This is a genomic window from Streptomyces sp. NPDC087270 (genome assembly GCF_044744625.1).
Classification (GTDB): domain Bacteria; phylum Actinomycetota; class Actinomycetes; order Streptomycetales; family Streptomycetaceae; genus Actinacidiphila.
On record NZ_JBIUYR010000005.1, the window covers coordinates 396,982 to 454,652 of the forward strand.

Consider the following 57,671-nt stretch of genomic DNA (forward strand, 5'->3'; position numbering starts at 1 on the left):
GCGCCCCCCCCCCCGGCCCCCCCACACCCCCCCGGGGGGGGGGGGGGCGGCCCGCCCCCTCGCGGGGGGGGGGGGCGCGCGCCGGGGGGGGCCCGCCCCCCCCGCCGTCGTGGCTCCGTCGGGTACGCGGTGTTCAGTCGAAGAGCGCGTCCATGGTCTCGTGCGAGTCCGCGCTCTCCAGGTCGGCGGCGTTCGCCCAGGCCGTGTTGAGAATGATGCGGGTCGCGTCACGGTTGAGCGGGACCGTCCGGTGCAAGGTGGTGTCGGTGCGCAGAAAGTAGATGTCCCCGCTGCTGTGGTAATAGGTCTTCACCGGGTACTTGACGAGATAGTCGTGCACGCGCGGGTCGGACTTGTTCCAGTCGGTGTGCGGAACGCACTGGAGCATTCCGCCCGCCTCGATCTCGGGCGCCTCCACGATCCAGATGAGCGCGAAGGAGAAGTCGCCCCAGTGCCACCCGTGGGTGTCACCGACCTTCTCCTGCTTCGTCATGACGAAGCGCTCCGGCTCGTAGGGACACGGCAGCACCCTTTCCCCGGCCAGCCGGGACAGGAATTCCAGCAGCGCGGGCGACTCGTAGACCGCCGGCACCAGTTCGCTGTTGTCGGCGATGTGGCGGAAGCCGACCGTACTCATCCTGCGGGGCGTGTTCGACGTCTCCTTGAGTGTGGTGTCGATGCGTTTTGCCTGGTCCAGCAGTCGACGGGCGTCGTCGCCGATCGCGCGCTTGAGATCCGGCGGCACGATCCCGGACACCTTGACGTAGCCCTCGCGGCGGAAGTGCTGGGAGAGCCCGCGGACGGTCCAGTCGTCGTGGAATTCTTTGGCCAGGTGATTCCGCAGCTGTTCCTCGATGTCGTTCGCCAGCGCGTCGTTCTCGCCCACAGCACAACTCCCGTCGATCGGCCGGCTGAATGAGTTCGGGCAACATAACCCGCTCCGATTGCGGTCGACAACGGTGTACCGGACGCAAAGCGGCGGGACCGGAAAAGCGCGGCCCGGCCGCCTTCCGGCGTTACGCGCGGACCACCCCGAGCGGGGCTTGCGCACATTGCCGACGCACTGCACTGTGGTCTGCGAGTCCGGTTCGACGACCTTCGTGAGCACCTTCCACCTCCCGCGGCGCGAGGAGGTTCTTCGGCGTGCGGAAAGGCAGCGGCGATGACAGCAGTTGGCGCGCGTCCGGCGGATGCGGGCGGCGGTGCGGCGACCGGAGCGAAGCTCGCCCATCCACCGGAGTGGCCCGTCTACCGGGACGACACCATCGAGTCGGTGGCCCGAATGCTGCGCGCCGGCCGGTCGTTCGACTACGGGCACGGGCCGGAGATCGCCGCGCTGGAGGAGGCGTTCGCGCGCTACCACGGCCGCCGGCACGCCCTCGCGCTCAACTCGGGCACCTCCGCGCTGTTCGCCGCCTACTTCGCGCTCGGCCTCGGCGAGGGCGACGAAGTCGCCACGCAGGTCTACACGTTCTTCAGCGCGGTCAGTCCCCTGCTGCTGCTCGGTGCCGTCCCGGTGCTCACCGATGTCGCGCCCGCCACCGGTCAGGCCACCGCCGAAGGGCTCGCCGCGGCATTCACCTCCCGGACCAGGGCGATCGCCGTCACCCACCTGTGGGGGAACCCCGGCCCGATGGACGCGATCATCGCCCTTGCCCGGGAGCGGGGGGTCCCGCTCGTCGAGGACTGCTCCCACGCCCACGGCGCGCGGTACCGCGGCCGGCCGGTCGGGTCGCTCGCGGACATCTCCGTCTTCAGTATCGGCGGGCACAAGGCCGTCTCCGGCGGCCTCGGCGGCATGCTGCTCACCGACGACCCGGACCTCTACGCCCGCGCCTGCCTGCTCGCGAACTTCCGCCACCGGACGGACCTCACCATCCACGACGAGCGGTACGCGGCGCTGCTGCCGACCGGTCTCGGCGGAAACCTCCGGATCAGCCCGACGGCCGCGGTGCTGGCCCTGGAACACCTGGAGAGCCTGGACGTCATGGTGTCCCGCCGGCAGGCGAACATGGGCGCGCTGGTCGACGGCCTCACCGCCCTGCCCGGCATCCGGGCGGTACCCGTGGGGCCGGGCAGCAGCACGGGCGCGTGGTACGACGGCGTGGTGGAGGTGGGCGACGACGCCCGCCTCGACCGGGACACCCTGGTCCGGCTGCTCCAGAGCCGCGGGCTGAACGTGCGGGCGCCCTCGACCCGCCCCCTGCACCACTACCCGCTCTTCCGCGGCAGCGCACCGGACTGGTCGCCCCGCACCGCGCGGGCCGCCCGCGCGGCGGCCCGGTCCGGTGCCCGTGCCTTCCCGCGCGCCGACCACCTCTTCGCCCACTGGCTCCGGCTGCCCGTCAGCTTCCTGTACGAGCAGGACAGTCCGCTGCCCGGACGCTACGTCGAGGAGTTCGCGGAGCTCCTCGCATGACGCGTCAGGCGCGCGCCACCTGGCGGAGTCCGGCGGAGCCCGGGCCCGCGGCGCCCTCGGCACTGTCGGCGCTGCATGTGGTGGCCCCCGGCTCGCTGCTTGCCTGGCTGCCGTACTTCGTGGCCGACCCCGGTGGCCTTGACCAGGTCGTGCACGCCGGCACCGGCCCGGACCTGGCGTCCGAGGAGGCCCGGGACGCGCTGCGGGGCACGGACGCGGACCTGGTGGTGTTCCACTCCAGTCACGAGACGCTCCTGCGCGACAGCGCGCTCGCCGACGAGCTGCGCGCCCAGGGACGCACCGTGCTCGCGCAGTCGGCACGCGCGGCACGGCTCGGCGTCGACAAGTTCGCGATGCGCGGGCTCCTCGACGAGGAAGGGCTGAGCACGCTTCCCTGGTGGCCGGGCGACCGGCCGCCGCCGGCGCCGGCCGGCGACACGCCGGTCGTGGTGAAGTCGCGCTTCGGCACCCAGAGCGAGGGCATCCGACTCGACCTGGCGGGCGCGGCCGCGGCCGGGCCGGACGAGTTCTGCGAGAGCTATGCCGACGGCACCGAGTACTCCGTGCTGGTCTACCGGGACGCCGCGGGCGCCGCGGTGCTGCCGCCGGTGTGGAAGGGCGCCACCAGCCGCCACCTGGTCCCGCCCTGGCGGCGGTTGCGGCTGTGTCCCGACCCGTTCGGCGGCCCCGCCCTCGACCGGGTGCTGCGGGAGTACGGCCTGCGCACCGCGGCGGCCGCCGGCTCGATCGGCTGGGCGGAGGCCGAACTCCTGGTCACGGCGGAGGGAACCGTGCACGTCCTGGAGATCAACCCACGGGTGTCGGGCACGCTGCGGATCGCCGCGCTGGCCGCCGGGCTGCCGGTCTTCGACATGCACCGCAGACCGGGCGCCCGCGGAGACCTCCCGGCCCACGGGGTCGCTGCCGAACTGCCCTACTCCGGGCCCTCCTTCGCCGATCCGGAGCGCGGGGTCTTCGCCACGTCCCGGCTGACGGCGGTGGCACCGACCTACGGCGAGCTGGCGACGGTCGTCCAGCAGCGGGCGGGTGACTGCCCGGTGGTGGAGGGCACCGCGCGGTTCGGCCCGGTACTGGCGGGACTGGCGGGCGCCGAGCGGTCCGGACCCGGTACCCCCCACGCGGTCACCACCCCACGGAGGAAGCCAGTGCGCGATCGGACACGTGCGCGGAACCCGGCGCCCAGGACGGGCTTCTCGGGCTGGCCCGAGCTCACCGCCGAGCGCACCAATCTCGCCGTCGGGATCGCCCCGTCCCCGAAGTGGCTGTCCGCATGGGGGCTGCGGGACGACCCGGCCGGCGTGGAGGAGTTCTGCAAGCGCCTGCTGGACGCCGTGGAGAGCGTCGCCGCGGTCAAGGTGCAGACGCCGTTCTTCGAGCGGTTCGGCCCGGAAGGGCTGGAGCTGATGGCGGCGTTCCTGGCCGGTTGCGCCCAGCGCGGCACCCTGACCGTGGCCGACGCGAAGCGCTGCGACACCGCGGACACCATGGCCGCGTACGCCGATCTCTATCTGGGCCCGCAGAGCGTCCTGGGCGCGGACGCCGTGACGGTGGCGCCCTTCCTCGGTCTCGATGCCACCGCCGCGCTCTTCGACCTGGCCGCCGGCCGGCGGTGCACGGCGTTCCTGCTGGTGCGCACCAGCAACCATGAAGCGGGAGCCCAACTCGCCCGGAGCGCGGACGGGGTGACGGTCAGCGAGCAGCTCGCCGACGGGATCGCCGGCCACAACCGCCGTTTCGCCGCCGACGGTGCCCCCGGTCCCGCGGCGGCGGTGGTGGGCGCTCCCCCGCACGAGGCGGTGGCCCTGCTGCGGCGGATGCCCGGCACCCTGGTCTCGCTGCCCGGGCTCGGCAGACCGGGCCGCACCGTCGAGGAGTTCCGCGAGGTCGTCGGGGCGGCGGGGGCGTCCCGAGCGATGCTGCCGATCACCTCAGGAGTGCTCGAGGCGGGACCCGCCGCCGTGCTGGACCGGGTCCGCCACTGGCAGGAGGTGCTGCGGCCACTGCGCGGGTGAGCGAGGCCCTCGCCCGCTCGCGCACACGACCGGTCCCGCCGTCCAGATTCCGCTTTCCGGTGCCGCAGGAGGAGCCGATGAACGATCTGCCCCGGCCTTTCGCCCGAAACGGCCCCGAGCCGTCCGATCGCACGGTGATCGCCCGTACCCCGGTGTGGACGTTCCTGCCGCCGGCCGAGCCGGTGGGTGCCGTGCTCTTCCTGCACCACCGCACCGGGCTGGACGACTTCACCGCCGACATCACCGCCCGCCTGCTGGGGCTGGGATGCGCCGTCACCGTGCCGGAACTCTTCGCCGGGCAGCCGCCCGGCCTCGCTCCCGAGGAGCGCAAGAGCCTGCTGCGCGACGAGGAGTTGCTGGAGGTGATGGCCGGGGGGACGCGGCTCCTGCGCCGGACCGGCCGCGACGTGGCGGCGCTCGGCTTCTGCATGGGCGGCCGGCTGGCCTTCCTCGCGGCGGTCGCGGGGACCGGTGTCGACCGCTCCTGCTGCTTCTACGGCGGCGCCCTGGACCAGGGCTGGCACCACGCCGTCAGTCCGCTGGAGCGGACGAGCGCGGGGGCCGCACCCGTCCAGTTCCACCGCGGATCGCGGGACACCAACCCGGACGCGGGGCGACTGGCCCGCGCGGTGCAGGCGTTCGACGAGGTCGGCGGCTACCTGGAGGCCTGCACCTACGCGGGCGCCGGGCACGCCTTCGCCAACCGCTTCGCGGCGGACCGCCACCACCCGGTCGTGGCCGCGCGCGCCTGGGACCGTGCCACCGCCTTCCTGGGGCTCGCCGCGCCGGTGGAGCCGCGGCGGCAGCCCGCGGGCGCCGCGGCCGGCCGGCCGGAGGACCCGCGATGAGCGTGGAGGGCATCTCGCGCCCCGGCGGCGGCTCCCGCGCTGAGGGTCCGCTGACCTACGCTCAGGAGGGCATCTGGCTGACCGAGCGGATGTTCCCGGAGTTCGCCACCTACACCGGGGTGCGGTGCTTCGCGCTGCGCGGCGACCTCGACCCCGGAGCCCTGTCCCGGGCCGCGGCCCGGCTGGGCGAACGCCATGTGGCGCTGCGCACGGTGATCGACGTGGTGGGGGGCGTTCCGCGCCAACGGGTGTGCGTCGACCGGGTGCTGGCACCGGAGGAGGTCGATCTGCGGGGCGACCCGGACCCCGCCGGCGCCGCCGCGCGCCATGTCGACGCCGCCGCGGCCGGCAGCTTCGACCTGTCGCGGGGCCCGCTGTTCCGGATCGTCGTCCTGCGCACCGGCGAGGACCGGTGGACCTTGCTGCTGGTGGCCCACCACGTGGTCATCGACCTGCTGTCCTGGCCCATCCTGCTCGCCGACCTCGGCGCCCTGTACGGCGCCGAGACCGGCGGCGGCAACGCCGGGGAGGCCGCCGAGGCGGCGCCTCCTCTCCGGCCGGCCGACTACGCCGCCTGGCAGCGCGCCCGCGAGGACCTGCCGGAGGTGCAGCGGCAGGTCGCCTACTGGTGCCGCCGGCTCGCCGACTGCCCGCCCGTGCTGGACCTGCCGACGGACCGCCGGCGCGACAGCGACCGCGAGCGCGGAGGAGGCGTGCACCAGGTCACGCTGCCGGCGTCGGTGACCGGCGAACTGGCGGCGCTGACCCGCTCGGAGCGCACCACGCTGGTGGTGGCGTCCCTGTCCGCGCTCGGCGTCCTCCTGCACCGGTACACCGGGCAGGAGCACCTGAGCATCGGCCTTCCGGTCGCGGGCGAGCGCTTCCGTCCCGAGGTCGAGCGCCTGGTCGGGATGTTCGCCGGGTCGTTCCCGGTGCCCCTGGACCTGGGCGGCGACCCCTCCTTCCGCGAGTTGCTCACGCGGACGAAGGCCACCGTCTTCGGTGTGATGGGCAACCAGGACGCCCCGTACGAGTTGCTGCTGCGCACCCTGCGGCCCGACCAGGGCGTCAGCACCGTCGCCTACCAGCAGGTGAGCCTGAACATCAGGTATCCGGAGCAGGGTTCCTTCGCTCTGGGCGACCTGGCGACCGTCGCGGTGCCGCACCAGCGGTGGTTCCCGCTGGGCGACCTGACGCTCACCGTCGACGCGAGCACCGATCCGACCATCCTGTACTGGATCTACGACAGCGCGCTGTTCGACGCCGGGACCGTGGCCGCGATGGCCGACCAGTTCACCCGTCTCCTGGCCGACGCCGCCCGCCACCCCGATCTCCCCGCCAGCCGGCTGTCGTTGGCCGAGCCCCCGGCCGCCCTTCCGGCCGGCGCCGCCCCGAGCGGGACCGTGCACGCCCGCTTCGCCGCGCAGGCCCGGCGCCGCCCCGACGCGGTCGCCGTCGTCCACGGCACGCGGCAGATCGGCTACGGCGACCTCGACCGGCGTGCCGACGCCGTCGCCGGGTACCTGCGCCGGCACGGCGTCCGCCGCGAGGACACCGTCGGGGTGTGCCTGCCGCGCTCGGTGGACCTCGTCGTCGCCTACCTCGGCATCCTCAAGGCCGGCGGCGCCTACGTGCCGCTGGACCCCGACCACCCGGACCCCAGGCTCGGCGAGGTGCTGCGGCAGTCGGGTGCGCGGTGCGTGGTGACGGACGCCGCTGCCGCGGGCCGCGACTGGCCGCGGGGCCTCGGCGTCCTGCGCGTCGAGGAGGCGGCCACCGGGCACGGGGAGGCCGGCCCGCTCGCTGACGACGGGCACCCGGACGCCCTCGCCTACGTCATGTCCACCTCCGGGTCGACCGGCGTCCCCAAGGGCGTGGCGATCACCCACCGCGGTGTCGTCGGTCTGGTGGTCGACGCCAACCACGTGAGCATCGAACCCGGCGACAGGGTCGCGCAGACGGCCAACCCCTGCTCGGACAACACCACCTTCGAGATCTGGGCGCCCCTGCTCAACGGCGGCTGCGTGCACATCCTCGACCGCGACGTGATCATGTCACCGCAGGCGCTGCGACGGGCCCTCACCGACGCGCGGATCGACGTGCTGTCGGTGCCCAGCGCACTCGTCAACCACGGGGCGTACACCGGGCACCTGGCCGGCGCACCGCTCAGGGCGCTGTACTTCGGTGGCGAGGCCGGCAGTCCGCACGCGGTGCGCGCGCTGCTGTCCACCGGCTTCGGCGGGCAGGTCGTGCACACCTACGGCCCGACGGAGACGACCATGCTCGCCACCTACGAGCCCGTCAGCCATGTCCCCGACCGGGCGGTGCGCCTGCCGGTGGGCCGTCCGGTGTCCGCGACGGACGTCCACGTCATGGACGACCGGATGCGGCCGCTGCCGGTCGGCGTGCCCGGGGAGCTCTGCGTCGGCGGGGACCGGATCGCCCGGGGCTACACCGGGGCCGCGGCCTCGACGGCGGAGCGCTTCGTCCCGCACCCGCTCGCCGGCCGTGAGGGCTCCCGGCTGTACCGCACCGGTGATCTCGCCCGCCGGCTGCCGGACGGCAGGTTCGAGATCCTCGGGCGGATGGACCGCCAGGTCAGCGTCCGTGGATTCCGGGTCGAGCCCGGCGAGATCGAGAGCGCGCTGGCCGCGATACCAGGGGTCGGCGAGGCGGTGGTCGTCGCGGCACGCGCGCGGGATGGCGGCGCGGACGGCGGCGCGGATGGCAGCGCGGACGGCGGCGGCCTGGTCGGCTACGTGTCGCCGGGCGACTCCACGTCCCTCTCCCCCGCCGCGCTCCTGCGCACCCTGCGGGAACGCCTTCCCGAACACATGGTCCCCGCGCACCTCGTGGTGCTGCCCCGCATTCCGCTCACGCCGAACGGCAAGGTCGACCACCAGGCCCTGCCGGCGGTCACCCCCGGGACCCGCGTGTCGGGCACCCCGATCACCGACGCCACCGAGAAGGTCGTCGCGGACCTCGTGACCGACCTGCTGGGCCTGGAATCCGTCGGCCGGCACGACCAGTTCCCCGTGCTGGGCGGCAACTCGCTGTTCCTCGTCCAGTTGCTCACCGAGCTGGAGGCCCGGGGGCACGAGGTTCCGGTGCAGGTCCTGCTCGCCCGCCAGAGCGTCGCCGAACTCGCCGAGTGGATGGGCTCGCAGGCGGTGCCGGCCGACGTCACGTCCGGCGAACCGACCCTGGTCCTGGTGGGCGTCGAAGGCGCCGGCCTGGGATACGGCCCCTGGCTGAGCGCGATCGGCGACCGCTACCCGCGCCGGCTGGTGGACGTCGTCGGCACCCGCGGCAGCCACCTGACGGCCCTGGCGGCGGCGCAGGTGACGGCACTGCGGGAGACGCTGGCGGCGACCCCGGTGGTGTTCGCCGGATGGTCGGCGGGCGGCGTGCTGGCACACGAGATGGCCCGGCTGTGGCACGAGAGCGTGGGCGGGCTTCCGCCGGTGCTGCTGATCGACTCGCCGGTACGCCCCGCACCGGCCGCACCGGGCTCGTCCGGCGTGCTGGCCGCCTTCCTGCACGATCTCGCGTTGCGCGCGGACATCGCGCTCCCGCTGCCGGACCACGTCGACGAGCGCTTCCCCGACCGCGTGCTCAAGGACGTGGCGGCCGGGGGCCTGCTGGACGTCGACGAACTACTGGCGCGGTACGAGGCGTTCAGCGCCACCGTCGAGCTGGTCCTCGCACACACCCCGACGTACTACCCGGGCCCGGTGAGCCTGGTCCAGGCGGCGCGGTCGCGGTCGCTCGCGACGGACTGGCGCCCGCTGTGCGGGGCGCTGGAGGTCGTGGACCTGCCCGGCGACCACTACTCGGTGCTGCGAACGCAGCCGCGGCGTCTCGTGGAGCTGGGGGCCGCGCTGCTGCGGCGGGCCCGGGCCGAAGCGAGCGACCGCGAGGCACGTCCCAGGATGAGGTGATCACGTGGCGGCACTGCACAACACCGGTACCGAACCGGCTACGGGCATTCACGAACGGGTTCGGCAGTGGGCCGAACGGCAGCCCGACCAGATCGCGATCAGCGCGGAGGGCACCAGCCTCACCTACCGTCAACTGGTCACCCGGGCCGAGCTGCTGGCCGAACAGCTGAGCCGCTCCGGGGTCGGCCACGAGACGGCGGTCGGCGTCACGGCCCTGCGCTCACCGGAGTTCGCCGTCGGGGCCCTGGGCATCCTGATGGCGGGCGCCTACTACGTGCCCGTCGACCCCGGTCACCCGCAGGCACGGCAGGAGGCGACGATCGCGGAGGCGGGGGTGCGCCGGATGGTCACCCGCCCCGCCGACGTCGGCCGCTGGAACGCGCCGGGGCCGGCCGGCGTCGCCATACCCGGCGACACCGGCGCTTCACCGGCGCCCGCCGGCCCGCGCCGGGCGACCCACCCGGAGAACCTCGCCTACGCCATCTACACCTCGGGGTCCACCGGGCGGCCCAAGGGCGTCGCGGTCAGCCACGGCAACGTGCTCGACCTGATCGACGGCGACCCCCGGTTGCGCATCGCCCCGGGCGACGTCGTCGCGCAGTTCGCGCCCACCTCCTTCGACGCCTCGGTCTTCGAGCTGTGGTGCGCGCTGGGCAGCGGTGCGCGCGTGGAGGTCATCGCGCGCGACGACCTGACCATCCACGCGATGGCCGGCGGCATCCGCGCCGCGGCGCCGGACTGGCTCTTCCTGACCACCGGCCTCTTCCACGCGCTGATGGAGCAGGCCCCGGACGCGCTGGAGGGCGTCACCCGGGTCATCACCGGCGGCGACGTCCTGTCCGCCCGGCACGTCCGCGCCGCCACCGGGCGCTGCGCGCGGGTGTACGCGGCCTACGGACCGACCGAGACGACCGTCTTCAGCTCCCTGCACCGGGTCGACCCGGCCGGCACCGGTGAACGGGTCCCGCTGGGTACCCCGTTGGCCGGCCGGAGCATGGAAGTGCTCGACGCCGACCTGCGGCCGCTCCCGGACGGGGAGACCGGCGAGATCTACGTCGGCGGCGGCGGAGTCGCGCGCGGCTATCTGCACCGCCCACGCGAGTCCGCGGAACGCTTCGTGCCCGATCCCTTCGCGGCGGCCCCCGGCCGGCGGATCTACCGCACCGGCGACCTCGGCCGCCGTCTCCCGGACGGCGCGGTCGAGTTCGTGGGCCGGATCGACCGGCAGGTGAAGATCCGCGGCTTCCGCGTCGAGCCCGCGGAGGTCGAGGCGTTCCTCACCACGTGCGAGGGGGTCTCCGCCGCGGCCGTCACCGTCGTGGGCGCCGCCGAGGAGGAACGGCGCCTGGTCGCCTACGTGGCGGCGGAGCCCGGGGCCACCCTCAGCCAGGCGGACCTGCGGTACCTCGCCGACGAGGGACTGCCCGGCTACGCCCGCCCGTCGTACTACGCCCTGCTCGACGAACTCCCCCTCGACCGGAACGGGAAGGTCGACCGGCGGGCGCTGCCCGCGCCCTGGCGCTCGCGGGAACTGATGGGCCTCGACGACTACGTCCCGGCGTGGACCGCGACCGAGAAGGCCATCGCCACGACGCTCCAGGAACTGCTCGGCCTGGACCTGGTCGGGAGGGATGACGGCTTCTTCGCGCTCGGCGGCACCTCGCTGCAGAGCGTGCAGGTCCTGGAACGGCTCCGGTTGATGGGCTACCGGCTGTCGTCACGCGAGTTCTTCGCGCACCCCACGGTCGCGCTCCTGGCGGAGTTGCTGGACGGCCGCAGTGGCAGCACCTCCAGGGGTGCCGCCGAGTCCGCCGGTGCCGCCGGCGTCGTCGAGGCCGTCGAGGCCGTCGAGGCCGAGACGGGACGGTCATGAAGATCACCTCGTCGACACCTGACGACGACGTCGACCTCGCCACGGTCGACCTCTTCGATCCCGGCCGCTACCGGGACGGCTGCCAGCACGCCGCGTGGCGGACGCTGCGCCGGCACGCCCCGGTGTGGCGGCAGCACGCGGCCGGCGGCACCCCGTTCTGGTCGGTCACCCGGCACGCGGACTGCGGCAGGGTACTGCGGGACACGGAGACCTTCAGCTCCGAACACGGCACGATCCTCGCGTCGGTGGGGGTCGGCGACCCGGCCGGCGGCCAGACCATCACCCTCATGGACCCGCCGGAGCACGGCGAGGTGCGGATGCCCGCGATGCGGCTGCTGAGCCGGTCGGGCGTCGAGCGGCGGACCGCCCGGATACGCGAGCGGATCGACGACCTGACCGCCTCCTTCGTGGCCGCGGGCGGCGGGGACTTCGCGGAGGTCGGCCGGCGGCTGCCGATGGCGATGTTCGGCGACCTCATGGGCGTACCGGAACCCCTGTGGGAGGAGATCGGGCGCTGGGCGGCGGTGAGCATCGCGCCGGAGGAGCCGGAGTACGCCGTCGGCGCCACCGTGCAGGAGACCATGCTCAACGCCCACCACGAGTTGTTCGACCTGTTCACCGAGGCGCTGCGGCACCGCCGCCGCGACCCGGGCGACGACCTGCTCACGGTCCTGTCCTCCCTCACCGTGCGCGGGCGGCACCTGACGATGCGGGAGATCGTGCTCAACTGCTACAGCTACGTCCTCGGCGCCCACTCCACCACGCCGCACGTCGCCGGACACGTCCTCCACATCCTCACCCAGCAACCGGAGTTGAGCGCCGCGGTGCGCGCCGACCACCGCCTGCTGCCCGCGCTCGTCGAGGAGGGCACCCGGTGGACGTCACCGACGCACCATCTGATCCGGCGCGCCACCCGCGACACCGAGCTGGCCGGCGTCCGGGTCCGCGCCGGCGACTGGGTCTGCGCGTGGGTCGCGTCGGCGAACCGGGACGAGGACGTCTTCGAGGACCCCTACCGGTTCCGGATCGACCGGCGCTCCCACGGCCACCTCGGATTCGGCGCCGGCCCGCACTTCTGCGTCGGCACGCACCTGTCGCGCGCCGCGCTCGTCATGCTCCTCACCCGGCTGCTGCGACCGTCGGCGGTCGTCGAGGCGGTCGGCGAGCCGACCCATCTGTACTCGAACTGGATCAACGGCCTGACTCACCTACCGATCGGCTTCCGGGGCTAGGACTATGCGGAACGCACTCACCACTGACGACCTGACCGTGCCGCTGGACACCATCGACCTCTTCGACCCCGAACGCTACGCGGGTGGCACCCAGCACCCCGCCTGGCAGACCCTGCGCGAGCGGGCACCGGTATGGCCGCAGACCGGTCCGGGAGGCGCCCGCTACTGGTCGGTGACCCGCTACGACGACGTCCTGCGGGTCATCAAGGACCACCGGACCTTCAGCTCGGAGCACGGCACGATCCTCGCCGTGCTCGACGGCGACCTGGCCGGCGGGCGCACCATCAACCTGATGGACCCGCCGCGTCACACCGCCGTGCGGGTGCCGACGATGCGGCTGCTGTCCACCGGCGCGATGCTCCGCCACGAGGACCGCGTCCGGGCCAACGTGCGGGCCCTGCTCGCGCCGTTGAGCGGCGGCGGGGTCGTCGACCTGGCACCGCTGGTGCTGCCGCTGCCGCTCGCGGCCGTCGGTGACGTGATCGGCATCCCGAGCGAGCACTGGGCCGACGTCGCCCGTTGGACCATGGCCGGAGTCGCGCCGGCCGACCCGGCGTTCCACGACGGAAGCGTGCAGGAGACCCTGCGGACCGCGCACCACGAGCTCTTCGCGCTCTTCCACAGCCTTGTCCGTGCGCGCAGGTCGCGACCGCGGGACGACATCATCACCAGCCTCCTCGCGGTCGAGGCCGACGGGCGCCGGTTCACCACCGAGGAGGTCGTCCTCAACTGCTACAGCTTCATCATGGGCGCCAACACCACCACCCCCCACGTGGCCGCCCACCTGCTGCTCGCCTTCGCCGAGCAGCCGGAGCTCTGGCACGCGCTGCGCGCCGAACCGCACCGGGTCGAAGCGGCGGTCGAGGAGGGACTGCGCTGGGCCACCCCCACCAACCACCTGGTGCGCCGCGCCAAGCACCGCACCACCATCGCCGGTACCGAGATCGCGCCCGCCGAACTGGTCTGCGCGTGGGTGGCGTCGGCCAACCGGGACCCGTCCCGCTTCACCGACCCCCACCGTTTCGATCCGCGGCGCACGCCGAACCCGCATCTCGCCTTCGGAAACGGCATCCACTTCTGCAACGGCGGTCCCGCCGCCCGCCTGGTCCTTCGCGTGCTGCTGGAGGAACTGCTCCCGGCGGTCGAGCGGTGGGAGCCGGCCGGCGAGGTACGGCACCTGCACTCGAACTTCATCAACGGGATCACCGGCCTCCCCCTGCGCGTGCACCTCGCGGGACGGGAGAAGGGCTCTCGCGGCCGGCAGGACCCGCGGGTGAGCGCATGACCGGCGGCCCGCGGTCCACCCGACCGGACGACGTGCCCCCGACCGACCGCTGGTTCATCCGGCCGGTCCCCGACGGTGAGGCGCTGCTGTTCTGCCTGCCCTACACCGGCATGGGCGCCTCGACCTACCACGACTGGCCCGCCTCGGGTCTCGGTGCCTTCCAGGTCGTGCCGCTGCAACCGCCGGGCCGGGAGGGCCGGTTCCGGGAGGAGGCGCACCCGACGCACGCGGCGTTCGCCGCGGACCTGGTGACGGCCATCGAACCCCACGTCCGCGGCCGGCGCTACGCCTTCACCGCGCACTGCGGCGCCGTCCCGTACGCCCTGGAGACGATCCGGCTGGCCCGCGAGCGGGGACTGGCGCCGCCGGTACGGCTGTTCGCGTCGTCGTGGGGCGCCCCGCACCGCGGCCTGTACGGCCGGCTCAACCATGTCGACCTGGCCGCGTTCGACGCGGTCGCCGAGGTCAGGAGCATGGCGCGGCAGGTGGGCCGTCCCCTGCCCGACGACCTGGCGGAGCTGGCCGCCGAGGTGCTGGCGGCGGAACTCGCCGTCCAGCGCGGCTACTCCTACCGGCCGGCCGAGCCGCTGCCCTGCCCGGTGAGCGTCATCGGGTGGAGCCGTGACGACGTCGTCCCCGACCGTGAGGTGCATGACGGGTGGGACGAGTGCGCGCCGGTGAGCCACCACACGCTGGACGGTGGGCACCGCGACTACCTGCGCTGCCCACCCGCCCTGCGTGACCTGATCGCGCGCGCGGCCGGCCGGTGAGCGCGGCGGCGCCGCTGCTACCGGGTGGGCGGCTGGTCGAGGTGGTCACCCTGGCCGACGGCGTACGCCTCACCGACCCAGCCGGCGAACTCGTCGTCCAGCTCCTCCAGCGAGGTGACCCGGAAGTGCAGCACGAACAGCCGCTTGGTGTACGGCGCCGACCGGCGAATCCGCGGATCGGTGACGCTGCGCTGGAGGTCCAGGTAGCCGTCGAGCCGGTCCCGGCCCGGGCTCGCGCCGGCGAACCCCCGGCGCTCGCCCTTGAGGGTGATCGCCGACTTCGCCACGGAATAGGTGAACGACCCGCACGCTTCGGCCAGTTCGATGAAGCGGTGGTAGAGCGCGACGACTTCCGGCGGTTTGCCGACCAGGTGCCGCTCGACAGTCCATTCGTCGATTGCCATGCCGGCGATGGTAGCGACACTCCTGCACGCGTCCCAGCCCTCGCATGACCCACACCGACGAGAGGAACCACCGATGGACGGCGGATCAGACCACGCCTACGCCACCAGTGCCTGCGTGTGGGGCACCGACCCCGAACCCCTCCTGACGGAAACGGCCAGGGCCGCGCCGGTCTCCGGATGGCGCGTCCTCGACGCCGGCTGCGGGGAGGGCCGCAACACCGCCCACCTCGCGCGTCTCGGGGCCACGGTGCGCGCACTGGACATCTCCGCGCTGGCCATCGAGCATGCCGTGCGGACCTCCGGCGAGCTGCCCGGTGTCAGCTGGGAGCAGGCGGACCTCCGCGACGTCGAACTGCCCCTCGCCCACTACGACCTGGTCGTCGTCGACAGCGTCGTGCACTGGCTCGCCGACGCCGACGACGCCGTGCGCGTCATCACCCGGCTGCGGGAGGCGACGAAGCCCGGCGGCCGCCACCTCATGTGCTGCTTCAACGACCGGCACCAGGAACTGGACGGGCACCGGGCACCGCCGCGCTTCATCCCCACCCATTCCTGGTGCCTCTCGCTCTACGACGGCTGGAGCGTCGAAGCGGTCCGCGACGAGACCTTCGTGTCGTCCCACGCCGGCGTACCGCGCGAGCACGGCCACTCCGTGACGAAGGTGGTGGCGCGCCGGCCCACGACGCCCGCGCCGCCGGAGGGGGCGTCATGACCACCGTGCAGAGTCCCGGGTCCGCCGCGGCCGCGTCGCGGCGGGTGGACCCGGACCCCTGGTGGAGCGACCCGCTGCGCGAACGGCTCACGGAGCTACGCGACATACTCGACCACAGCCGGTTCGGCTTCCCCGGTCAGCGCTGGGACATCACCGAGGGACCGGACCGGGGCCGGAAGGCCGTACAGACCTCCGGCGGGCACTTCGTCGGCCCCGAACTGCCCCCGGGCCGCACCGTGCGCATGCGCACCCGGCTGAAGGCGCCGCGGCGGCTGGGCCGGATCGAACTCGCCGGGGAGCGCCTGGACTGCCACGTGTTCAGCCGGTTCCCCTTCCGGCTGCGGTGCGACGGACGCGAGGTCGCGCGGTGCGACGACCCGCCGATCATCCGCGGCCGGATACTGACCGGCGTGCTGCCCGAGCTCGTGCCGGGCCGCGTCCACGAGCTGGACCTCACCATCGACGTCCCGGACAACCTGGTCGCCTACGGATTCCGGCTGGCGTTCTCCACGCCGCTGCTGCGCGAACGCTGGCACGACGCCGACCGCGCCTGGGCCCGGCTGCTGCTGGCGACGGAGCAGCGCCCGGACCTGCGCCCCGCCGTCCTGGCCGCCATCGACGAGCGCGCCGAGGAGTTTCCGGCCGCCACCGTCGACACGCTTCCCGACCTGCTCTCCGAGGTGCTCCCGCCGGTCCGTGCGGACCTGGAGCCCTTCCCCGAAGTCCACCTCGTCGGGCACGCCCACCTCGACCTGGAGTGGCTGTGGAACTGGGAGCAGGCCGGACGGGCCGCCAAGGCGGTCTGCGCCCGGGCCGTCGAGCTGCTGGACTCGCACCCCGACCTGTGCTTCAGCCTGAGCCAGCCCGTGGTGTACGAGATGCTCCGCGCGGAGGAGCCCGCCCTGATGGACTCCGTCCAGCGCCTGATCGACGGCGGGCGATGGGAACCGCTCACGGCCACCTGGGTGGAGCACGACATGAACGTGCCGTCGGCCGAGTCCGTCGCCCGCCAGCTCACCGAGGGGCTGCGCTACAGCGAGCAGGTGCTGGGGGTGCGCCCCCGGGTCTGCGTCGCCGCCGACACCTTCGGCCACCCCGCCACCCTTCCCGGTCTGCTGGCCCGGGCCGGCTGCACGGCGTACTTCCACACCCGCTGCCACCCGCTGCCGCGACACGGCGGACCCGCCTACCGGTGGACCGGACCGGACGGTTCGAGCGTGATCGGCGTGGTGACCGACGCCTACGACGGGGAGCTGCTCCACAGCCGGGTCGCCGAAGCGGCCGTGCAGGCACGCCGAGCGGGCCTGGACGTGGGGGTGCTGTTCTTCGACATCGACGGGCACACCGGGCAGGAGGTGCGAGAAGGGCTGGCCCGCCTGGCCCGGCACGCGTCCGGCAGCGGGCTCCCGGCAGCCCGCCCCTCCCGGTTGGACACCTTCGTCGACGCGGTGGCACGCGGGCCGCTGCCCGACTTCCAGGCGCTCCCCCCGACCATCTCGGAAGGCGCGTACACCACCCAGGCGGTGGCCAAGCAGAGCATCCGGCAGGCGGAGAGCGCCCTGTTGGAGGCGGAGGCGCTGTCCTGCATGGCGGGCCTGGACCAGCGCCCCGAGCTGCGCCAGGCCTGGCGCGCCCTGCTCTTCCGGCAGAACCACGACACGGCGGCGGGTACCGCGATGGCCGACGTCTACACCCGGCTCGCCGCCGACTCCGCCGCCTGGAGCCGGACCGTCGCCCGGCTGCGCGACGCCTCGCTGGCGCGGCTGCCCCTCCCGCCGGACGCCGACCTCGTGGTGGCCAACCCGACGCCCTGGCAGCGCGAGGAGTGGATTCGCGCCGACGACGCCGTGCTTCGCTCCCACCGCGCCCCGACCGTGGCCGTCTCCGCCGGCGGGGAGCGGTTCGCGCTGCAACGCACCGGCACCGGCACGGGGTTCCTGGCGCCCGTCGGGCCCTGGGAGGTCGGCGGGTTCCGCCTCGAGGAAGGCGAGCAGCCCCCCGCGCCGCCGGAGGCGATCCTGGAGTGCGGCAGCCACGGCGCCCCCGAGGTCTTCGTCGGCGAGGAGAACCGCAAGGAGTTCTTCGCGGTGCGCAACCGGTTCTTCTCCTTGCTGGTCAGGGGAGACGCCGGCGCCATCGTCTCGCTGACCATGCGCGAGGGGCACCGCGAACTCGTGGCGTACGGCACCCGACGCAGGACCACGTTCCCCAACACGGCGCGCCCCGAGCTGGGGCTCAACGTCCTGCAGATCGCCCGCGAGCGACCGCACGCGATGTCCGCCTGGCACCTGCACGAGGTCCACCAGGAGGTGTCGCTGATCCACACCGGCCGTACCTCCTGGCGCGAGCAGGGCCCGCTGCGGGCCGTGCTGCGCACCGAGCACACGGTCGGAGCCACCTCCGTCGTGCAGGACCTGACGGTCTATCGGGATCTGCCCCGCATCGACGTGACCCTGCACGTCGACTGGCACGAACCCGTCGGCGACGCGCACGGCGCCGCGGCGTTGAAAGTGGCGTGCACGCCCGATCTGCCAGCTGCCCGCGTGCACGCGGCGGCCGCCGCCGGTGTGGTCGAGGTGTCCGCCAACGGCCAGGAGCGCCCGATGCAGCGCTGGGTGGACGTCGGCGACGGCGCGCACGGCGTCGCGCTGGTGTCGGAGGACCGCTTCGGCTACGACGCGCTGGGGCCGCGCGTGCGCATGACCGTGCTGCGCAGCGCCTACGATCCGGCCGCCGGATCGGACCTCGGCTCGCACACCTTCCGCTACAGCATCGTGCCGCACCCCGGCACCTGGCAGGACGCCCGCCTTCCGTTGCTGGCCGAGCGGTTGGTCCGGCCGGTCGTCGTCGGCGTGCCGGGCCGGCCGGCCGCGCAGGCGCAGGGCCGGCGCCCGCTGCCGGTGCCACTGCCGGTGCCACTGCCTGTGCCGACCGCGGACAGCAGCGGGCTGGTCGGCGCGGTCAAGCGGGCCGACGGCGGCGACGGGCTGATCTACCGCGTCGCCGACTGGTCCGGCCGCGGCGGCCGCACCACCCTCGAAGGGCTGCCGCCCGACGTGGAGTGCCGGCGGACGACGCTCACCGAGCAGCCCGGGGAGCGCCTGCCGGTCGACGCGGGCCGGCTCACCGTGACGTTGGCACCGTGGGCGTTCGAGACGTTCCTTCTCCGCTCGCCCTCGTTCTCGCCCGCGGCACCGCCCCGTCCCGACCCGCGTGACGCACCCCGAGGGTGACCGCGCCACCAGAAGGAGTCCCACCGATGACGCCTATGCCGATCGTGCTGGACAGCGATCCCGGTCTCGACGACACGGTCGCGCTGCACTACCTGCTCACCCGACCGGAATGGGATCTCCGGGCCTACACGGCGGTGGGCGGAAACCTCCCGGTGGACGGCACGTTCCGCAACGCGCGGGCGATCGCGGCCGCGTTCGGGATCGACGCGGACGTGCCCGTCCACCGCGGCGCCGGACGGCCGATCAGCCGGGTCACCGTGCGATCGGACTTCCACGGTCCCGAGGGCCTGGGCCGGCAGACGCTTCCCGACTCGCGCGTCCGGCCGCCCGCCGAGGACGCGGTGTCGGCCCTGCTGCGCCTCAGCCGCCGCTTCGAGGGCGAGTTGACGGTCGTGGCCACCGGACCGCTGACGAACGTGGCCGCCGCGCTGGTCCTGGACCCGGGGTTCGCCCGGCGGGTGCGGGCCTTGGTGTTCATGGGCGGCGCGGCCCGGGTGCCCGGGAACATCACCCCCGTCGCGGAGTTCAACATCTGGGCCGATCCGGACGCCGCCGACATCGTCGTGTCCAGCGGGATCGAGTTCACCATGGTGGGGCTGGACGCCACCCAGCTGGCCGTCTTCGACCGGTCCGACCTGGCGGTCATGGAGGAGCACGGCGGCGCCGGAACGGAACTGTCCGCACGCGTCCTGCGCGACTACCTCGCCGCGTACGCACGGTTCACCGGTCAGGAGCACTGCTTCCTGCACGACCCGCTCGCGGTCGCGGTCGCCACCGATCCCCGCTTCGCGGCGCTGGAACACGGTGCCGTCGTCGTCGGCTGCGACCTCGGGCTGGGCCGGGGCCGCACGGTCTTCGTGCCGGAGGTCGAGACGAACAACCCCAACCTCCCGCCGGGCATCAGCGAACGCCTCGACATGTGCGGCCGGGTGGCCGTCGGCGCCGGCACCCGCGACTTCGTCCCCGACTTCCTCGCCCGGCTCACCGGTGGCGCCCACCCCTCCTGATCCCGGTACCGGCCCCTCCCGATCCCGGAGCCCGGCCGCGCGCCCGCCGTGCACACCGCGGACGTTCCCACGCCTCCCTCGATCCGACGACCCCGCGAGGTAACCAGTGGCTCAGAACCCGACCCAACTCCTGGCCGAGGCCATGGCCGACGTCTCGGTGGTCCTGCTCGTCAGTGCCGCCCTGACCCCGCTCTTCCGGCGGCTCCGGCAGCCCCAGGTGATCGCCGAGATCATCACCGGCATCGCCCTGGGCCCGAGCCTGCTCGGGCTGCTGCCCGGGAACCTGCCGCACCGGCTGTTCCCCCCGGCCGTACGACCGGACCTGGCAGCCATCGCCCAGGTGGGCATCCTGCTGTTCATGTTCCTCGTCGGCTGGCAGATGAACGCCGCGGAGATCCGGCGCAGCAAGAACGCCGTACTCGGCCTCTCGCTCGCGTCCATCACGCTGCCGTTCGTCACCGGACTGCTGCTGGCGACATGGCTGTTCCACGACCACGCCGAAGTCGCCGGCCACCGTGTCGGCGAGTCGGCCTTCGTGCTCTTCGTGGGCACGGCCATGGCCATCACCGCGTTCCCGGTACTGGCCCGGATCATCCTCGAACACCGTCTGCAGATGACCAGGGCGGGCGTGCTCGCTCTGGGCAGTGCGGCGATCGGCGACGTCCTCGCGTGGTGCATGCTCGCCGTCGTCTCCGCCGTCGCGGTGTCGGACGGCCCCGGGAAGCTCCTCGGCATCGTCGGGTACTCCGCGCTGTACGTCGTGGTGCTGGTCGTTGCCGTCCGGCCGCTGGTCAGGCTGCTGGTCGTCCGCGCCACCCGCAACGGCGACGTCTCCCCGCTCCTCCTCGGCGTGTTCGCCAGCGGCGCGTTCCTCGCCGGCTACGTCACCAACCAGATCGGCCTCGACGCCATCTTCGGGGCGTTCTCCTTCGGCCTGATCATGCCGCGCGAGGCGCACCGCTCCCTGCAACTGCGGGTCCGGATACCGATGGAGCACGTGACCGCGCTGCTCCTGCCGGTGTTCTTCGTCAGCACCGGCCTCGCCGTCGACGTCACCCGGCTCGGGGGCGGCGGAGTGCTCGAACTGCTGGCCATCTGCGGGGTCGCCAGCCTCGGGAAGCTGCTCGGCGGGACCGGCGCGGCCCGCCTGTCGGGCCTTTCCTGGCGGGAGTCCCGCACGGTCGGGTTCCTGATGAACACCCGCGGTCTGACCGAGCTGATCGTCCTCAACGCGGGCGTCACCATGGGTGTGCTGGACGGCCGCATGTTCACGATGATGGTCATCATGGCGCTGGTGACCACGGCGATGGCCGGCCCTTTCGTCCCGCACCTGCCCTACGCCCGCGCGGACGAGGCCGTCACCGCCGAGCCGACCGAGCCCGCCGAGCCCGCCGAGCCGCTGAAAGGGAGCGGACGATGACCGCCCGCCCGACGGGTGATCCTCAGGTGTCGGTCCCGCCCGTCCGTGGAGTGCCGTCGTTCGGGGGCGGGTTCGGGGGGCCCGCCGGTCGCTGGTCGTGGTCCTGCTGCGCCCGTACGAAGTCCTCGGCGACCATCGCGGAGAGGTCGAAGTACGCCTCGCGGGTCTTGGGTCGCAACCTGTCGAGGTCGATCTCGGCGCCGGTGGCGAGGTGTTCGTCGAAGGGGACGACCTGGACTCCGCGGCAGCGGGTCCGGAAGTGCGCCACGATGTCGTCGACCCTGATCATCTTGCCGGTCTCGCGCACCCCGGAGATGACGGTGATGCTGCGGGCGACGAGTTCGGCGTATCCGTGGGCGGACAGCCAGTCGAGGGTGGTGCTGGCGCTGGAGGCGCCGTCCACGGACGGCGTCGAGACGACGATCAGCTGGTCGGCCAGGTCCAGCACCCCGCGCATCGCGCTGTAGAGCAGCCCGGTGCCCGAGTCGGTGAGAACCAACGGGTACTGGCGGCCCAGCACGCCCATGACCCGGCGGTAGTCCTCGTCGTTCAACGCCGACGAGACCGCCGGGTCCACGTCGTTGGCGAGGACCTCCAGACCGGACGGCGCCTGCGAGGTGAACCGCCGGATGTCCATGTAGCTGTTGAGGTACGGGATGGCCTGGACCAGGTCGCTGGTCGTCGCACCGGTCTCCCGGCGCACCCGGCGCCCCAGCGTGCCCCCGTCCGGGTTGGCGTCGAACGCCAGGACCTTGTCCTGCCGCTCACTGGCGAGCGTGGCACCCAGCCCGACGGTGGTCGTCGTCTTGCCGACACCACCCTTCAAGCTGATGACCGCGATCCGACAACACGCCAGCACCGGAGTGCGGATCAGCTCCAGCTTCCGCCTCCGCTCCGCCTCCTGCTCCTTCCTGCCGCCGATCCTGAACCGGGACGGCTGCGCGTTGGCACCGGGTCTCGGCCTCGGCTGGTCGCGCAGCAGCCGGTCGGAGGACAGCTCCACCGCCGCCGTACGACCCAGCGGCGCGGCGCCGCCGAGGGGGGACAGGGCCGGCTCGGGGCGCCCCCACCCCGCCGGCGCGGGATGAGCCTCCAGGGATGCCGCGAAGGCGTCGGCGAGCGCGCGGGCGGTGGGCCGTTCCCGCGGGTCCTCGTGGACGCAGCGGTCCAGCATCCGGCGCAGCTCCTGGGGCAGGCTCGCCATCTCGACGAGATCGATCGCGACACGGCCCTGGAACTGGCGCAGCGCCCGGCCGGCGCACACCTCCTTCAGCAGGAGTCCGAGCACGTAGACGTCGGTCGCGGAGCCGTACACCGTGCCCAGGTCGCCGAATTCGGGGGCACGGTACCGGGGCGGCCCGCGATGCGCGGACAGCGGTCCGGGCGGCCGGCCGTCGATCTGCGTGCGTGCCCAGCTGGTGATGTACGCCGTGCCCCGCGCGACGGTGATCGACCTCGGGTTCAGGCCCAGGTGCACCATGCCCTTGAGGTGACAGATGCTCAGCGCCTCCGCCAGATGCCAGCCGAGGGTCCGGAAGCGCCGGCCGCCCCCCATGGGGCCCTCGGCGGCGACCAGCGCGGTGAGCGAGGGCGCGGGGTCCATGGCGTCGTCGGTGATCAGCTCGGTCGCCAGCCACGGTGGCCGCTCGTCGATCCCCTGGGCGAGGATGCGGGGGGCGTACCGCCCGTTCATCCGTCGCAGTGCCTCGGTCTCGACGGACATGAGTTCGCGGGCGAGGGCGACTTCCGGGGTACGCGGCACGCGGACCAGGGCCGACCCGCCCCGGGCGTCCCGGCCCAGGTAGTTCACCGCGAAGCTGCCCCGGTCGTTGCGCCGCAGCAGCCGGTAGGGCCCCAACTGCCGCAGGTCCTGGGCCCGCAGCTCCTCCCAGTCACCGCTCGCGACGGGGGCCCCCGCGGTGGAGGCCGGGTCGAGCCGTGAGGGCACCGGCGCCTCCGGCCCGCCGGGTCCGGCCGCCTCTCCTTCGGGTTCCCGCGCGTCCGGGAGGCTCGCGCCCATCGTCCGCAGCAGGCCCGGGCCGAGTGCGGTGAACGGGCGCGCGCCGGCGGTCAGCCGCGCGCTGCCGCCAGGATGCGGCAGCCACGCGGGGAACCGGTCGGGTCGCGGGTCGAGGGCGGCGAGCTGTTCGGCCACCGCACGGCTGGTGGCGGCGAGTTCGGCGGTGGGCACGGTGTCGAGGAGGATCTGCCGGGCGGCCGGGTCGAAGCGGAAGCTCTGCCGGTGCGGTGGCTGCCCGTCGGCGACCGGGCGCATGAGCCCGCCGAGGAAGACCTCCACGAGGTGCGCCGTCTCGCACGTCCACGGCACGGCCTGCTGGATCAGCCGCATGACCGGCACCGAGACCGTGCCCACCACGGCCAGGTGGGCGGCGAGGCGGTACGCCTCGGACGACGCGGCGTCCCGGAAGCGGAGTACGGCCTCGGCGGGATCGGTGCTCCGGGTGGGCGCCGGGTTCCGCCGCTGCGGGGCGTACTGCGGTGCCAGCAGCGGCAGGACCGCCGTGGCGCCGCCGGAGCCGACCAGCCGTGCCCACGCGGCGACCGACGCCGGCTCGGGCCGGAGCACCGGCACCGGCACGTCGTCGAAGTCCACGGTGCCGGGCGGCAGGAGCGGATCGTCGACGGTCCACGTCCCGTTGGCGGCGGCGGCCTGACGGGACGTCACCCGCCACGGGTCCGCGCGGATGCCGGAGCCCTGCCACAGGCGCGGTGGCAGCACGTGCATCACGGCTGTCGGCCCCACCCCCGCCCAATGGTCGAGGACGCCGCGCATCCGGCCGTCCCGCCACGCCTCGCCGACCCCGTCGCTCACGACCAGGACGAGGCTGCGCCCCGACGGGTCGGCGGCCACCGCGGCCGGCAGCCGGGCGCCCGGCGTGAAGGGACGGGACGACAGGTACGGCGCGTCGGCGCCCCGGCTGCCCAGGCCGTGGACGCGCACGGCGCGGAACGCCCCCAGGCGCTCCAGCAGCATGCGCAGTTCGGCGCCGAGCCGACGCCACAGGAGCATCGACAGGCCGTCGTCCACCACGAGCACCAGGTCCAGCCCGCGCTCCCGCGCGGGCCGCAGCACCACGTCGGGCAGCCCGGTCTCCGCGTACGCGGCGGCCGTCGCCGGCTCGTCCAGCTCGGCGCGGCGCGCGGCCGGCCGGCTGACCCGCAGCGGCCTGAGGGCTCGTCCCAGCGGGAGCGTGCCGGCGCCCAGCGCCCTCTCCCCGGGCAGGCCGACCGGCAGGGCCCGGGTCCCGGGCGCGGTCGCCTCGGCGTCCGGCCGCCGGCCGCCGGCGTGCACCGGCACGGTCGCCGGCTCCGGAACCGGCGCCGGGGAGGCCGCCGCCTCGGGGTCCGACGCCGCCTGCTCCGGCTGCACGGCCGGTGCCGGGACCGCGCCCACCGCCTCGGCCAGCGGGGCGCGTGCGCCGCGCGGCACCCGGCTGGCCAGCCACAGGACGTCCAGCAACTCCTCCGGGTCCAGGGTGACTCCGCAGGTGTCGAGGACGCTCAGCAGCCGCTCCACCGGGCCGTCACACCGTCCGGCCCAGGCGGTGGAGCACCGCGTCCAGGAGGCCGTCCGCGTCGGTGTCCACGCCGCCGACGCGCAGGAAGACCGCGTTCAGCAGCTGGTCGGTGGCCAGTTCGCCCGCCACCCGGCGGTTCTCGAAGACCTCCAGCAGGTCCTCGGCCTGGGCCAGTCCCTCCGCACCGAGGTGGGCGGCGACGATGTCCCGGAGCCGGTCGCGGTCCGGCTCGGGCAGGTCCAGCCGTACGCAGCGGCGCAGGAACGCGGGCGGGAAGTCGCGCTCACCGTTGCTGGTGATGACCACCACGGGGAACTCGCGGCAGAACGCCCGTCCCCGTTCGACCCGCACGTGCTCGCCGTTGTCCTCGGTCAGCACGTCCACGGCGGACTGCTCCTCGGGCAGCCGGGCCAGTTCCGGGATCTCGAACTCGCCGTCCTCGAAGGCGGCCAGCAGGTCGTTGGGGAGGTCCACGTCCCCCTTGTCGAGCTCGTCGACGAGCAGGACGCGTGGCCGTCCCCGGTGGGCGAGTGCCGTCCCGAGCGGCCCCAGCCGTATGTACGTGCCGATGCCCGGCTCCGCCTCGCCCCGGTCGCGGCTCAGCGTGGTCTCCCTCAGCCGTCCGATCGCGTCGTACCGGTAGAGCGCGTCCTGAAGGGTGGAGCGGCTGTTGATCGGCCAGCGCAGCACGCGCCCCAGGCCGAGTTCATGGGCGAGGGCGTGCGCCAGCGAGGACTTGCCGCTGCCCGGATGGCCGGTGACCAGCAGCGGGCGGCGCAGGTGGAGCGCCGCGTTGACGATGTGCGTCTCCCGCGCGCCGATCAGGTACGGCCGGCCGCGCGCACCCTGCTCGCCGCTGAACCGGCGCCAGGGCGGGGCGGTCGGCAGGTCCGGCCGCCGGGCCTGCCCGTCGCCCTTGAACAGTTGCCAGTCGTGGTCATGGATGTCGGTCATCGGTCCTCACGCCTCGGTGCCTTCGGGGTCGGCGAGCCAGAGCCCGTCGGGCAGTTGCCGCTCCGGGTCCTCCCAGACGAGCGCGGGACGGGCCGGGTACTTCGCCGGGTCCGCGTAGGCGTCGACCCGGAAGCGCCGCACCCTTTCGTGCAGGCCGTCGAGCGGCCCGGCGGGGCCGACCGGATCGAGCCTCGGCGCGTGGTCGTACCCGTCCGCGTTCCGGTCCCACAGCACCACCGGCACGCCCAGTACCAGGCAGGCGCGCAGCACCGTGTCGCGGTGGCCGCGGGGGCCGTGGATCACCACCCGTCCGCAGTCCCGGTCCTGCTTCAGCCGGACGATCGCCGACTTCGGGTCGGTGGCGCGCCCGTCGACCACCAGGGGTTCGGCGAGCGCGCGGTCGGCCCAACGGCGGGCGAGCGCCGAGGCGTTGCGGCGTACGGCCTTGCAGCGCAGCACCACGTGGTGCTCCTCCCCCAGCGGTGCGGCCAGGCCGTCGCCGGGGTCGGCGCCGTCCCACTCGTCCACGGGCAACTGGAGCTGCGCGTCGTCCACCCAGACCTCGACCAGTGCCGTGTCGCCCTCGCCGCCGTCCGCCGCCTGCCGGACGAGCCGGGCGATCACCGCGGCGGGCAGGGCCCGGTCGGGGCCGGTCTCCACCCGCGCCGGGGTGCCGTCCGCCCGGGTCCGCCACAGCGCGCAGCGGAAGTGGTGGTCCGGGTCGCCCTCGCGCCGGTCCAATTCCACCACGACGGTCCGCTGGTGCCCTTCACGCTGCCGGGCCGCCCACTCGGCGGCGTCCTGCCGGCGTTCGGCCAGCGCCGCGCCGGGGATGCCCAGCCGGCGCGCGACCCGGTCGTTCCAGGCGCGCAGCGCCGGCAGGTCCGCGCCGTTCGTATGGAGCGCCGCCACGTACTCGACCACGCGCAGCAGCGCCGGGACCCGGGGCGTGTCGTACGGGACGCGGGCGCTGTCCCCGCCGAAGGACTCCAGCGCCCGGACGGCCTCGTCGAGCGCACCGGACGGCAGCCGGGAGGCGCGCAGGACCGCGGGCAGGCGGGCGTACGGCAGGGCTCCCTGCGTGGCGCGGGGCAGCAGCGTCCGATCCGCCTCGCAGCGCCCGCCGAGGTGTTCCAGCAGTTCGTGGTGCTCGCCGGCCGACAGCAGCAGGGCGGCCCCTTCGCCGTGGGCGAGGCCGACCAGTTCGTCCAGCGCGGCCCGCCCGGCCCGCGTGGTCAGGGTCGGCGCGTGGATCTCCGCGAAGTCGGCGGTGCCGCGGGGGTGCCGCAGCAGGAAGGCGGCCAGTTCCTGGTAGGCGGGCGCCGATCCGTCTCGCGGGCGGTCCAGTCCGTGGAGTTCGGCGAGTTGGCCGGCACGGTCGGCGCGGAGCACGGGGTCGCCCAGCAGGACGGCCAGCGGCTGCGCCATGCGCGCCACCAGGTGGCCGTACGGTGCCGGCGGCGCCGCGGTCAGCGCGCTCATCACGCGATCGGGCACTCCGGCCGCGGCCAGTTCGGCGCGTACCGCCTGCCACGGGATCGCGATGCCCCGGCGGATGACGTCGCCCGGCGAGAACGGTCCCGCGGGCGCCGGAAGGTGCGCCACCACCAGGCCGACGGCGGTCCCGTCCGGCAGGCACAGCGGGCCGCCGCTGTAGCCGGGGCCGAGGGCCGCGCCCGCCAGGGTGCCGTCCAGGTAGCCGAGCGGGCCGTCGCAGGAGCCGACATCCACCTTGGCGTAGCTGTACTCCTGACCGGTGCCGTACCAGGCCACCAGGTGCTGCCCCGCCACCATGTTCCGCCAGGCGGGCGGCCGGGCCGCCGAGGGCGGGTCATCCCGCAGTTCCAGCACCGCGAGGTCCGCGAGCCAGCCCAACGCGCCGGGCTCCGCGGCACGCCGCGGTATCCAGTGCCGTACCCGTGCCCGCCGCCGCCCCGTCCCGGGCAGCGCGGCGAACGCCACGTCGACCCACGCGTCCGCGGGCTCGGCCACGGACTCCAGCGGCAGGCCCAGGGCTTCGTTGACCACGTGCGCGCACGTCAGCAGCCAGCGGCCCGACATCTGCACGGCGGCGCCCGCGGTCCGCCCGCTCTTCGCGGTGAGGACGGTGATCACCGCTTCCCGACCGTGCCCGCCGCCACCGTCCACGGGCGGCCCGAACCACCCCATGGGCTATCGCGCCCCCGGGCCGGGCGCCGCGGGCGGGGTCTCCGCTCCGGACGCGGCGGGGGCGGAAGCGGGCGCGGGCACGGCCGCGGGCACGGCCGCGGGTGCGGGCACAGGTCCGGGTACGGCCGCGGGCACGGCGGCGGGGGCCGGGACCGGCCGCCACGTGGCGCACACCTTCATACTCGCCTGACCGTTCGCTCCGACGATGCCCAGCTTGAGGTCCTGCCCGATCTGGACGCCGAGTTCGACGCTCACCTCCTGCGGAGGGTGGTCCAGCGCACTCAGGCTGTCCTGGACTTCCTGGAGCACCAACCCGATCGGCCGCAGCACCCCTCGCAGCGTGCCGGCGGCCAGCCTGGCGGCCCCGGCCCCCCGTCCGACCGGGACGGGAGCGCTGAAACCGTCGGGCAGGTCGTCCGGCTCCCCCTCGCCCGAAGGGGGCTGCCCGACCGGGGCAAGCTCCACCCGGACCAAGGAGTCGTCGGCGAGGCGGAGTTCGGCGAAGTCAGGCACTCCCCCATTGTGCCGCTCGCCGCACCGCCGCGCTCCGGAACCGGCGCGCAAGCGGTCAGCCGCCCTGGCCGGCGCTGCCGATCGGGCCGACCTCCACGCCGTGGCCACCGCTGTCCGTGCCGGTGGGCAGCGAGGCCTGGCCCGGCCAGCGCAGGGTGACCGACTTCGTGTCGTCGGGCGCGGTCACCCGCAGCCCGGTGATCCGGGCCCCGGTGCCGCCCGTCTTGTTGAGCGGGTAGTTGACGTTGAAGTCCACCTCCTGCCCGTTCTTGAGGCTCATCGTGGTGGCCGGAGCACCGACGCGCTTCGCGGACACCGTCCCCACGTTGGTCGTCAGGTCGACGCCGGCGAACCCGGCGAGCGTGCAGGTCCGGCCGCTGTCGTTCTTCAGCCCCACCGCGACGCTGCCGGCCGCGTCGCCGTCGATGAAGGTGTCCGTCGCCGTGATCTTCAGGTCGCCGGTGCGGCACTTGCCGACCTTGCCGCTCGCGTCGGACCCGGACCCGCCGGAGGTGCTCTGCCCGCCGGAGCCGGTCGTGGCCTTGCCCGAACCGCCCGAGCCCGAGCCGCCGCCCGAGGACGACGTGCCGGTGGCCGTGCTCTGCCCGCCGGAGCCCGTCGCGGTCTGGTCCGAACCGCCCGAGCCCGAGCCGTCCGAGTCCGAACCGCCGCCCGTGGACGTCACCGTGGACGAGGACGTCGGGTCACTGTGCGCCGAGCTGTCGTCGTTGTTGCAGGCGGTGAGCGAGAGTCCCGCGGCGACGATCACGGCGGCGAAGGTGAGCTTGTGGACGCGCATCTTTTCTTCCTCGGTGTCGGTTGGAGGCTCCTGTTGCCCGGTACGAGTCGATACGGACCGGTGCGAGTCCGTACGAGTCGATACGAGCGAGCGTTCCTGATCACCAGGACTCGCCCGGCCCGGCCGGCCGTTCCACCCAACTGCCCGCTAGGACACCCCTGTTACACACCCATCCCGGGCGCCCCACACGCCACCACCGGCGGCATCCCGCCCGCGCAGCCCCTCCCGCACCCCTCCCCCGCCCCCGTCCGGCGCGGAAAACCTGTCCGCACGCTGTGTGCCGCGACGCTCCGGCGCGCGGCCGTCGACGGCCCGAGTCGGCGGTTCCCGGCCGGAGTTCCGCACCTGCCCGCGGCCGCCCCCGCTGGGACAGACCCGTGACCTGACGAATCTTGACCTCGACGACGCGGAATGCCCGCCGGGCGAAGCGCACCACCCCCGCGCCGGGCGACGAGCGCTACGGCTACGGCTACGGCTACGGCTACGAGTGCGGCTGCCAGTCCGCGCCGTCGGCCGACAGCCGCCGGGTGATCCGGTCGAACAGCTCCGTCAGCGGCTCGCCGACGTCACGGCCGAACTCGGTGACCCCGTAGGTGACCTGGGGCGGCGTCGTCGGCTCGACCTCCCGCCAGACCAGGCCGTCCCGGACCAGCACGCGCAGCGTCTGGGCGAGCATCTTCTCGCTGATGCCCTGGATGCTCTCGCGCAGCTCGTAGAACCGAAGGGCGTTGCTCCGCAAGGAGATCAGCACCCAGATGCCCCACCTGCTGGTCACGTGGTCGACCATGTCGCGCGCGGGGCAGTCGGTGTGAAACACGTCATACGGCTTCCCCGCCCCGGCCTGCCTGAACTGCGCGCCTCCCGCCATGTATTGAGCTTACCTCAAGGTATGTCCTTACCAAAAGTTAGCCCAGGCTCCTAGCGTGAAGGCCACACAGGACATCCGACAAGGAGCTCGAAATGATCGTGGTGACCGGGGCCACCGGCAACATCGGCAGGCCGTTGACGCGGGAACTGGCCCAGGCGGGCCGGCAGGTGACGGCGGTGTCACGGCACGCGGCGGCGGTGCCGGACGGCGTCCGCCACGTGGTGGCCGACCTCGCCGAGCCGGCCGGCCTCAAGCCCGCGCTGGACGGCGCGAAGGCACTGTTCCTGCTGCTCTCCGGCGACCTGCACGCCGGCGGAGCCCAACCCGCCGACATCATCGGCGAAGCCGCGGCCGCCGGGGTCCGCCGGGTCGTGCTGCTCTCCACGCAGGGCGTGGTGACCAGGCCCTCCGGCCCCACCCGGATCGCGATGCGCGCGCTGGAGGACACGCTGCGGGAGTCCGGGCTGGAGTGGGCGATCCTGCGGCCGGGCGGCTTCGCCTCCAACGCGCTGTGGTGGGCCGATTCCGTCCGCACCGGGCAGGTCGTCGCCGCGCCCTTCGGCGACATCGGGGTACCGATCATCGACCCGGCGGACATAGCCGCGGTCGCGGCGGCCTGCCTGCTGGAGGACCGGCACGCCGGCGGCGTCTACGAGTTGACCGGCCCGGAGGTGATCACCCCGCGCCGGCAGACCGAGGCCATCGCCGCCGCGCTCGGCACCCCGGTACGGTTCCACGAACTCACCCGCGACGAGGCCAAGGCCGCCATGGCCCGGAGCATGCCGGCCGAACTCGCCGACGACACGCTGGACATCCTCGGTTCCCCGAGCCCGGCCGAGCTGCGCGTCAGCCCGGACGTCGAGCGGGTGCTCGGCCGCGCCCCGCGCCCCTTCGCCGACTGGGCCGCCCGCCACGTCGACGCCTTCCGCTGAGCCCGGTCGGCGGCGCCGCACCGCCCTTCGTGCACGGCGATCCACGGCGACCCCCGGCCGCGGGTCTACCGGCCCTCCCAGCAGACGGAGTGGTGCGCGGGACGTCCAAGGAGGAGATCCCCGATCTCGTCGGGACGCCGTGGCGGCGGACCAGGCACGGGCCATGATCGCTTGCGTATGCGGGCGGAGCTGCCGCTGATCATGTCGTGCGGGTCGGTCCTGCACGGTGGGTTCCGGTCAGCAGAGCTTCGGCATGCTTGCGGAAAGCGGTGACCAGACGGCTGCGGTCGCCGGTGCGCGTGGCGAGTACGACCTGGCTCGGTTCGACCCCGTGCAACGGGACGGTGGTGAGGCTGGGGTGCAGGCCGGTCGCGTGGTCGAGGGGCGGCCCGATGGCCACGGCCTGCCCGGCGGCGATGAGTTCGTGTTTGTCCTCAAGGGCTTCGACCAGGGGGCCGTCGGGCGCGGGCCGCCCGTCGGGCCGGGGATCGAGCCGCCAGTAGGCGTTCAGCAACGGGTCGGACTGGCGTACGTGGGGGATCGGCTCGTCGGCGATGTCGCCGAGGGTGACCGACTCCTTGCCGGCCAGACGGTGGTCCCGGGGCACGACCAGTACCCGCGGTTCGTCGTAGAGGACGGTGACGCGCAGCTGGTCGGTGGGGAACGGCAGGCGCGTCACCACCGCGTCGACGCGGTGCTCCAGCAGCGCGCCGCGCGAGTCGTTCCAGGCGAGCAGGCGGGTGTGGACCTCGGCATCGGGATTGCGGTCGAGCAGGGCGCGCACGGCCGCAGTGATGACCAGCCCCTTGGTGTAGCCGATGGTGATGCTGCTGGGCCGGGCCGCGGCCCGGGTGCGGGCCATCGCCTCGACCGCGGCGCGCAGCACCCCCTGGGCCCGGGGCAGGAAGACCTCGCCGGCCTCGCTGAGCCGGGTGCCGCGCGTGGTGCGGTCGAGCAGGCGGACGCCCACTTGCTGTTCGAGGCGGCGGATCTGCCGGCTCAGCGACGGCTGGGTGGTGTGCAGCGCTTCGGCGGCACGGCCGAAGTGCTGGTACTCGGCGACCACCGTGAAGCACTGCACCAGCCGGAGGTCGAGGTCCACGGGTGCGGGGAAGCGTTCGGACACCACCCCACTCTAGCTGGCCTTATACGCAGCCTGTATTACATATGTCGGAACATTCATTGGACTGCGCGCTCGTCGCGGCCGCACCGTGGTGACCATGACATCGGACCGCGTGACACCGTTTCGTATCGACATTCCGGACAGTGCCCTGGAGGATCTGAAGGACCGGCTCCACCGGGTACGCCTTGCCGGCCGGGAGACAGCGCCGGACAGCAGCCAGGGGGTGCAGCGGGAGCGCCTTGAGGGGCTGCTGGAGTACTGGGCCACCGGGTACGACTGGCGCGATCTGGAGCGGCGGCTCAACGAGCTGGGCCAGTTCCGCACGACCGTCGACGGTCTCGGCCTCCACTTCATGCACGTACGCTCACCCCGCCCCGACGCCACCCCCCTGTTGCTGCTGCACGGATGGCCGGGCTCGTTCCTGGAGTTCCTCAAGACCGTCGGCCCGCTCACCGAGCACGGCTTCCACCTCGTCGTCCCCTCGATGCCCGGCTACGGCTTCTCCGACCAACCCACCTCGACAGGCTGGGACCCGGACCGGATCGCCCGCGCGTACGGCGTGCTCATGTGGCGCCTCGGTTATGACTCCTACCTGGCCCAGGGCGGCGACTGGGGCGGTGTCGTCGCGACCCGCATGGGGGCGCAGCGCCTGACGGGCCTGCGTGCGATCCACGTCAACTTCCCTGAGTTCCTCGCCGCACCACCGGTCGGCGACGCCCCGACCCCTGAGGAGAAGGCCGCACTCGAACAGGGCAGCCGCTTCTTCGCCGTCCATTCCGGATACCACGTCGTGCAGCGCACCCGGCCGCAGACCATCGGCTACGCCCTGACCGACTCCCCGGCCGGGCAGGCCGCCTGGATCTACGAGAAGTTCCTCGACTGGGCCCGGCCCGACGCCCTCACCCCCGACGAGATCCTCGACCACATCTCCCTGTACTGGTTCACCGGCACCGCTGCCTCCTCCGCCCGCCTGTACTGGGAGTACGCCCGGCAGCCGCTCGCGCTGACCGAGCTGGACCTTCCCGTTGGGGTCAGCGTCTTCCCGGACGAACTGACGCGTACCCCGCGCGTCTGGGCCGAGCGCGCCTATCACGACCTGCGCTACTTCAACGACGACATCCCCGCGGGCGGCCACTTCGCCGCCCTGGAGCAGCCTGGGCTGTTCGTCGAGGAGATCGTCAAGTTCGCGCGGACGGTGGCCGCATGAGGACGGTCGTGATCACCGGGGGCACGGACGGCATCGGGCGCGGCCTCGCCCGTATCCACCTCGGGCGTGGGGACCAGGTCGTGGTCGTCGGGACGGACAAGGCCAAGGCCGAGCCCGGCGCCGTGCGCGAGGGAAGCGCCGTCCCCCTGGACCCTCAGGCATCCTCCCTCGCCGACGCGCGGCGGCTCGACGACCACACCCGGGAGGTGCTTGCCCGATGAAGTGGGTCAGCTACCGCTCCGCCGACGGCTCCACGCGCTGCGGCGTGGTGCACGACAACAAGATCCACGCCGTGGGCTCGGGCCTGTTGAAGCTGCTGCGCGCCGAAGGCGGGCTGGAGGCCGCGGCAACCAGAGAACCGTCTGAGATCGTCGAGTTGGCTACGGCCGACCTGCTGCCGCCGATACCGGTGCCCCCGGCGATCCGGGACTTCGCCGCGTTCGAACGTCACATCAGCAACGCGGGTAAGGCAGCCGTCGGCGACGGCAGGGTCAGCCCGGTCTGGTACGAGTATCCGCTCTTCTACTTCTCCAACCCGGCGGCGATCAAGGGACCGCACGACGAGGTCCCCATCGCCCCGGGCGCTCAGTTGTGGGACTACGAGGTCGAGGTCGCCGCGGTGATCGCCGGGGACTGCTCGAACCTCGACGCCGCCACCGCGGAGGATCACATAGCCGGCTACCTGATCTACTGCGACTGGAGCGCACGCGATATCTCCGCGAGCGAGATGGGGTTCGTGTACGGCCCGTCCAAGAGCAAGGACGCCTCGACCAGCCTCGGCCCGTTCCTCGTCACCCCCGACGAACTGGAGCCCTACCGCTCGGGCAAAGGCTATGCCCTGCGGATGGACGGGTACGTCAACGATGAGCATTACGGCGGCGGCAGCTGGGACGAGATCCACTGGTCGTTCGGCGAGATGCTGGCGCACGCGTCGCGCGGTACCTCGCTGCGAGCCGGTGACATCCTCGCCAGCGGCCCCGTGGGCACCGGCTGCATCCAGGAGTTGTCCGGCCGCCGCCGCTACCTGGCACCGGGAGACACGGTCCGGATCGAAGTGCAGGAACTCGGCGCGATCTCCGCACGGATCACCGCGCCAGAGCCGTCCTGACGTACCGGACGCACCACAAACGATCTTGCCCCTTCCACTTGTCGGGAGACCACCGAGATGCGTCTCGCCAGCACCTTCGCTCGCGCTGACATGGATCTGAACGCCGTCCGCGAGGTCAGCCTCACCATCAACGCGACCCACCTGTTCGTCTACTTCATCCCCGAGGCACCGGAAGAGGCCGCCAAGCTGGGCGTAACCGAGTACGCACCGGCGTACTTCGCGTTCCGGTCAGCCCCGATGGGCGCGGTCCCATGGCAGGTCACACTCGCGGCCTTCTACAACTTCAGCCCGCGGTCGGTGCGGGTCATGGCAGGCGTGTGGGACACGGCGACGCCAGAGGAGTGGCAGGCCGCCCGCTTCGCAGCCGTCGATCGTGCGTTGCGGCGCGTCGACGTGCGCCTCACCGCCGATCAGATCGCCGAGGCACGATCGCTGATCGCCCCGGTCGTCGCGAGCGCCGACTACGCCGGGAAGACGATGGCTGCCGCCAACGCCTCGGTCCCCCTCCCAGCCGATCCGCTCGTCGCGCTATGGCAGCAGATCACGGTGCTGCGCGAGTGGCGCGGCGACGCGCATGTCACCGTGCTCGCCGCCAACGACCTCGGGCCGTGTGACTGCAACGTTCTGCAAACCGCGACAGGTCACTTCCCGGAAGCGATCGCGCGCGCCACCCGGCTGTGGGACGACGAGGAGGTGGCTGCGGCGACAACACGCCTCGTAGCTCGCGGCTGGCTCAACGCCGACGGCACCGCTACCGATGCCGGCATCGCGGCGCGCGAGCAGATCGAGGTCGAGACCGACGAGCACTGCGCGGCGCTGTGGACGCCGATCGGCGACGCCGACATCCGTCGTCTCACCTCGCTCATCATGCCGATCCACGACGCGTTCACCGCAGCCAGGACATACCCCTTCCGCGTGGAGAGGGGAGACACGCAGTCCGCCGATCCGGAGGCCGCCAGGTAGGCCCCGTTCTCGTGCAACCGCACCGACCGCAAGGCGCCGGCCGGAACACCGACGCTCGACGTGTGCCCGGAGACCGGCCGGGCCCGGCTCTCCTACCGCCGCGCTGAGGAGATCTTCGGGGAGAACACCCGGCTGCTGGCCCGCTCCCGCCACGCCTCGGTCCGCTCTCTGGAGCGATACGCACGGCCCGGCGTCGGCTCGGTCGCTCGGCACGTCGCCGAACGCGACCCCGCTGCACGTCGCCGCACGTAGATCCGAGCGGATCAGGGCTTCACGATCATCCCGTTGCCTCTTTGGCGCGTATCTCGGTCACACCCCGGCTGACGGCCCAGCACCCGGCCCGTTGGTCGGCACCGGCAAGGCCCCCGCCGGAACGGAACCCGCGCCGCAGCCGCACCGCGCCGCGCTCCGCACGTCACACGGCCGTACGCCCAGCGCTCGGGGCCAACCGGACGGGCGGCGGGGCGGGAGGCGGGCGGGCGCGGGGGCGTACAACCGTTCGCGGCGGTGGCCGGTCTGACGGGGCGGCGGGCGATCCGGGGTCTCCGGAGGCCGTCAGGCTGAAGGGGAGTGCGTATGTCCAGACCCAGACGTTTGTCCAGACCCGGACGTTTCCGTGTCCACTCGATGACGCTGGCGGCCGCGGTCGCCGTGGTGAGCGCCGTCGTCGCCCCCGGCACCGCGGCCCACGCGTCCGCCCCGAGCACCCGGGTCCCCCCGGTGGTGGACTTCAACGGCGACGGCCACGCCGACCTGGCGGTCGGCGCCCCCGGCGGCACGGTCGGCGGGGGCGCCGGCGCCGGCTACGTCTCGGTGGTCTACGGCGCCACCGGTGGCCTCGACGCCGCCACGCACGCGAGCTTCAGCCAGAACACCGCGGGCGTGCCCGGAGGAGCCGAGGCGGGCGACCACTTCGGCGCCAAGGTCCTCCCGGTGGACCTGAATCGGGACGGATACACGGATCTGCTGGTGGGCGCCCCCGGCGAGGACGTCGGCAGCGCGGTCGACGCCGGCATGGTCACCGTGCTGTGGGGCGGCGCGAAGGGCCTGGCCGGCGGGACCGCGGTCGACACCGGCGCCGTCGCCGGCCGGCATACGGGTCAGACCCTCGCGGCCGGCGACTTCGACGGGGACGGCGGCGTCGACATCGCGTATCTCACCGGCACCGACATCCAAGTCCTCTCCGGCGTCGGCACGGACGGGCGCCCGGACCACCACGGCACCATCGTGACCTGGGAGGCGATGGGCAACGCCGGGATCATCACGGACGACCTGGCCGCGGGTGACGTCAACGGGGACGGCGTCAGCGACCTGGCCGTGATCGGCAGGGACGTGGAGACCCTGGACGACGGGCAGGCCCCGCTCTTCCTCGGCGGATCGCACACCGGCGACAGCGTCGGCGGCCTCGCCTACCGGAGCAACCTCGTGGACGCCAAGGGCCACTGGCTGGAGGGCGACTCCGTGGCCATCGGCGACCTCAACGGCGACGGCTACGGCGACGTGGTCGTCGGCCACACCCACGAGGGCTACTACACCGACTCGCTGATCCCGTCCAAGGGCGGTGCGATCGGGGTGGCCTACGGCGGGCCCGACGGCGAGAGCACCACCGTCGCGCCGGTCTGGCTCAACCAGGACAGCGCCGGCGTGCCCGGCGTCGCGGAACCCGCCGACGCGCTCGGCGCGGACGTCGCGGTCGGCGACGTCAACGGCGACGGCTACGCGGACGTGGTGGCCGGCGCGCCGGGCGAGGACCTCGACGGCGTCACCGACGCCGGCGACTTCCTCCTGTTCAAGGGCTCGGCCCAGGGTCTGACCGGCACCGGCTCGCAGGCGTTCAGCCAGGACTCCGCGGGCGTACCGGGCGCCGCGGAGGCACACGACCGGTTCGGCCGGACCGTCGCCGTCCTCGCCGCCACCGGCACCGACCGCGCCCAGGCAGCCGCCGGCGACCCGAGCGAGAACGCCGGGAACGGCGCGGTGTGGGTCCTGCACGGCACCGCGGCCGGCCTGACCGGCAGTCACCCCGCCAACTTCGGCGCGGCGACCATGCACACACCCGTCCCCGGGTCCGCCTTCGGCAGCACCCTCGGCTGACCGCCCGCCCCGTCCCGGCCCGTCCCGGCGGGTGGAAGGGGGTGTGCGGGGGCGGGGGCACCCCTGGCGGGCAGCGCGGCCGGGCGGGCGGGCGAGCCGTCCCTCGCACGTGTCACCCCGCCGGATGCCGTGACCGTGTCGGGCGCGCGCTTGGAAAGCGCGTCGGGGCCAACCCCTCACGAGTTCGAATCCCACATCCCCCGCCGGCACCTCACCGGGCACGACGTCGAAGGCCCCCGCTGCTCGCAGCGGGGGCCACCCACGTTGTCTCAGCCCTCGTTGTCCTGCGTCTTGTCCACAGCGGCTGTCGGGCGAGCTCCCCCAGATCGCTGGACCGATCTTCCGGGCCACCTCCTTGAGCAAGTGGTCCGCAGCCCGACGCGATTCATAAGCGGTTGGCGCGGCGGCTTCGGTTCTCGCAACCAGCACAGAATGCCGGATTCCGCGGCAGGTCTCCTCGCCGAGGATCATGTCCGATCGCCGACTCAGTACCAGATGGCCACGAGTCGGCCGGCGGCGTCCCGTTCTGCGGTGGCGGGCATGCGTTGCGCGGTCCCGACAGCGATGCGGTGCGCGGACCAGGCCGCCGCGGCGGCATCCAGTACATCGTCGGTGGGGACGGAGCCGGCCTCGCCGAGTTCGTCGCTGAGCGGAATACCCGCGGCGGTCAGGAGAGCGCGGCGTACGGCCTGACCCCGCCAGCTCCTCTTGCTGTGACTCAGCGGAGTACCGCCGGCCATGGCCTGGAACGAGACCTCGGGATGCACCTCATGAATGCGATCCGGATCATTGATCCAACACATGTACGCCTCACGGCGTTTGGAGGCCAGCGCCCATGCTTGCTGGCTGATCTTCTTCCCCGTGATCGTCAGGCATGCGGTGCTGGCAGCCGCGTAGTCGGCCTCATCCCAGACCACCTTCGGGGCGGTGAGGAACACGCTGCTCCGGCGGGCCCCGAGATACGCGCGAGCTTGGATGTCTGCGGCGCGCCAACCCCTGTCGAGCAGTCCGAGAGGCATGTCGACCACGACGACATCGCACTCCCCCACCCGCGCGATGAGTGCCTTCAGGATGGCCTCGACCAGGCTGCTGTCAAACACACCGGCCGCCAGACGAATGCCGATCCAGCCCTGCTTGCCACAAGCATCGATTCCCAGGACGTTCATGGTCTCCTGCTTCAACATCGCGGACAGCGGCAAGCTCACCGTGTCCGGCAACGCCCGAGGGACCGGCCATCGCCCATTCCGTGGACGAGCAAGACCGCGCGACCGCTAGTCGAATGCCTTTGCGCGGGAGGAGCGCCGGCAAACCGGGGCGACAGCGTGGGCCTCCTCCAGACAGAATCCAGGCATGTCCACCGACATGAACGGGATGGTCGAGTGCCGACCGGGTGCCCGGCTCTGGGGGCCCGACGATGAGGACTCCGTGTGGCAGGCCGGCATTGACCTCCGGCTCCTCAACACGGGCAACGCCTACGACGCTCTCGCCTGCCTGTTCGGTGTGCGCAACACGTTCGGCTTCCGTCCCCTGTCCCAGGGCCGCGGTATACCGGCTGACGCGTCCGACCGCTTGCGTGGCGAGTTCGCCACATACGGCGGTTCCGGAGACTTCCATGGGACAACGTGGATCTCCTGGGCAGAGCTGGCCTCCGCTGACTGGCAGGAGACGGACCTCTCCGGCACCCGCAGCCGCCAGTCAGTCGCGGGAAACGCTACGCACTGGGGCCCGGTTTGGAAGGTGATGAGCGCGCTAAGCGAAGTCCACGGCCCAGAGAGTGTTCGTCTCGTCGTCTGGTTCTTCTGACGTGACGCCCAACATCCCGGCCTGTCGTGTGATCAATGTCCGGCCTGCACTCTCGGAGCACACACGAGGACGACCGCATCGAGGACCCCATGCCTGACCAGCAGAAACTCAATGCTCAAGTTCGGAAAGAGGACAGCACCACCGTCTTCCGAGCCGGACTTCACATCGCTGGCGTCTTCATCTGGCCGGACACTGCCCCTCCGCCTTTGTGAACCCGCAGGAGGCTGTCAGTCCTCCTTATTAGGGTGCGGTGCATGCAATCGCTGATCACCGCCGTTCGCACGCACGACGATGCCGCCGCTTTCCTGGCCTGGCCAGGTGACTTCGACCTGGACCGGGGTGACCACGGCGAGGAGGTACACCTTGCCTCAGGCGCGGCGCTGGAGGGCTTCGCCGGTCACGGGGCCGGGGGCACGTACTTCTTCTGCGGTGAAGGCGGCGAGGAGCGACCGATCCTCTTCGCGGACTCCGAAGGCCGTGCAGCTCTGGTCGCTGTCGGACTGCCCGAGCTCATACGACTGCTGCTGGTGGCGCCGTGGTGGCAGGACTGCCGGACGTTCACCGCGAAGGAGAGCCGCGAGCTCGCTACCGAGTATCTGGAAGACACACCCGACCTCTGGGCTCGACGAGACCGGGCGGCAGCCGCCCTCGGTCTCTCGCTTCCCACGGAGGCAGCTGCGTTGGCCCGGCTACGTGAGGCCGTCACCGTGACGGGCAGGGATTTCGTTCTGGTCTTCGCGCCGGAGAACGAACCGTACGACGCGCTGTTCAAGGACTTGGCATGACCGGGAGGCAGCGGGTCCTGGCACTGTCCGCTGACGAGGAGGCCGAGCGGCACGCCGCTGTAGCCGACCTGGTCGCACTTGGTACCGCGGCACTGCCCGCCCTCATGGACGAACTGCGCGACGACGCCTCGTCGGTGACCGAGACCGCTCTGCTTTCGGTGCTATGTGGCATCGGCGCCTCGGCCTTCGATCCTGTACTCGGTGTCCTGCAGAGCGCGGTGCCGGGATCGCATTGGCGGGCGCTGCGTGTGTTCACACGACTGGGAACCCCAGTGCTGCCGGGATACCTGCGGGCACTGGCCCACGGCGATCCTTTCGTACGCCGGGCAGCGGTCATGGGCGTCGACGGCTGCGGCGAGGACGCGCTGCCCGTAGCGAATCTGCTGGTTCCGCTGCTGGGTGACGGCGACGAGGAGGTGCGCCGGGTCGCTGTCCGCGCCTTCTGCTCGTGGGGAGCAGCTGTAGTGCCGCTGCTGCAGTCGGTGCGCCGTGACGGGCCTGGTGCGGCGCGCGGGGGAGCCCTGGAGTGCCTGGCGGAGATCGACGGCGAGAATGCGATCAGTGCGCATGACCGAGCAGCCCTGGAGCGTCTTGTCCAGATCAAGCTGATGGACGACATACCGGTCCCCATCTTGTGCTGCTTTCTCTCCTGGATCGCGGTGAGCACCGGCAACCAGGCCGGCGTCATGGAGATGCTGGGCCTGTCAGCCGCGTATCCGGTGCCGTTCTCCGTCGGGGTCAACGCTGCGGACTACGACAGCCACGGCGGACTCGACGACGACCCGCACGACCGGTACCGAAGGGTTTTCGTCACGCCCGAACTCGCGGGCTGGACCCTGGTGGTCGGCTCCTGGTGCGACCCCAGTGCGGCTGAGCGCGAGGCCGCAGTGCTGGAGGCGTGCGAACGCCTCAGCGCCCGGTACGGGCGTGCCCAGGCGTACTGGTACGGAGCCCAGAACGACGGCTCGGCCGTCCTGGTCGCCGAGCGCGGCGAGACCCTACGCCGCCTCGCCTACATCCCGGGCGACGACACACAGCACCTGGAGCTCGGGGTCCCACTCGCGTATGAGCAAGAGCGGCGGACCGCTCTCGGGCTGCCCGCATTGACGGCGGAGCAACTGGAAGTTGACCAGGACGATGACGAGTGGATGTGGGAACTGCTCGAAATGGCCACCAAGCTGGCGGGGGAGCTGAGTATCGACCCCCTGTCGATCGACACCGGCACTCCGGTTCGGGGAGTCGGCCTCCTGGCCCTCACCGAATACGGCCGCAGCCTCGGCGCCCCGTGCGGAGCGCTGCGCCTGGAGGAGAAACCGGTGCTTCACGCCTTCGCAGTCAGCTGATCCGGGGTGCCAAGGGGTTGCCCCCTTTGTTCGACTCCTTGACCACTTCCCAGACAGGAGCGCCGACTTGTGTGCTGAGGGGCCGCTGCGCGGCCTCGCGGGCCGAGTCCCAGGGGCTCGCCACCCCTGTCAGGACCACGGGTCGTCGCAGCAATCATCCGTGTCATGCGTGTCGGGGTGGAGCATCGCTTGCAGACAGCGGTGCAGACCGTCGGCGACGGCGCTTGCGGCCGCACGCATCCACGGCAGCGATGCCACCCGCTGGGCTGTCTCGCCGGTCGCCAGGTCGTCCAGGATGGTGCGCAGGTCGTCCGGTATCGGCTCGTCGGTGAGGCACATCCACCCCAGTGCGGCGCTCGTACGTACCTCGGGTGGCTGTCCGGAATCGGACCAGCAGGCCTGAATCCACGCCGTCGTCTTCGAATCCTGGTGCGCCCGGGCCAGTTCTGCGATGGCCAGTACCAGTCCCGCGCGTACGTCCGGGGCGTGCTCGGCGAGCAAACAGGTGTGGAACGCGGAGAGGATGTCCTGAGCGCGGTCGGAGGCAGCGGCCAGTGCGTAGGCACTGGCGATACGCACTGTTGTGTCGGGATCGCCAAGGAGAGGAAGAATGAGGTCGGTGTCTGCGGCGATCGCGTAGCGGGCGGCCTGTACTGACCAATTCTGCAGGTATCCGGTCGGCTCGAAGTACCATTCGTCGTCGTTACGGTGCCGCAGCATGTCAGCACGCGTGCAAACGCCCTGATGCCCCATGCGTGCCCCTTCGGCCACCACGGCCAGCACCTCGGCGCGGTCAGTGCCGCCGGACTGGGTTCCGATTCGGATCAGGAAGGGCACCGCCAGCGCCACCGCCACCCTCATGTCGTTGGCGCACCGGCCGATAAGCATGTCGAGAGCCCCGCGGACGGCGGCTGGGTCTCCCGAACGCAGCCGCTCCATGTCCTCGCGGACGCGGATGCCGTCCGGGAAGCGGTCCCAAGGCACCTCCTCCAGCAGAAATTCGTCCTTTGCGTCGGGACGGATCCCGGCCACCGCCACACGGATGTCGAGAGGGCCTCCCGCCTGATCCAGCGGATCCGCGTCCACGAACCCCCGCACCACCGCCTGGTACGCCGGATCAACCTCCCACTGGTGCACCTGACAACCTCCGCGGCAGTTCATCCGGCCCGACGCCGTGACGCTGAAGACAATCGATCGGACATGCGGCTGATAACGCCAGCCATTCTCAGAGGGCTTCGATCTCGACCATTGATCCGTCCGGACCAAGCCTGAACATGCGCGGCGGTCCCATCTGCGCGACGGCTGCAGCAATCGCAGCCTGCCGCAGCGCAGGATCCGGTGCCTGCGGGTCCTGGAGGCGAAAGCCTCGGAGCCCTACCTCGTAGGGATCGATGTCTTCCGGCGAAGGCCGGCCCTCCAGAACAAACCCGAAGAACTCGCGCAGAGCTTCTTCGCCGAGTTCGAGGGGGTGGAACGGCAGCGGGTACGGGCCCTGCGCGGGCCAGCCTGCCACTCGTTCCACCGGGTGCTCGCCCGCCCAGTAAGAAGCCTCGAACGCGAAGCGCTCGCCAATATCCTCCATGACTCCGCTGTCCGGCGAAAGGCTGAGCGAACGGACCAGCTGACCGTCCTCCCACACGGCGAAGGCGCAGAAGTCCACCACGCTGTGCATCCAGTGCACCACCATTCTGCGCCCGACACTTGCATCGATCAGGTGCTGTGGCAGTCGGGTCGGGTAGTCGCCCATCCAGTGCCGATCGCAGACGATGTCCGTCCCCGGAAAGCTGCCGATGTAGGCAGTCCCCTCCAGGGGATAGGTCGCATCGCCGAGCCCGCAACCGGATGTGCCTGCAACCTCCCAGCCGGGATACAGACGACGGACCAGCTCCCGAGTCCGCTCGCTGTCCGCCGTACCTGTCATCCGCGGCGCACCGGACACTCCGGCATCCATGTACACGAGCAATGCCGTCTTGGCACCCATGGCCAACCTCTCGAAAGCATCGGATGTTCGATCGTCGTTCGAGCGGAAGGTAGCAACCGCGTATGACAGTCGGCCTCAGCGAGGCCACCAGCTGGCTGAGCCCTTCCAGCCGAAGGGCGGTCGTCCCGACAAATCCTCAGCTGCCCCGCAGCGCTGTCCGCGGTACGGGGTTGGATGTGGGCATGACTGTTCTCGATCTGGCCCGGCGGCTGCCGGGTATCGCCGAGCTGCGCGAGCACTGCCGGGCCCTGGCGACGCTGGAGGCTGTCATCAGCCCGGGCTGGGAGTCCGCTACTACTCCTTCAACTCCACCTGGGCACGCGGTCAGCAGATGGCATCGATGCGCGACGGCAGCGGGAACGAGTGGTCCATCGTCTTCTCCGCCGCAGGCGCATACGTGCGCGGCTTCGACCACAAGTCACCCATGAGCCCTCACGGAAGTGGCAACGACGAACCCTGGCCAGGTGTCCTCGACTCGGTGCCCGAAGCCTTCCGAGAGTTCGTCGAGGAGCCCGCTTTCTGCGACGAGGACAAAATGCCAGTGGTGACCGCATGCCTGTGGCGCGGCGGCGACGATAGCTGCTGGCAGACCGGCGAGATCGAATTCCCGGAAGAGGGTACCGACCCGGACGGAGCCGATGCCCTGTTCGAGCTCCTGGCGGACCGCTCGCCCGACGCGTACATACGATTCGTCGAGGACCACTACGAGACGTCGCCGGACCCCGCCGCAGTGACGGCGGTGCTCGGCCTCCAGCCGCTCACCGCCACGCTCGTCGCCTCACTGAATCCGGACGTGACCGTGGAAAGTCTCGCCACAGATCTCGCCGAGATCGGCTACGCCGTCGATGCTCAAGGTGCGGCCAGCAGCACGGCCTGACCAGCAGGGCACAGCACTGACGCAGTTGCAGTTCCAGTTGCGTTCGGCGCCGTTCAGCAACGTCCGAAGCTCAGTTGGCAGAGGACCGCGCCGCAGGTAAGGACGCCCACGAACCCCACCGGACCCCCGGACGAAGAGTTGGAAAGCGCGTCGGGGCCAACCCCTCACGAGTTCGAATCCCGCATCCCCCGCCGGCGCCCTCACCGGGCACGGCATCGTTGGCCCCCGCTGCTCGCAGCGGGGGCCAACGACGTTGCATAGGTGCCCTGGTGGCGCTGGGCGGCTCCGGGTGGTCGGGTCAGGCGTCGTCGCCGGGTAGAACCATGCGAGCGCCGCTTCCTAGCGGAGCCCAGGCGTTGCTTGCGCCGGACCGCCTCGGCGGCCACGAGCCGGCGGCGGTCCCGCGTTCGTGCTTGCCAGGGCGCGCAGGACGTGGGCGATGAGGGTGTCGAGGTAGTCGGGGTCCGGCATGCCGAGGTGGAGGGCCATGCGGTGGTAGAGCGGGCCGTACAGCAGGTCCAGTGCCACGTCGAGGTCCGCGTCCGCCGGGAGTTCGCCTGCGTCCTGCGCGCGGCGGATGCGTTGTTTGAACGTGGCGATGCGCGGCCGGATGAGGCGTTCGCGGAGGTCGTTGGCGAGGTCGGCGTCCTGCAGTGCCTCGGCGATCAGTCCGGTGGCGGGTGAGGTGAACGGCGGGGTGAGGATGCTGATGACCTCGGCAAGCAGGGCGTGCAGGTCGGCGGCCAGGTCGCCGCTGTCCGGCGGGTCGGCTGCGACGTTCGCGGTCTGGTCGAGGAGGTCCAGCACAATGGCACCTCTGGACGGCCACCACCGGTAGATGGTCATCTTGCCCACTCCGGCACGCGTGGCGATTGCCTCGATGGTCAGCCGCCCGTAGCCGTTCTCCCGGCAGATCTCCTCAGTGGCGGCGAGGATCGCCTGGCGACTGCGCTCGCTGCGGCGCGCCGCGTCCGGCTCCTTGGGCATGCCCTCAGCATAGACGAACGAGACGGAACGTCTCGTCTTGACACTGCGTCGGTTCCTCGGCCATGCTCCGGCGAGACGAAACGTATCGTCTCATCCGTGCATCGAGCCGGACCAAGGAGGACGGCGTGACCGCCGGAACAGCCGCTCTCGAGCAGGTCACACCAGCGCCCCTCCGTTCACACGCATGTGGCCGCGATCTTCGGTCAGGGTCCACGTCCTTGGAGGTTTCGTGCCCGTCGGCTATCTGATCACCGTGGCGCTCGTCGCCTGGTGCACCTTCTTCGCCGTTGTCTCCCCGCGTCGGCCCGGCCCGGTGGCGAGCATGAGCTTCGTCTTCGGTCTGCTCCCCAACGAGTTGCCGTTCGTGGCCATATACGCCCTCGTGGCCTCCACCGCACTCGCCGCGGCCCAGGGTGACCTGGGGTCGACGGGCGCCCGGGCGGTGGTCGGGGTGGCCGCCGCCAGCGTCGTCGGGCTGGCCGTCGCCGCCTGGCGCGGCGTGCGGTCGGACCGGGCCGTCGGGCAGGCCCTCCGGGAAGGGCTGGGGGCCGGCTGGCGGGAGCACGTGCAGGTGCCGCCGCGCCGCCACCGGGCCTGGGCCCGCATCCTGCTGCTGCCACCACCGGGCCTCCTGCGACCGCGCGGCGTGGAGCGGATCGCCAACATCCGCTACGGGGACGCCGGGCGCCGCAATCTGCTCGACCTCTACCGCCGCCGCGACGCACCGGACGACGCTCCGGTCCTGATCTACTTCCACGGCGGCCACTACTCCAGCGGCGCGAAGAGCCGCGAGGGGCGTCCCCTGCTGCACCGGCTCGCCGGACAGGGATGGGTGTGCATCAGCGCCAACTACCGGCTGCGGCCCCAGACCGCCTTCCCCGGCCAGCAGATCGACGCCAAGAAGGTCATCGCCTGGGTCCGCGAGCACGGCTCCGGGTACGGCGCAGATCCGTCGAGGGTGTTCGTGGCGGGCGGCTCGGCCGGCGCCAACATGGCGGCTCATTGCGCGCTCACCCCGAACGACCCGGCGTTCCAGCCCGGCTTCGAGGACGCCGACACCTCGGTGAGCGCAGCGATCTGCTTCTACGGCTACTACGGCCACTTCTTCGGCGAGCAGCCCGACGGGACGCCGCCGCAGGAGCAGCCCTACCGGTACCTCAACGCCGGCGCGCCGCCGTTCCTGGTCGTCCACGGCACCAGGGACCCGCTGGGCACCGTCGAGGGCGCCCGGAGCTTCGTCGGCCGGCTGCGCGACGTATCGCACAACGCCGTGGTCCTCGCCGAACTGCCCGGCGGACAGCACGTGATGGACCTCTACCACTCGCCGCGCTCCGAGGCGATCGTGGACGGCGCCGAAGCCTTCGCCGGCTGGGTCCTGTCCTCGCCCAGGTCGCCGGGCCCCACCCCGCACACCGCCACCGCCGATGCCGCCACCGCGACCGGCCCGCACGCCCGGAAGCCGGCCTCGCCGGCCGGCTCCTCCTGAAAGGCGCAACACCCATGTACGCAGTCAGGCTCCACGAGTACGGGCCCGCCGAGAACCTCCGGTACGAGCAGATCACCCCACCGGCCCCCGGCGAGGGGCAGGTCCGCATAGACGTCCGGGCCAGCGGCGTCCACGTCATCGAGACGAGGCTGCGGTCGGGCCGCGGAATCGGACCTCATCCCGCCCCCGCGCTGCCCGTCGTGCTGGGCGGCGAGGTCGCCGGCGTCGTGGGCGCGCTGGGCCCGGGCGTAGACGAGAGCTGGCTGGGCCGCCCGGTGGTCGGCACCCTTGATGCCCACGGCGGCTACGCCGAGCAGGCGGTGGCCGCGGTCGAGGCTCTGCACCGCATCCCAGACCGGATGGCAGCGGACACCGCGGTGGCGATGATCACCACCGGCTCGACCGCGCTCGGACTCCTCGACGTCGCCGAGGCCGAGCCCGGGGACGTCGCGCTGGTCACGTCGGCGGCCGGCGGCGTCGGAGCCCTGCTCATCCAGGCGCTGCACCGCCAGGGCGTCACCGTCGTCGGCGTGGCCGGCAGCCCGGAGAAGGCGCGGCAGGCCATGTCACTTGGTGCCGACATTGCCGCCGACTACCGTAACCCGGACTGGCCGCACGCGGTCCACGATGCCCTCAGCGGCAAAGAGATCGGCATCGTGTTCGACGGCGTCGGAGGGACCACCGGCCGCCAGGCGTTCGACCTTCTCGGCCCCGGGGGGAAGTTCCTCCTGCACGGCTGGTCATCGGGCACGGCCACCCAGCTCACCACCGACGACATCATCGGGCACGCGAGCACCGTGATCTGGGCGATCGGCCCCCAGTTGCTGCGACGCGCCGGCACCATGAGGGAACTGCGGGCCCGCGCGATCCAGGCGGCCGCCGACGGCGGACTCGAACCACTGGTCAAGCGCTACCCGCTCGATCGCGCCGCTGACGCCCACGCCGATCTGGAGGGCCGCCGCGCGGTGGGCAAGATCGTCCTCGTCCCCGCCGCGACAGCCGCCGACTCCCCGGCCGACGCGCAGGCCGGCAGCCGCCCCGGTCGCTAGAACGAGCACTGTTGGAGACGCTGCGCGCGCCGCCCGGGCGACGGCACGCGCCGAGCCCATCCGGCGCGATCGCGGTGACGGCCGCCGAACGACCCGCACGGTGCGCGCGTTGACCGTCATCGACTGGGCCTGGACTTCCCGCACTTGGCTGACGCGCGGATGCACCGAAGCCGGCGGGAAGGTCACCCGCGAGACCGGCTACGTGATCTCGACCCGTTCACCGGCGTTCAGCACGGCCCGGCCCACGGCCGTGCGACCCTTCCATCGCGGGCCAGGATGCCCACGAACGCTTCTGAACCCACGGACGAAGAGGAGGGCAAATCACTTCCGGCGCTCGCCGGGACACCGCCTTGCGACGGCTGCCGGCAGGCCAGGCACGGACTGCTCACTGCCGCGGCGGACCTCCCGGCCGGGCAGGGGGTGCGGCGTACCGCCGATCTGGGGTCGCTGGTTGCGTGACACCGCCCGCTCGCTGATCAACTTCCGCAGGACGAGACACCGTTCGCGACCGTCATCCGGGAGGCGGAAGTGCTCGGCGTCCTCGCCCGCGGCGCCCTGTCCGGCGTCGGGGCGGCCCTGCCGGCCGGTGATGCGGCAGCCCTGTCGTCCACCGCGCGCCGAGCAGCAGCACTGGTTCACCGGTTCCCGTCCGGCGCCGTCCAGCAGGTGAGCGGGCCCGGCACTCTGCGGGACCTGGCAGCCAGGCTGTGTGCCGCCCCTCCGTTGAGCCCGGAGCCCGGCCCGGACAGCGGAGTCGCCGTCGAGACAGACAGCGAGGAGATCATCGCCGGCTACGCCGATCGGCTGTCCCTCACCGACGTTCGCCAGCTCGCCCACGCCGTCGACACCGGTCACGTGATCGCCATCGGGTACGACGCCGCATCCGGCGGGCACAGCGTGCGAAGCGTCAGCGAACTCGCCCTGGACCCGCCTTGGACCCGCCCTGGACCCGCCCTGGACCCGCGCGTGGTGCCATCTTCGGGATGACGAGCGCGTCTTCACGCTGTCCCGCATCGCGAGCGTCATGCCCGCGTCACCCCTGTGAGCACCGGAAAGCTTCCGGCTGGCCGGTATAGCAGGTTCTCAATACCGCGAGTATGGTTCCTTGTATGGCGAGCAAGAAGGTAACGGTGACCATCCCCGAGGATCTCCTCGACGAGATCCGGACGGAAGCTGCCGAGCGCGGTCTGTCGGCTTACGTTGCCGAGGCACTGCGGATCAAGCGCGACCGGGACCGGCTCGTGGAACTCGTCGACTGGCTGGAGGAAGAGCACGGTCCGGTCACCGAGGATGAACGCGCGGCGGCCCTCGATGAGCTGAACAGCCTCGACGCCGAGCACGCGCACCGTCGGCCTGGCAGCGCCGGAGAGGCCGCGTGAAGAAGCGCGGTAGCGAGCACCGGCCTCCGCTCCGGGTCTTCGTCCTCGACTGCGAAGCCCTGTCTCTCGCCGTACGCGGCGACCGGAAGATGATCGCCTGGCTCGACCTCGCGGCCCGGGGCCAAGCCGAGGCAGTGACATCCCCGATGACGTTGGTCGAAGCGTACGACGGCCGGACCACCGAGCAGCGATGGGACTGGGTGCTCTCCCGCCTCAAAGTCGCCGACATCGGCAAAGACGAAGCCCGACAGGCCCGCCGACTCCTGGCCGATGCCAAGTTGCACGGTCACAAGTACGCGATCGATGCGGTGCTCGCGGTCGTCGCGCGTCGGCAGCAGGGCCAGGTCACCGTCTTCACCTCCGATGTCGACGACCTGGAGAAGCTGGTCCCGGACACGGTCGTCATCAAGAAGGTATGACGCTGTCGTCCGGTCCCGGTTCTGGTCTCATTCATCGACGTTCAGCCACGTCCGCCCGACCGTCCGTCCATCATTCCGCCGCAGGTCAGCCCTCTCCCGTTCGGCTGCGATCGACACCGTGACCCGTTGGAAAGCGTGTGGGGGCAACCCCTCGCGAGTTCGATTCCCGTATCCCCCGCCGGCGCCTCACCGGGCACGACGTCGTAGGGCCCCACCGCCCGCCCGGAGCTCATCGACGCCGCCCGCCGGGCCGCAAGGTACAAAGCCCCTGCCTCACCTTGACTTCGGAACATATTCCGAACTATGCTCGACCCATGTCCACTCTGACCGTTTCGTTCTCCGATCTGTCGAAGAACTCCAAGCGGGTCGCCGACACCGTCGAACGTGCCCAGCGCGTCCACGTGACGCGTCGGGACGGCGAGGATCTGTATCTCACCACCGAGCGTCATGACCGTCAGCGCGAGGAGACCGCCGACGTCACCGCTCGGCTGTTCGCGGCCTTGATCAGCAGCGACGAAGGCGCCCGGGCGATTCTGCTGGCCCTGCCCGAGGTCTTCCCGTGGACCCGGCACCTGTCGACGGACGAAGTGCGCGAGTTCGTCCTCGACCTGGTGAACGCAACCAATGACGCCGCGGAACTGGACGTGCACACCAATCTGCACCGGGCCATCGTCGAATGGCGTGCCACCGCCCGGGTCCTCGCGGACCCCGAACTGACGGCGCAGCTGACGACTCCGCTTCCGGACGAGGACCATGGCGAGGTACCCGCGCCGTGAGCCCCAAGCGCGGCGACGACGTCCCGCCACCGCCGATCGAGAACGAATGGCGCCTCCGATTCGCCACGAACGATGCGGCCAAAGGCTGGGGCGACCTGTGCACCGAGGCTCCCGGTAACACCCGGCGCTGCTACGAGGCGCTACGCGCCCAACCTGCTTCCATGAAGGACCCTGACCGCCAGCACAGGCTTCGCGGACGACTGGGCACCGCCACCCTCGGCGGCACGGAATACCCGCAGTGGGAGTACGAGGTCACCGCCGGCGGTCGCGTCCGCTATCTCGTCGACCAACCACGCCGGACCGTGCATCTCGTCTACGCCTCCACCCGCCACCCCAAGGACACCGACAGCTGAACCCGTCGCACCGCACGCGAGTGGACAGGTTTCGACCCGATAGGCGATGCCCGGCTCGCGCTGAACGGGCTATCTCGTGGACGGCGGTGCGCTTCGGCCGCCGACCAGGAGGAACCCGCGAAGTCCGGTCTCAGTTCCGGTCTCGTTCGTGCGCGTTCATCGGCGTCCGCAAGCCTTTCGCCCGGCCACTCCATCGCAGGTCAGGACGACCCCGCCTCTCCTTGGCTACCAAGGAGACCCGTTGGAAAGCGTGTTGGGGGCAGCCCCTCGCGAGTTCGTATCCCGTATCCCCCGCCGGCGCCTCACCGGGCACGACATCCGAAGGGCGCCGCGGTTCGGCGGATTCCTGGGACGAGCAGCGGGCGTACGGGCGGGCGGTGGAGGCGGTGATCCGGGGGATGCCGGCGGTCATCCTCGACCGCTCCTGGACCGGACCGCCCGACCTCGAACACCTCCCGTGAAGCCCTGACCACGCCACGCCACCCGGAAACGCACCTTCGGACATCACCCACCGCTCGCGTTCGCTGCCGCGCCTGGAGGGTTGCGACCCCGACCAGCAAGGCGCGTGGTGCAGTGGTCCCGGTTCCGGTCTCATTCAGCCGTGTCCTGCGCCGTCCGCCACCCGCCTCGGCATCCGTTCTGTCGCAGGTCAAGATGCCCCTGCCCCCCGGGTACGGCCTCGCGACCCGTCGGTGGACGACGTCAGCCGACGCGGTCCGGGGCCGCCGCGGCAGCCACCCGTGGCCGGTTCGCCTCGATCACCCGGATCGCTCCTGCCGATCACACTCCCGAGCGGCTCCCCGAACCGGTCAATACGGTCACCGTGTGGTGACGCGGACACGCGGCGCCGGCCGCCGCGCGCCCCAGGACGCCCGCCCCCGCACGACCGGGCACCGGCTGTGCGGACTCCGTTTATCCGCCGTACGCCTTCTCCGTGTCTGATGACTGACGTCCACGAACGCAGCGGGGTACCGTACCCCGCATATCCACTGCCATCTCGTTCCGCATGAACCGGAGTTGGCGGCCGACAACGTTGTCAGCCGTCCCTTTGAGCATGAGCTCGGACCGGGACATGCGTGCGTGCCGCACCGCCGGAGAGGCGCCATGCCCGTCAGATCTCATCCCCCCTTGCCACCCACGACGTTGACGAGAACCGAGCGCCGGCGGCGACGGCCCCTGCGCGCGGCGGTCGCCGCGCTGGTCGCCGGCACCCTCGGCCTCGCCGCACTCGCGGGTGCCGGAACCGCCGCCGCGTCGCCCGCGACGTCCGCCACGTCCTCCGGCACGTCCGGCGGCGCGTCCGGCGGCACGGACTACACGAAGCTCGTCGACCCGTTCGTGTCGACGGCCGGCGACGACGGCAACGACCTGCCGGGCGCCGAGGCGCCGCACAGCCTCGCCAAGGTCAACCCGATGACCACGCCGGACCGCAACCACTCCGGTTATGACTACAACGAGGACCACATCGCGGGGTTCACCGCCACGGACCTCGACGGTGTCGGCGGCTCGGGCGGCGGCGGCGACCTGCTGGTCGTCCCGACGTCCGTGCGGTACGGCAAGCGCCCCGCGCCCGGCACGTACGCGCACCCCTACCGGCATGACGACGAGAGCGCGTCGCCCGGCTCCTACCAGGTCGGGCTCGGGTCCGTCTCGGGGACCGACACGTCGGTGACGCAGGACGCCGGGACGATCGACGCCGAGATGACCGCGACGACGCGCACGGCGCTCGAACGGTACGACTTCCCCGCCGGGTCGGCCCCCGAACTCGTCCTCGACCTCGCGAACAACTACACCAGCCGCACGCGCGCGACGATGAAGGCGACCACCCTCGCGGACGGGACCACCCGGATCACCGGGCTCATCGCGGGTTCCTTCAACGGCGCCGCGTACCGGATGTACTACGCCGCCACCACGAACGCCCCCGTCACCTCGCTGAAGAGCTGGGGCGACGACGGCACGCTGGGCGACGCGACGGCGCAGGACGGCACCGACACCGGCGCCGTCCTCGGCTTCGACCCGTCGGCGGGCCACGACGTCGAGTTGCGCATCACGCTCTCGCCGATCAGCGCGGACCAGGCCGTCACCGACCAGCAGAACGAGGTGGGCGGCCTCACCTTCGACCAGGCGCGGGCCCGGACCAAGGCCGACTGGAACAGCACGCTCGGCGCCGTGGCCGTGCACTCCTCCGCGACGTCCGACCCCAAGTCGACGCTCACCAAGGAGTTCTACACGCACCTGTACCGGATGTACGGGCTGCCGGTGAACGCCACCAGCACCAGCGGGACGTACCGCGGTGTCGACGGCGCGGTGCACCGGACGAACGGGTTCACGTACTACGACGGCTGGTCCACCTGGGACGACTTCCGCAAGTACTCCGTCGAGGCGTACGTCGACCCGGCCACCTACCGGGACATGGTGCAGTCGCTCATCGAGCTCTTCGCCGACGCGCACACCTCCGGCAAGAGCCTCGGCAGCCTCACCCAGTCGGTCCCGACCGTGCGCTGGGAGCGCTCGGCGGTGGTGATCGCCGACGCGCTGTCGAAGGGGTACAAGAACTTCGACCGGCTGGACGAGGCGTACCCGGCGCTGCTGTCGTACGCCGGCTACTACACGGGAGCGCAACTGCGCCAGGGGTACGTCAGCGGTGACCCCGGTACGACGGTGCAGCGCGGCTACGACCAGTGGGCGCTGTCCATCATCGCCGGCGCGCTCGGCAAGGACGCGGACGCGAAGAAGCTGCGTACCCAGTCGACCATGGCCATCGACCACCTGGTGAAGTCCGGCGCCTGGACCGCGGCCGACGGCACCCAGGTCGGCCTGCTCACCCCGCGCGCGTCCGGCGGCGACTGGCAGAGCGCGGACTACGAGAAGTTCGAGGCGGCCGGCCTCTACCAGGGCACGCTCTGGCAGTACAACTGGTACGACGCCTACGACATGGGCGGCCTGATCAAGGCCATGGGCGGCGCGAAGGCGGGGAAGGCCGCCGTGGAGCACATGTTCGGCGTGGACTCCGCCGCCGACGACGGCTCCACGATGCTGCACTCCAACGCCAACGAGATCGACCTGCAGGCCCCGTACCTGTTCAACTACGTCGGCGAGCCCAGCCAGACGCAGAAGTGGGTCCGCTCCATCTACACCGGCACCACCTGGAACCGCTACATCGCGACCGGCTCCACCAACGAAGCCCCCAGCTCGGGCGGCGAGTTCACCCCGCCGATCGACACCCAGGTCTACAAGCTCGCCCCGGACGGCTTCCTGCCGACCATGGACAACGACGCGGGCACCATGTCGACGATGTTCGTGGCCGCGGCGCTGGGCCTGTTCCCGGTGACGGCCGGCTCCAGCCAGTTCCAGATCGGCAGCCCGTTCTTCGACTCCACGACGATCACCTACGCGAACGGCAGCACGTTCACGGTGAAGGCCGACGGGGTGTCGCCGAGCACCTACTACGTGCAGAGCGCGACCCTCAACGGCTCGCGGTTCAACGACACCTGGCTCGACTACGCGCAGATCATCGCCGGCGGCACCCTGGACTTCACCATGGGCGCCAAGCCCTCCCGGTGGGGCGCCGACACGAAGCCCGCGTACTCGCTGGACACCGACACCGGCGCCACGGGAGGCGGCGGAACCGACCGGGGCACCACCGTGGTCTCCGCCCGTCCGGGCACCGTGGCCACCGCCGCGGACGGCACCGTCAAGGGCAGCGTGCAGTTCACCCTGTCCGGTCCGGCGTCGTTCGCCGCCCGCAAGGGAACCAGCCTCACCCGCGGCAAGGCGGCGACGGTGACCGGCCTGCCGGCCGGTGTCAGCGCCGACCTGAAGGTCAGCGGCGCGCACACGGCGACGCTGTCGCTCACCGGCACCACGAAGGTCGACGCGCGCTTCGGCATCACCTTCACCGACGCGGCCTTCGCCCGCGGCGCGCACGCCTCCACGGTGACCGGCACCGGGGTCTCCGCGACCGACCCGCTCGTCATCTCCGCCGCCGCGGTGTACCGCGCGTCCCTGGGCACGCTCATCGACCAGGCGTCCGAGGTCCGCAGCGCCAACTACTCCGACGGCTCCTGGACCCTGTTCCAGTCGGCGCTCCAGCGCGCCAGGACCGTCCTCGCGGACACCGCGTCGGGGACCGGCACCCTCATGGCGGCGCAGGACGCGCTGGCCTCCGCGGCCGGCGCGCTCACCATCGACGAGGGCGGCTACGCCGTCCTTCAGGCCGAGAGCCCCGACCAGAAGGACGGCCCCAGCCTGGTGAGCGAGGCGTACTACTCCGACGGCGACCTCGGTGGCGTCACCGACGGGGCCTGGGAGCAGTACGGCAAGCTCGACTTCGGCGGGGTCGCGCCGCGCAGCGTGTCGGTGCGCTACGCCAACGCGCAGGCCGCGAACGCGAAGCCGAGCAGCGTCGACATCCACGCCGGTCCCGCCGACGGGCCGATCGTCGGCACCGTCACGCTGCCCGGAACCGGCGGCTGGCAGTACTACACCACGGTGCAGGCCGACATCACCGACCCCGACCTGCTGCTGAGCGCGTCGGCCGCGACGTTCGTCTTCCACGCCCCGTCCGGGCAGCAGTGGGTGTCGAACTTCGACTGGTACCAGTTCTCGCCGAACGCGGTCACGTCGTCGCCGACGACCACGCTCGCCACGCTGACCGCGCCGAGCGCCACCTCCACCGGTGCCGGCTCGCTCCCGCTCAGCCTCGGCAACGGCATCTTCGAGAACGTGACGAACGGCGCGTGGGCCGAGTGGCACGGCACGGACCTCGGCGACGGCGCCGACACCGTGACCGTCAGCTACGACAAGCCCCGGTCGAGGGCCGCGTCGGACTCCCACATCGAGCTGCACCTCGCCGCGAAGGACGGCGACCGGAGCGTCGACATCCCGCTGGACTACACCGGTTCGGGCTGGGGCACCGTCTCCACCACCTCCGTGCGGCTCGACCCGAGCGTCTTCACCGGCGTCCAGGACGTGTACGCGGACTTCGTCTCCGGCACCCAGACCTCCGACCAGCCGTACGTGGCCAACGTCTACGCGCTGACCCTGACGCGGACCGCCGACGCCCCGGTGGGCTTCGACGCCACGGCGTTCACCACCAGCAGCGGCGGCACCCTCAAGAGCGAGCCGGCCGGCTGGAGCGACGCGGGCTCGGCCACCGACCTCGGCGGCACCTACGACGGCGCCTGGCTGGCATACGGGGACATCGACTTCGGTGCCTCCGCGAAGACCACCGCCACGATCACCTACGCCAACAACTCCGCGCGCTGCGGCACCGGTTCGGCCGTCGAGCTCTACCTCGACGCCTTCGACCCGGCCGCCCCGGGCACGCCGTACGCGACCATCCCGCTGCCGGTCACCGGAAGCGCGTGGTCGTCAGGGGGGACGACGAGCCTCACGCTCCCCACCTCGATCACCGGCACGCACGCCGTCCACCTGCGGCTGACCACGACCGCGGACGCCGCGCACCCGTACGTCGCGAACCTGGGCCGGGTCACCTTCAGCCACGTGGACGCGCCCGCCGCCACGGACACCTCCGCGCTGCGGAAGGCGATCGACCAGTACGCGGGGCTCGCCGGCGACGCGGCGCGCTACGACCCGATCGACTTCGCCGTGTTCACCCGTGAACTCGCCGCCGCCCGCGACCTGGTGGCCGCCGACGGCGCGACCCAGCTCGAAGTCGACACCCAGACCCGCACGTTGACCCTCGCCGCCGACCAGCTGGTCCCGCTGCCGCGGCTGAAACTGGAGGACCTGGTCACGACCGCGTCGGCGCTCACCGACGCGCGCTACACCGACTCGTCGTGGCAGGCGTTCGGCACGGCGCTCGCCGCGGCGAAGACCGCGGTCGCGGACACCGAGGCCACCGACGCGACGCTCACCGCGCGCTACACGGCCCTGCGGAAGGCCCAGGCCGCGCTCACCACGAAGCCCAGGACGGTGCCCGCCGCGCCCGCCGCGGTGTCGGCGACGTCGTCCGGCACGAGCGTGACCGTCGTCTGGTCCGCGCCCGGGGACACCGGCGGCTCGCCGGTCACCGGGTACCGGGTCAGCCTCGACGACGGGCACCAGATCGCGATCAAGGACCCGGACAGCCGGAGCACCACCTTCACCTGGCTGACGGGCGACCGCTCCTACCGGGCGCGGGTCCAGGCGGTGAACGCGGTCGGCGCCTCGGCCAAGAGCCCCGCCACGGCACCCGTGGTGACCGGCGGCGGCAAGCCGCGGCAGCCGACCGTGACGAGCGTGGTCACCGACGGCAGGCAGGTCCGCGTGACCTGGCTGCCGGCCGGCGACAGCGGGTTCCCGGTCATCGGCTACACCGTGACCCTCGACGACGGCACCACGGCGCACGTGCCCGGCACGGCGACCACGGCGCTGCTGACCGCCAGGAAGAAGGCGAAGGCGCACACGGCGACGGTGACCGCGGTCACCCTGGCCGGGACCTCGGACGACGCCACGGCGACGTCGGCCGGCCCCTCCGCCACGGACGCCGCGGCCACGGACGGCGACGGCTCCGACCCGTCGTCGTACACGCCCTCCCCCTTCCCCTCCGACACCCTCAACGCCGACTACTCCTCCGACGCGTGGCCGAGCACCGACGACGGGAGCGACTACTTCAACGACCTGCTCGGCGGCATCAAGGACCTGCACTCCGACATCCTCGGCGCCAACTCCAAGGTGGCCGACGGCAGTTCGCTGACCGCCGAGAACGACACGATCGCGGTGGGCATCAACAACGCCGCCACGCAGGCCCAGGTGGACCGGGCCGAGATCGACGCGAACAACAGCCCCACCGTCACGATGGCCGACGGCCTCGGGTCGCGGCTCGGCAAGATCTACAGCGACGCCCTGAGCAGCGGCAACCTGCCGAAGACCAACGCCCTGTTCGGCCGGGTCACCCAGGGCATCGACACCCACGACGCGGCGAAGAACTACTACGACTACCTGCGCCCGTACGTGCGGCTCGGGTTCGTCGGCGACGGCGGC

44 protein-coding genes (1 of these 44 running past the window's edge) are annotated in these 57,671 nt (G+C 72.4%); 31 read left to right on the plus strand and 13 right to left on the minus strand.

Going from position 1 to position 57,671, the window contains the following annotated elements:
- Window positions 1-133: 133 nt before the first annotated feature.
- The gene (locus ACIPAE_RS13120) at window positions 134-886 is read right to left on the minus strand and encodes an ArpA protein (protein WP_329363111.1); all 753 of its coding nucleotides are present in this window, start codon (window positions 884-886) and stop codon (window positions 134-136) included.
- A 276-nt stretch (window positions 887-1,162) separates the two neighbouring features.
- On the opposite strand from ACIPAE_RS13120, the gene ACIPAE_RS13125 reads away from it, so the two are divergent.
- From ACIPAE_RS13125 to ACIPAE_RS13160, 8 genes are all read left to right on the plus strand, one after another.
- Window positions 1,163-2,419 carry a DegT/DnrJ/EryC1/StrS family aminotransferase gene (locus ACIPAE_RS13125; RefSeq protein ID WP_402444937.1) on the plus strand — a complete coding sequence of 419 codons (1,257 nt, stop codon included), beginning with the start codon at window positions 1,163-1,165 and terminating at the stop codon, window positions 2,417-2,419.
- Entirely contained in the window at window positions 2,416-4,452 is a 2,037-nt protein-coding gene (gene pyrF, locus ACIPAE_RS13130; RefSeq protein ID WP_402444939.1) for an orotidine-5'-phosphate decarboxylase, read from the plus strand. The genes ACIPAE_RS13125 and pyrF overlap by 4 nt, the downstream gene beginning before the upstream one ends.
- A 77-nt stretch (window positions 4,453-4,529) precedes the next feature.
- A complete protein-coding gene (locus tag ACIPAE_RS13135; RefSeq protein WP_402444941.1) occupies window positions 4,530-5,300 on the plus strand; it encodes a dienelactone hydrolase family protein in 771 nt (256 codons plus the stop codon).
- Window positions 5,297-9,241 (plus strand): amino acid adenylation domain-containing protein, encoded by a 3,945-nt coding sequence (locus ACIPAE_RS13140; protein WP_402444943.1) that lies wholly within the window; start codon window positions 5,297-5,299, stop codon window positions 9,239-9,241. Before ACIPAE_RS13135 ends, ACIPAE_RS13140 begins: the two co-directional genes overlap by 4 nt.
- A 4-nt stretch (window positions 9,242-9,245) precedes the next feature.
- Window positions 9,246-11,114, plus strand: coding sequence for an amino acid adenylation domain-containing protein (locus ACIPAE_RS13145; RefSeq protein WP_402444945.1), 1,869 nt, complete (start codon window positions 9,246-9,248; stop codon window positions 11,112-11,114).
- A complete protein-coding gene (locus tag ACIPAE_RS13150; RefSeq protein WP_329363124.1) occupies window positions 11,111-12,346 on the plus strand; it encodes a cytochrome P450 in 1,236 nt (411 codons plus the stop codon). The genes ACIPAE_RS13145 and ACIPAE_RS13150 overlap by 4 nt, the downstream gene beginning before the upstream one ends.
- A 4-nt stretch (window positions 12,347-12,350) precedes the next feature.
- Window positions 12,351-13,631: a cytochrome P450 gene (locus tag ACIPAE_RS13155; RefSeq protein WP_329363126.1), complete on the plus strand. Its 1,281-nt coding sequence runs from the start codon at window positions 12,351-12,353 to the stop codon at window positions 13,629-13,631.
- Window positions 13,628-14,401 (plus strand): thioesterase II family protein, encoded by a 774-nt coding sequence (locus ACIPAE_RS13160; RefSeq protein ID WP_402444947.1) that lies wholly within the window; start codon window positions 13,628-13,630, stop codon window positions 14,399-14,401. The genes ACIPAE_RS13155 and ACIPAE_RS13160 overlap by 4 nt, the downstream gene beginning before the upstream one ends.
- Window positions 14,402-14,418: 17 nt before the next feature.
- Here the strand turns inward: ACIPAE_RS13160 and ACIPAE_RS13165 are convergent, their stop codons facing one another.
- Window positions 14,419-14,805: a DUF5655 domain-containing protein gene (locus tag ACIPAE_RS13165; protein WP_329363130.1), complete on the minus strand. Its 387-nt coding sequence runs from the start codon at window positions 14,803-14,805 to the stop codon at window positions 14,419-14,421.
- 73 nt (window positions 14,806-14,878) lie between these two features.
- Here ACIPAE_RS13165 and ACIPAE_RS13170 point away from each other — a divergent pair, with 73 nt between their 5' ends.
- The 4 genes from ACIPAE_RS13170 (at window position 14,879) to ACIPAE_RS13185 (ending at window position 21,177) form a co-directional block, all read left to right on the plus strand.
- Window positions 14,879-15,517 carry a class I SAM-dependent methyltransferase gene (locus ACIPAE_RS13170; protein ID WP_366410798.1) on the plus strand — a complete coding sequence of 213 codons (639 nt, stop codon included), beginning with the start codon at window positions 14,879-14,881 and terminating at the stop codon, window positions 15,515-15,517.
- Window positions 15,514-18,750: a glycoside hydrolase family 38 C-terminal domain-containing protein gene (locus ACIPAE_RS13175; RefSeq protein WP_402444950.1), complete on the plus strand. Its 3,237-nt coding sequence runs from the start codon at window positions 15,514-15,516 to the stop codon at window positions 18,748-18,750. The genes ACIPAE_RS13170 and ACIPAE_RS13175 overlap by 4 nt, the downstream gene beginning before the upstream one ends.
- Window positions 18,751-18,776: 26 nt before the next feature.
- A complete protein-coding gene (locus ACIPAE_RS13180) occupies window positions 18,777-19,757 on the plus strand; it encodes a nucleoside hydrolase (RefSeq protein ID WP_366410800.1) in 981 nt (326 codons plus the stop codon).
- A gap of 106 nt (window positions 19,758-19,863) precedes the next feature.
- The gene (locus ACIPAE_RS13185; RefSeq protein ID WP_402444952.1) at window positions 19,864-21,177 is read left to right on the plus strand and encodes a cation:proton antiporter; all 1,314 of its coding nucleotides are present in this window, start codon (window positions 19,864-19,866) and stop codon (window positions 21,175-21,177) included.
- Between the two features lie 22 nt (window positions 21,178-21,199).
- Here ACIPAE_RS13185 and ACIPAE_RS13190 read toward each other — a convergent pair whose 3' ends face one another.
- From ACIPAE_RS13190 to ACIPAE_RS13215, 6 genes are all read right to left on the minus strand, one after another.
- Window positions 21,200-24,715: an SAV_2336 N-terminal domain-related protein gene (locus ACIPAE_RS13190; protein ID WP_402444954.1), complete on the minus strand. Its 3,516-nt coding sequence runs from the start codon at window positions 24,713-24,715 to the stop codon at window positions 21,200-21,202.
- A gap of 7 nt (window positions 24,716-24,722) precedes the next feature.
- A complete protein-coding gene (locus tag ACIPAE_RS13195) occupies window positions 24,723-25,670 on the minus strand; it encodes a MoxR family ATPase (RefSeq protein WP_329363141.1) in 948 nt (315 codons plus the stop codon).
- Window positions 25,671-25,676: 6 nt separating this feature from the next.
- Window positions 25,677-27,785 carry a trypsin-like peptidase domain-containing protein gene (locus tag ACIPAE_RS13200; protein WP_402444956.1) on the minus strand — a complete coding sequence of 703 codons (2,109 nt, stop codon included), beginning with the start codon at window positions 27,783-27,785 and terminating at the stop codon, window positions 25,677-25,679.
- Window positions 27,786-27,842: 57 nt separating this feature from the next.
- A complete protein-coding gene (locus tag ACIPAE_RS13205; RefSeq protein WP_402444958.1) occupies window positions 27,843-28,352 on the minus strand; it encodes a CU044_2847 family protein in 510 nt (169 codons plus the stop codon).
- A gap of 55 nt (window positions 28,353-28,407) precedes the next feature.
- The gene (locus ACIPAE_RS13210; RefSeq protein ID WP_329363147.1) at window positions 28,408-29,151 is read right to left on the minus strand and encodes a DUF4232 domain-containing protein; all 744 of its coding nucleotides are present in this window, start codon (window positions 29,149-29,151) and stop codon (window positions 28,408-28,410) included.
- Between the two features lie 481 nt (window positions 29,152-29,632).
- Entirely contained in the window at window positions 29,633-30,019 is a 387-nt protein-coding gene (locus ACIPAE_RS13215; protein WP_402444960.1) for a winged helix-turn-helix transcriptional regulator, read from the minus strand.
- 92 nt (window positions 30,020-30,111) lie between these two features.
- Here ACIPAE_RS13215 and ACIPAE_RS13220 point away from each other — a divergent pair, with 92 nt between their 5' ends.
- Window positions 30,112-30,951, plus strand: a complete 840-nt coding sequence (locus ACIPAE_RS13220) for an SDR family oxidoreductase (protein WP_402444962.1) — start codon at window positions 30,112-30,114, stop codon at window positions 30,949-30,951.
- Window positions 30,952-31,150: 199 nt separating this feature from the next.
- Here the strand turns inward: ACIPAE_RS13220 and ACIPAE_RS13225 are convergent, their stop codons facing one another.
- The gene (locus ACIPAE_RS13225; RefSeq protein WP_329363152.1) at window positions 31,151-32,077 is read right to left on the minus strand and encodes a LysR family transcriptional regulator; all 927 of its coding nucleotides are present in this window, start codon (window positions 32,075-32,077) and stop codon (window positions 31,151-31,153) included.
- An 85-nt stretch (window positions 32,078-32,162) separates the two neighbouring features.
- Here ACIPAE_RS13225 and ACIPAE_RS13230 point away from each other — a divergent pair, with 85 nt between their 5' ends.
- From ACIPAE_RS13230 to ACIPAE_RS13255, 6 genes are all read left to right on the plus strand, one after another.
- Complete coding sequence (locus tag ACIPAE_RS13230; RefSeq protein ID WP_402444964.1) at window positions 32,163-33,281, plus strand: epoxide hydrolase family protein; 1,119 nt, start codon at window positions 32,163-32,165, stop codon at window positions 33,279-33,281.
- Window positions 33,278-33,502, plus strand: a complete 225-nt coding sequence (locus ACIPAE_RS13235; protein WP_402444966.1) for a hypothetical protein — start codon at window positions 33,278-33,280, stop codon at window positions 33,500-33,502. Before ACIPAE_RS13230 ends, ACIPAE_RS13235 begins: the two co-directional genes overlap by 4 nt.
- Complete coding sequence (locus tag ACIPAE_RS13240) at window positions 33,499-34,389, plus strand: fumarylacetoacetate hydrolase family protein (protein WP_402444968.1); 891 nt, start codon at window positions 33,499-33,501, stop codon at window positions 34,387-34,389. The genes ACIPAE_RS13235 and ACIPAE_RS13240 overlap by 4 nt, the downstream gene beginning before the upstream one ends.
- A 90-nt stretch (window positions 34,390-34,479) precedes the next feature.
- Window positions 34,480-35,352, plus strand: a complete 873-nt coding sequence (locus tag ACIPAE_RS13245; protein WP_402444970.1) for a hypothetical protein — start codon at window positions 34,480-34,482, stop codon at window positions 35,350-35,352.
- A gap of 60 nt (window positions 35,353-35,412) precedes the next feature.
- Complete coding sequence (locus tag ACIPAE_RS13250) at window positions 35,413-35,604, plus strand: hypothetical protein (protein WP_402444972.1); 192 nt, start codon at window positions 35,413-35,415, stop codon at window positions 35,602-35,604.
- A gap of 324 nt (window positions 35,605-35,928) precedes the next feature.
- Window positions 35,929-37,446 (plus strand): FG-GAP repeat protein, encoded by a 1,518-nt coding sequence (locus ACIPAE_RS13255; RefSeq protein ID WP_402444973.1) that lies wholly within the window; start codon window positions 35,929-35,931, stop codon window positions 37,444-37,446.
- A gap of 485 nt (window positions 37,447-37,931) precedes the next feature.
- Here ACIPAE_RS13255 and ACIPAE_RS13260 read toward each other — a convergent pair whose 3' ends face one another.
- Window positions 37,932-38,630, minus strand: coding sequence for a DUF429 domain-containing protein (locus ACIPAE_RS13260; RefSeq protein WP_402444975.1), 699 nt, complete (start codon window positions 38,628-38,630; stop codon window positions 37,932-37,934).
- 166 nt (window positions 38,631-38,796) lie between these two features.
- Between ACIPAE_RS13260 and ACIPAE_RS13265 the strand changes: the two genes are divergently transcribed.
- The 3 genes from ACIPAE_RS13265 (at window position 38,797) to ACIPAE_RS13275 (ending at window position 41,377) form a co-directional block, all read left to right on the plus strand.
- On the plus strand, window positions 38,797-39,249 hold the full coding sequence (locus tag ACIPAE_RS13265) for a hypothetical protein (RefSeq protein ID WP_402444977.1): 453 nt from the start codon (window positions 38,797-38,799) through the stop codon (window positions 39,247-39,249).
- Window positions 39,250-39,503: 254 nt separating this feature from the next.
- A complete protein-coding gene (locus ACIPAE_RS13270) occupies window positions 39,504-40,034 on the plus strand; it encodes a hypothetical protein (protein WP_366410815.1) in 531 nt (176 codons plus the stop codon).
- Window positions 40,031-41,377 (plus strand): hypothetical protein, encoded by a 1,347-nt coding sequence (locus ACIPAE_RS13275; RefSeq protein WP_402444979.1) that lies wholly within the window; start codon window positions 40,031-40,033, stop codon window positions 41,375-41,377. Before ACIPAE_RS13270 ends, ACIPAE_RS13275 begins: the two co-directional genes overlap by 4 nt.
- A gap of 129 nt (window positions 41,378-41,506) precedes the next feature.
- Here the strand turns inward: ACIPAE_RS13275 and ACIPAE_RS13280 are convergent, their stop codons facing one another.
- Entirely contained in the window at window positions 41,507-42,514 is a 1,008-nt protein-coding gene (locus ACIPAE_RS13280; RefSeq protein WP_402444981.1) for a hypothetical protein, read from the minus strand.
- A gap of 88 nt (window positions 42,515-42,602) precedes the next feature.
- A complete protein-coding gene (locus ACIPAE_RS13285; protein ID WP_402444983.1) occupies window positions 42,603-43,358 on the minus strand; it encodes a DUF6928 family protein in 756 nt (251 codons plus the stop codon).
- Window positions 43,359-43,689: 331 nt separating this feature from the next.
- On the opposite strand from ACIPAE_RS13285, the gene ACIPAE_RS13290 reads away from it, so the two are divergent.
- Window positions 43,690-44,235: a hypothetical protein gene (locus tag ACIPAE_RS13290; protein WP_402444985.1), complete on the plus strand. Its 546-nt coding sequence runs from the start codon at window positions 43,690-43,692 to the stop codon at window positions 44,233-44,235.
- Between the two features lie 339 nt (window positions 44,236-44,574).
- Here the strand turns inward: ACIPAE_RS13290 and ACIPAE_RS13295 are convergent, their stop codons facing one another.
- Window positions 44,575-45,222, minus strand: coding sequence for a TetR/AcrR family transcriptional regulator (locus ACIPAE_RS13295; protein WP_329363163.1), 648 nt, complete (start codon window positions 45,220-45,222; stop codon window positions 44,575-44,577).
- Between the two features lie 229 nt (window positions 45,223-45,451).
- Between ACIPAE_RS13295 and ACIPAE_RS13300 the strand changes: the two genes are divergently transcribed.
- From ACIPAE_RS13300 to ACIPAE_RS13335, 8 genes are all read left to right on the plus strand, one after another.
- Entirely contained in the window at window positions 45,452-46,708 is a 1,257-nt protein-coding gene (locus ACIPAE_RS13300; protein ID WP_402444986.1) for an alpha/beta hydrolase, read from the plus strand.
- Window positions 46,709-46,722: 14 nt separating this feature from the next.
- Entirely contained in the window at window positions 46,723-47,757 is a 1,035-nt protein-coding gene (locus ACIPAE_RS13305) for a zinc-binding dehydrogenase (RefSeq protein ID WP_402444988.1), read from the plus strand.
- A 528-nt stretch (window positions 47,758-48,285) separates the two neighbouring features.
- On the plus strand, window positions 48,286-48,744 hold the full coding sequence (locus tag ACIPAE_RS13310) for a hypothetical protein (RefSeq protein WP_402444990.1): 459 nt from the start codon (window positions 48,286-48,288) through the stop codon (window positions 48,742-48,744).
- Window positions 48,745-48,866: 122 nt separating this feature from the next.
- Window positions 48,867-49,136: a CopG family transcriptional regulator gene (locus ACIPAE_RS13315; RefSeq protein WP_366410823.1), complete on the plus strand. Its 270-nt coding sequence runs from the start codon at window positions 48,867-48,869 to the stop codon at window positions 49,134-49,136.
- Window positions 49,133-49,555 (plus strand): PIN domain-containing protein, encoded by a 423-nt coding sequence (locus tag ACIPAE_RS13320; RefSeq protein ID WP_402444992.1) that lies wholly within the window; start codon window positions 49,133-49,135, stop codon window positions 49,553-49,555. The genes ACIPAE_RS13315 and ACIPAE_RS13320 overlap by 4 nt, the downstream gene beginning before the upstream one ends.
- Before the next feature lie 314 nt (window positions 49,556-49,869).
- Window positions 49,870-50,331: a prevent-host-death family protein gene (locus ACIPAE_RS13325; RefSeq protein ID WP_366410825.1), complete on the plus strand. Its 462-nt coding sequence runs from the start codon at window positions 49,870-49,872 to the stop codon at window positions 50,329-50,331.
- Window positions 50,332-50,492: 161 nt separating this feature from the next.
- Window positions 50,493-50,684: a hypothetical protein gene (locus ACIPAE_RS13330; protein WP_366410826.1), complete on the plus strand. Its 192-nt coding sequence runs from the start codon at window positions 50,493-50,495 to the stop codon at window positions 50,682-50,684.
- Window positions 50,685-51,788: 1,104 nt separating this feature from the next.
- On the plus strand, window positions 51,789-57,671 hold the 5' portion of the coding sequence (locus ACIPAE_RS13335; protein WP_402444995.1) for a glycoside hydrolase domain-containing protein. It continues 1,008 nt past the right edge of the window; only the first 5,883 of its 6,891 coding nucleotides appear in the window; the start codon lies at window positions 51,789-51,791; the stop codon falls past the right edge of the window.

What these genes read in the sequence shown, in the direction of transcription:
- ACIPAE_RS13140 (WP_402444943.1), top strand. Translation starts at nt 5,297, where the DNA reads ATGAGCGTGGAGGGCATCTCGCGCCCCGGCGGCGGCTCCCGCGCTGAG.
- ACIPAE_RS13240 (WP_402444968.1), top strand. Translation starts at nt 33,499, where the DNA reads ATGAAGTGGGTCAGCTACCGCTCCGCCGACGGCTCCACGCGCTGCGGC.
- ACIPAE_RS13135 (WP_402444941.1), top strand. Translation starts at nt 4,530, where the DNA reads ATGAACGATCTGCCCCGGCCTTTCGCCCGAAACGGCCCCGAGCCGTCC.
- pyrF (WP_402444939.1), top strand. Translation starts at nt 2,416, where the DNA reads ATGACGCGTCAGGCGCGCGCCACCTGGCGGAGTCCGGCGGAGCCCGGG.
- ACIPAE_RS13275 (WP_402444979.1), top strand. Translation starts at nt 40,031, where the DNA reads ATGACCGGGAGGCAGCGGGTCCTGGCACTGTCCGCTGACGAGGAGGCC.
- ACIPAE_RS13325 (WP_366410825.1), top strand. Translation starts at nt 49,870, where the DNA reads ATGTCCACTCTGACCGTTTCGTTCTCCGATCTGTCGAAGAACTCCAAG.
- ACIPAE_RS13270 (WP_366410815.1), top strand. Translation starts at nt 39,504, where the DNA reads ATGCAATCGCTGATCACCGCCGTTCGCACGCACGACGATGCCGCCGCT.
- ACIPAE_RS13260 (WP_402444975.1), bottom strand. Translation starts at nt 38,630, where the DNA reads ATGTTGAAGCAGGAGACCATGAACGTCCTGGGAATCGATGCTTGTGGC.
- ACIPAE_RS13290 (WP_402444985.1), top strand. Translation starts at nt 43,690, where the DNA reads ATGGCATCGATGCGCGACGGCAGCGGGAACGAGTGGTCCATCGTCTTC.
- ACIPAE_RS13220 (WP_402444962.1), top strand. Translation starts at nt 30,112, where the DNA reads ATGATCGTGGTGACCGGGGCCACCGGCAACATCGGCAGGCCGTTGACG.
- ACIPAE_RS13175 (WP_402444950.1), top strand. Translation starts at nt 15,514, where the DNA reads ATGACCACCGTGCAGAGTCCCGGGTCCGCCGCGGCCGCGTCGCGGCGG.
- ACIPAE_RS13245 (WP_402444970.1), top strand. Translation starts at nt 34,480, where the DNA reads ATGGATCTGAACGCCGTCCGCGAGGTCAGCCTCACCATCAACGCGACC.
- ACIPAE_RS13160 (WP_402444947.1), top strand. Translation starts at nt 13,628, where the DNA reads ATGACCGGCGGCCCGCGGTCCACCCGACCGGACGACGTGCCCCCGACC.
- ACIPAE_RS13150 (WP_329363124.1), top strand. Translation starts at nt 11,111, where the DNA reads ATGAAGATCACCTCGTCGACACCTGACGACGACGTCGACCTCGCCACG.
- ACIPAE_RS13305 (WP_402444988.1), top strand. Translation starts at nt 46,723, where the DNA reads ATGTACGCAGTCAGGCTCCACGAGTACGGGCCCGCCGAGAACCTCCGG.
- ACIPAE_RS13315 (WP_366410823.1), top strand. Translation starts at nt 48,867, where the DNA reads ATGGCGAGCAAGAAGGTAACGGTGACCATCCCCGAGGATCTCCTCGAC.
- ACIPAE_RS13330 (WP_366410826.1), top strand. Translation starts at nt 50,493, where the DNA reads ATGAAGGACCCTGACCGCCAGCACAGGCTTCGCGGACGACTGGGCACC.
- ACIPAE_RS13285 (WP_402444983.1), bottom strand. Translation starts at nt 43,358, where the DNA reads ATGGGTGCCAAGACGGCATTGCTCGTGTACATGGATGCCGGAGTGTCC.
- ACIPAE_RS13165 (WP_329363130.1), bottom strand. Translation starts at nt 14,805, where the DNA reads ATGGCAATCGACGAATGGACTGTCGAGCGGCACCTGGTCGGCAAACCG.
- ACIPAE_RS13195 (WP_329363141.1), bottom strand. Translation starts at nt 25,670, where the DNA reads ATGACCGACATCCATGACCACGACTGGCAACTGTTCAAGGGCGACGGG.
- ACIPAE_RS13170 (WP_366410798.1), top strand. Translation starts at nt 14,879, where the DNA reads ATGGACGGCGGATCAGACCACGCCTACGCCACCAGTGCCTGCGTGTGG.
- ACIPAE_RS13265 (WP_402444977.1), top strand. Translation starts at nt 38,797, where the DNA reads ATGTCCACCGACATGAACGGGATGGTCGAGTGCCGACCGGGTGCCCGG.
- ACIPAE_RS13295 (WP_329363163.1), bottom strand. Translation starts at nt 45,222, where the DNA reads ATGCCCAAGGAGCCGGACGCGGCGCGCCGCAGCGAGCGCAGTCGCCAG.
- ACIPAE_RS13155 (WP_329363126.1), top strand. Translation starts at nt 12,351, where the DNA reads ATGCGGAACGCACTCACCACTGACGACCTGACCGTGCCGCTGGACACC.
- ACIPAE_RS13180 (WP_366410800.1), top strand. Translation starts at nt 18,777, where the DNA reads ATGACGCCTATGCCGATCGTGCTGGACAGCGATCCCGGTCTCGACGAC.
- ACIPAE_RS13255 (WP_402444973.1), top strand. Translation starts at nt 35,929, where the DNA reads ATGTCCAGACCCAGACGTTTGTCCAGACCCGGACGTTTCCGTGTCCAC.
- ACIPAE_RS13235 (WP_402444966.1), top strand. Translation starts at nt 33,278, where the DNA reads ATGAGGACGGTCGTGATCACCGGGGGCACGGACGGCATCGGGCGCGGC.
- ACIPAE_RS13125 (WP_402444937.1), top strand. Translation starts at nt 1,163, where the DNA reads ATGACAGCAGTTGGCGCGCGTCCGGCGGATGCGGGCGGCGGTGCGGCG.
- ACIPAE_RS13210 (WP_329363147.1), bottom strand. Translation starts at nt 29,151, where the DNA reads ATGCGCGTCCACAAGCTCACCTTCGCCGCCGTGATCGTCGCCGCGGGA.
- ACIPAE_RS13215 (WP_402444960.1), bottom strand. Translation starts at nt 30,019, where the DNA reads ATGGCGGGAGGCGCGCAGTTCAGGCAGGCCGGGGCGGGGAAGCCGTAT.